This window comes from Lysinibacillus sp. A1 (assembly GCF_000801965.1).
Classification (GTDB): domain Bacteria; phylum Bacillota; class Bacilli; order Bacillales_A; family Planococcaceae; genus Lysinibacillus; species Lysinibacillus fusiformis.
Genome location: NZ_JSZM01000014.1, coordinates 1 through 57,671, shown reverse-complemented (window position 1 = coordinate 57,671; position 57,671 = coordinate 1). Strand labels below are relative to the sequence as shown.

The window sequence follows — 57,671 nt, the reverse complement described above, 5'->3', positions numbered from 1 at the left end:
TATTCCTCTCGAACAGGAGCTCCTGCTAATTCAAGCTTACGTCAATATTCACCAGACGAGATATCCTGATCAACTTGAATGGGAAATTCAGATGGAGGAGCCATTACGTATACTGATTCCCCCTCTGCTACTTCAACCGTTAGTAGAAAACGCTCTTTTTCACGGTTTAAAAAACAAGCGAGCAAATGGAAAAGTAATAATGACTATTAAGAAAGATCAACAAATGATTGATATTCAAATTGAGGATAACGGTAACGGAATGACACAAGATTTAGTTGAAAAAATTTTATCGGAGGAGCCCTCCGTTCACCAGAGCGTCGGAATCCGCAATATTACCAAACGTCTAAGAAAATATGAAAATACCACTTTCCATATCGAAAGTATTGTCAATAAAGGAACGACTGTAAAATTAAGATTCCCACTATTTTTGGATGAAAAGAGGTGAAAGAATGTTAAAAGCAATCATTGTAGACGATGAAATATTAGCAATCAATTTATTAGAAGCTATGTTAAAGGACAATGGAGCGATTGATGTGATTGGAAAATTTCTCAATCCTTTAGAAGCTATCGCAAACATTCCTACGCTCAAACCCGATATTCTTTTTCTAGATATTGAAATGGCTGAGATGAGTGGTATTGATTTGGCTAGTAAGATAGAAGAATTAACGCATGTTTTGGACATCGTGTTTGTGACTGCCTACGAGCATTATGCGATTGAGGCGTTTTCTGTTCAAGCTATTGACTATATTTTAAAGCCTATTGAAAAAGACCGTTTAATGAAAACAATAGAAAGGATCTCTATACGAAGGGGGAAAATTCAGCAACTATCAGATGGAAGTATACGAAATGAAGATGTTCAAGTCATCGAAAATTTTCACTTCCACCTACACTCAGGAAAGATGTACATCGATGGAATGGCTTTAACCTTATCCACTAAAGAGTTTCATATTCTATACTTTCTAGCACAGCGACCAGGGCAAATTTTCCATCCATCTGACCTGTATAAGCTCATTTGGGCAGAAGATAGTTTAGGACAAACACAGGCATTAAAAGTTCACATAAGCAATTTACGAAAAAAGCTAGAGTCCATCCCTGGCCATCAAGCTAACATTGTAACGGTAAGAGGTTCTGGTTATCAATTCCTCTTTACATAAAGACAAAAAGGCACGACGATTAGTTAATAAAATCGTCGTGCCACGTTTTATCTTTTTGCCGCTTCTTGAATCTCATTAAATGCCCAATGATTACTTGGGACATCTTTAAATATTGGAATTTGATTTTCCGTTGTTACTTGACGTTCAAATAAGTGATTAAGTATCTTCACTGCTTGTGCCCGTGTTAAATAACCCTCGGGGTCAAATGTGTCTGCCGTTGTACCAGTCATAATACCCCTCTCATTAACAGTATGAATGGCTTCAACAGCCCAATGGTTATTACTAACATCTGTGAAAACGTTACTTTGTGAGGTTGGTTTACAAAAATCTGCGTTTGGATTGTTTACACAATGCTTTTCTATCCAACGAGCCGCTACTACAGCCATTTGGGCACGTGAAATAAAACCATTTGGTTGAAAGCTTGCCTCCGTAACACCGTTAAATAAACCTGTATGTTTCACAAATTCAATTGCATCTTTGGCATCATGCTGAACAATATCTGTAAATGTTGCCTTCGACGTAGGAATTTCATTAACTGTTAATTGTCTAGCAAACATACTTGCCATTTGGGCGCGTGTTACAAAAGCATTCGGTCTGAATGTCCCATCTGCATTGCCACGAATATAGGCTATATGTGTTGTTGGTTCCATCACATTTTCAGGCAAATAGAGCATAGAGAAGGTAGAGAATTTCTGAACTTCAAATTGCAAACCTTGTATATCTTTTTGATAATCTACCACTTCCCCACGCACTAACTCTTTTGTGCCATCGCTATGCTCGATAAAAATAGCTAAATGATCAAGTTGTTCTTGAGTGATATTTTTTGGTAATGGCAGTGTTAAAGTAACAGGACGATTTTGCATATTCGTTTCAATGGTCATCGGACGACCAATTAAATGCACTTTGTCACCTTGTATGGAATTCTTAATTATATCTGCTTCTACTATTCTTTCTTCCACTCGGTGTTGCAGTTCCGATGACTTAATAGGAACTAAGCGGAAGTATAAATCATCGTAAAAGTTCAATAAATTTGGGATAGAAATCACCACATTGACAGTAGCCATTTCTAACTTTATGTTTCCAGAACTTAATTGCGCTATTGAAGATTTGGGAATCTCAATGACAATTTCACTAACTTTATCATTTGTATCAGGAATAATAATCCGAGCAATATCATTACGCAATTGTTTCGCTTTTTCTATTGTTTCTTTAGCAATATCCTCTGACATGGAAACATGATCCTTTATAACTCCATCTGGCATCGTTGTACGAGTAATCGGTGTTTTAGATAAATTTATCCCATCTTCTCCTTCAACCTCTACAACAATACGTTCTGTGTTTGTTGTAGGTGTAGAGCTACCACTAGTACTACTACTATTATTGCTGGTAGGTGGTGATACATTACTGATCCACTTGGCGTAAATAGTCATGTTTCTTGTAATAAAACTACTTTCGAAGTCAAATAGTTTTTCCAGTGTATTGCTTGAGTACCAACCTCCAAATGTGTAGTCTGCTTTCGTTGGCACTGACGTTGGTTTATTTGCTTTTCCTCCATGGGCTACGGATTGATGGGATACCGTACTTCCTCCATCCGTGTTAAAACTCACGGTATACGTCTGTGCTTTCCACTTAGCGTAAATTGTCGTGTTTTCTGTAATAACATTAGTAAAATCATAGGCTTGTGTATGACCAGCATCTTTATACCAGCCTCCAAATGTGTAGCCTGCTTTTGTCGGTGCTGGGGTTGGCGCACTCGCTTTTTCACCATAGGCTACGGATTGGTCGGATACTGCACTTCCTCCATCCGTGTTAAAACTCACGGTATACGTCTGTGCTTTCCACTTGGCGTATATTGTCGTGTTTTCTGAGATGACATTAGTAAAATCATAGACTTGTGTATGACTAGCATCTTTATACCAGCCTTCAAATGTGTAACCCGCTTTCGTTGGCTCTACCTGCGGCATCGTTGCCTTTCCACCGTGGGCTACGGATTGATGGGATATGGCATTTCCTCCATCCACTTCAAAGCTAACCGTATAATTCAGTGGTTTCCACTTCGCATAAATTGTCGTATTGGCTGCAATTTCTTTGTTGAAATCATAGATATCTGTATGAGTTACGTCTGTATACCAACCTTCAAATGTGTAGCCTGCTTTTGTTGGTGCTGGGGTTGGGGCACTCGCTTTTTCACCATAGGCTACGGATTGGTCGGATACTGCACTTCCTCCATCCGTGTTAAAACTCACGGTATACGTCTGTGCTTTCCACTTGGCGTATATTGTCGTGTTTTCTGTGATGACATTAGTAAAATCATAGACTTGTGTATGACCAGCATCTTTATACCAGCCTCCAAATGTGTAACCTGCTTTTGTCGGTGCTGGGGTTGGCGCACTCGCTTTTCCACCATAGGCTACGGATTGGTCGGATACTGCACTTCCCCCATCCGTATTAAAACTCACGGTATACGTCTGTGCATTCCACTTGGCGTAAATTGTCGTAGCCTCAGTGATAACACTAGTAAAATCATAGGCTTGTGTGCGACCAACATCTGTATACCAGCCTCCAAATGTGTAGCCTGCTTTTGTTGGTACTGGAGTTGGTTCACTTGCCTTTTCTCCATGGGCTACGGATTGATTGGATACTGTACTTCCTCCATCCACTTCAAAACTAACCGTATATTTCAGTGGTTCCCACTTCGCATAAATTGTCGTATTGGCTGTAATTTCTTTGTTGAAATCATAGATATCTGTATGAGTTACGTCTGTATACCAACCTTCAAATGTGTAGCCTACTTTTGCTGGGGTTGGGGCACTCGCTTTTTCACCATGTGCTACGGTTTGATTGGCTATTGCACTTCCTCCGTCCACTTCAAAACTCACGGTATGCATCTGCGCATTCCATTTAGCGTAAATTGTTATGTTACCACTGATGTTACTATTAAAATCATAGACTTGTGTATGACCAGCATCTGTATACCAGCCTCCAAATGTATAGCCTGCTTTTGTTGGCTCTACCTGCGGCATCGTTGCTTTTCCACCGTGCGCAACGGATTGATTGGCTATTGCACTTCCTCCGTCCACTTCAAAACTAACGGTATACATCTGTGCATTCCACTTGGCGTAAATTGTCGTAGCCTTAGTGATAACACTATTAAAATCATAGGCTTGTGTGCGACCAGCGTCTTTATACCAGCCTCCAAATGTATAGCCTGCTTTCGTCGGGTCTATCTCTGGCATCATTGCCTTTCCACCGTGCGCTACGGATTGATTGGATACTGCACTTCCTCCGTCCACTTCAAAACTCACGGTATGCATCTGCACATTCCACTTGGCGTAAATTGTCGTAGCCTCAGTGATAACACTATTAAAATCATAGGTCTGTGTATAACCAGCATCTGTATACCAGCCTTCAAACGTATAGCCTGCTTTCGTTGGCTCTACCTGCGGCATCGTTGCCATACCGCCATTAATAACCGATTGACTTGGTACCGCACTTCCTCCATCTGTTTCAAAACTGACTGTATGTTTCACTTGAGGTGAGGTATTAAAATCAACTAATGAAATGCTTCCAAAAACAGCATAGTCATCTTTCATATTAGGTGAGGAAAGAATTAGTGTAATAATATTATTACTACCAATATCATTAATATTTTGTTCGGTGAGTAAATCACCGATAGGTAATAAAATAGGGAAATCGAAATTATTAAAACTATAAGCTGGTTTTGAAAAAGCCTTCTCAATCCCTACATTACTTGGTAAGGTAGATAGAGGATATGTACTTCCGTCAGTAACTATCCAATCGTCCGAGCTACCAATATTAATTGTTAAAGATGTTATATCTCCATCACCATCGGAAAATTGCAATGGCGTTAGGCTTAACTTTGCATTGGAGTAATCATAGTTAGCTGGTAAGTTAAATTTTAGATATGCAGTGTATATCATATCACCTGAATCCCAGCCACCAACCCCAGCCACTTCACCTAGCATAATATCAACTATATTTGGTGTAACTTGAGAAACAGTTCCCGTTACAATCTCATTAGGTTCAATAGTTGTAGTTGCTGCCCTCGCTACTTGTAATTCTAAAAACGGTTGTACAATTATGAGCAACATTGCAATCAACATAAGTACAACATATACTTGTTGACGTTTTTTCATTTACATCACTCCCCATTCACTGGGTATTCACCATACAAACAAATAATAAAGTTTAATGCTACATAAGGCTGCATGTTATTATGCGGCAAATTCCCACCGGTTGTACCAATCGCTTACTGATGAATATTTACTTTTGTATTTGCTGTAAATTCTTTATATATTTTTTTGGGATTAAATCCTCCTATAGCACTCCAAACAGCACCTTCTGGACTACTATCTCCACCAGTTGTTTTCGAGCTTCCTTGTAATACATGTTTATGGACAGGAAGCTGCTCATTACTTAATGTCACATTTTCTACCCCTACATCTTTGGCAAATTCTCTTGTTGTAAGTCCTGTGCCAGTTCCGTAGTGCATGGGCGCTTTACCTCTTAAATCTGGTAACTTAAAATCTGTTTTCCCATCCCCACCAAATCTATTACCAATAACCGAATATAACACGGCATGCTGCTGAATAAGTAATGTACTACCATCACAAAAAGCCCAATCTCTTGGTGCATAATTTCCAGCAAATATTCGAATCTCTCCTGTATAGGCATCTGCCATTTTTTGTCCCTCCTTAGCTTCTAGGTGGAAAAATCCCATTTATTGCAATACAAAACGATACTACTAGATATGGTTGCATATTATTATGTGCCTGATTTTGTCCTGTAACTGTCATCGCCGTTGAACTCATTTGAGTATTTACATTACTAGAAAACATAGGATTTCCATCAAATTTTCCCCATACGTTATTCATTGGGGATGGTTTATTTGTTACGCCTTCATCAGCATAAACTTCATGCGTGTGAGTAGGCATTTCATTTATTGTCAATGTATGGGTTGCCTCACCGCCTATGGAACCATAGGTAATTTGATCACTTTTATGAAGTGGTACTCTTCCTTGCAAATCAGGTAACGCAAAAGTCGTTTTACCATCTCCCCCATAGCGGTTTCCTATTAAAGAATAAAGTGCTGTATGCTGTCTTATTTGTAATAGTCGGCCATCACACGGTAACCAATTTTGAGGTATTTTTTCGAAACTAAATAGCCGTACTTCTCCTAAGAACGGTTCTGCCAATATACTCTCCCCCTTTTAAGTAAAATCAGGGTAAAGACCCTGCGTTGCAATAATAAAATTAATGGCCAATGAAGGCATCATATTCTCATGAGGTTGATTGCCACCCACAGACGTCACTAAATCTGCATTCATCTGCACAATATCACTAGCTACATTTGTTTGATAATTCTTTAAATCAGCTTTTCCCCACACATTATTAGCTGGAGAGCTTGCTGTAGTATCCATTTTTTCTTTATTTGCTGAAACTATATGAGTATGGGCTGGTAAATTCGTTTCTGTTAGTGTTACTTTTTCCGTTCCGCCATTACTCGCGATAGGATATTGCGAGCTTAAATGAATAGGGATTCTTCCACGTAAGTCTGGTAAAGCAAAATTTGTTATTCCATCCCCACCATATTTATTTCCTATTAATGAATAAAGAGCCTGATACTGATTAATCAATAACAGTTGTCCATTACAAAGAGCCCAACCTATTGGAGCAAACTTACCACTAAACATACGAATCTCACCTAGATACGCCTCTGACATGCCAACACTCTCCTTTTCTTTTATTTCCATAGCATTTTCATATAAATCTCATCTTCTTGAATAACTTGAAATCCTAGTTTTTCATAAAGGTCTCTTGCAGAATTAATTTTAAGAACCTGTAATACAACTGCTTTGCGTTGTTCCTTCGCCTTTTTCTGAAGCTGAACAATCAGAAGTGTTCCTATGCCTCTCCCTTGGTAATTTGGCAATAAAGCTATATCTATAAGATGATGGTATTCAGGTTGCTCTTCCGTGAGAAACCTGCCAACGCCCTCAGCATCTACGACAATTTTCCAATGACTCGCTCTTGGGAATTGCTGATTGTAGGAAGCTTGCTGTGCACGCCATTGCATATCTAAAAAAAGTATCTTTTGTTCAGACGACCATCCCCATGAATCTATTTCTTCATTTCTTGTAGAGGCATAGATTTCATAGAGAAGTGCTTCATCTTCCTTTGCTATAGATTTAAGCTCTATTTTCATGATGTTTGTTCCACTTTCTTCTAAACATTCTTATTAGTCACAATGATAGATCTTACAAAGTTATGTCCTTTTTCAGGCAAGTCTTCCCAACTATCTACGTGCAATTGATGGTCAGCTAAACATTCAGATCGATTCTTACTTTTTTGAGGTACGTCCAGAAAAAGCGAGATGGTGCCATAGGATTTTTCACCCGGCTGTACCTTATCACGCCACGAACAAGAGCATTCATAGCCATTTGGACCAGTGGATGCTTTTATGCCCAATGCTTGTAATGTTGTATTTGGTGGGATACTAATCGGCTCCTTGTCCTCCTCATCTTGGGTGTTCCAGATTCCCCATTCCAACTGTGATTGAAACACTTCAAGCTCACGGTCTGTTGCATTTGTAATCATTAATGAAAATGTCCAAGTCGCCATTTTAATACGCTCCTCCTGTCGGTACTTTTTTCTTCGCGTTATCCATCACATCGTAAACATGCGTACGGTGTAAAACTGCATAGTCCCATTCAGATGCGCCAATGAGTGTTGTGATATTATTATTGTCTGTTCGGTAAAGAAGAACCATTTTACTAAAAATCCATGGCACAACGTCCATATCCTTATCAGAGGGAGCTTCAAAAACCCTTGTCTTTGAATTTTTCTCTGTTTGATGTTGCTCTTTTGTCACAGCGTTTAATATATTGAATTTCGCCTTTAATTCTGCCTGTAGTTCCTGTGCTACACTCGCTTTCACTACTTTTTCATCTGATACAGATACCTTCTCAGTAAATTTAAGGGCAGTTTCAATCGTACAAACCTTTTCCTCCACTGCCTTACTAGCAGTAGACAATCCATACTCATCTATGACAGTAATTTTTCCCTTTTTAGTAACAGTTTCAATTTTAGAAGCATCTCCTCTTAAGCAAGTTACCTCTACAGAAAAATACTGTTGTGCCTCTCGCTGCTTTAAATAAAGGCTATCAATTTCTACATCATTGACCCCGTCCCATAATTGTTTAGAAATGTTGAAGAGGGGCGTTCGAAATAATGGCATTTTTTCAAAATGAACACCACTTGGAATGGATTGGTTTAAATCAATTTCTCGAACATCTTCAATTTCGTTTAATGTTTTGATTTTGGACCAGTCCGTAAATAAATTATTTCTTATTTCTTTTTGTTTCAATTTATCCATTTTATTAGAGATCCGTATATTTCGAACAAAGTTATGACCATCGTGTGGAATGTCTTTCCACTCTGTTACTTCAAAATATCCATTTGCTAGACATCTAGCTTCATTTGGGTCATTATAGGGAACATTTACATAAAGACTTACTACCCCATATGGTGATTGTGTTGTATTATTTTGATCTTTCCAGGAGCAAGAAAATTCATAGCCATTTGGTCCAAATGCTGATTTGGCTCCAACAGCTTGAATCGTTTCACCTGCCTTAATCGTTTGAGGTTTTTTATCCTCTTCACCATCTGTATTCCAATAACCCCAGTGTAACTGCGATTCTACTAACTCTAAATCTCGGTCTGTGTCATTTGTAACATTTAAATAAAAAGTCCACGTCATCATTGCTTCCTCCTTTTAACTGAATTTTCGGAATACTTAAAACAGATGTATTCTATTTTCTATTTCTTACTACCTAAAACTGGTGTCGAGTATTGTATTTTTATTAGGACTCTCTTACTGGTTTTTATTATATTACAACTCACCTATTTTCTTCTACGAAATAATTCCATTTTTTAGGTTAATTTTTCTTAACCTTTCGACCTATAATTTTGTCAGAAAGCAAAAAAATCTGCTCATGCTCCCTTTTATGAACATAAACAGATTTACGTAAGGCTTATTTATTCAATTAAAACGAGTAAAGAGCTTCCATACTAATTCATTCCGATCGGCAACATCTACCTTTTGAAAAATTAGCTTTAAATGATCTTGAACAGTATAACTAGAAATCCCAAGGTTTTGTGCAATAATTTTTGTCGGTATCCCCTTCATTACTTCAACTACTACTTCCTTTTCTCTAGGTGTAAGATGATAGGCTTTCAGTAAATAGGCTAACATTGCTTTAGGAGATGCTTCATTTAGTAGTATAGCTATTTGCTGCTGTGAATCTGTTGTCATGAGAACTGATGCTTGGACTGTTACATAACCCGTGTTATTAATTGGAACTAATAACGAAGATTGGCTGTTCAATTTGTTAGCCTGTAGCTTTGCACAAAATGCCTGAATTGGTTTGGGTATTTGCCAATCAAGCAAGCCTTCATTGTTTCTTAAAAGTGTTAACAATTGAGCCGCCTTTGTATTGGTGGAAATAATACGATGCTCTTTATTCAAAATAATGATGCCACTCTGTTCCTCTTCGATAAAGAGTCGCTCTTCTATAATCGTATGGTAGAACCCCATTAATGCCTCAGCCATAACAGGCATGAGGATTTTCACTTGATTTACATCAGCATCTTGGAAATGAGGCTGTCCATTTTCTATCCTTTTAAACAGTGTTAAAAACCCATAGCATTGCCCCTGAAACATCATTGCAGCTCGAATTTCATCACTAAATCCATGGGGCTCTAACACCTCTCGATAACGTTTACTCTGACTACTCACATCGCTAAGTTTACCGATGAATTTGCCACTTTCTACAAGATATACATAGCTATTTATATCTTGTGAGTCGTATTCCAAAGACATTATATGCTGATGGATATCCTCTATTGATTGCTCTGTAACAGCTCCTATAGAAAAAAGGGTTTGAGTATCTGTCATGGTACAACAATATGCGTCAAAACTAATAAAATCACGCAATTCTTCTATCATCTTTTGTCGGTATTTAGCTGAATTCTGATTATCTTTTAAGTGGACTTCTGACCGTCTCTTCCAATAATGAATATCTTGCACAAAATTCCTCCCCCAGAATTATGGGATAGCACATTTTCCATAAGTATTTATAATTGAGAATAATTCTTAATTAAATTGTACAACAAGGAGGTAAAAATGAAAAATCCACAACATGACTGGCACAAACCTTATGTCTCTAACTACCAAAATACTATTCGACAAAAAATTAGTGGTTATGACCTTATCTATGACATGATGACCGATATTCTTCAAAGTTACCCGACTGATAACATGCTAATAGTTGGAGCCGGTGGCGGTCAGGAACTCTTTTCACTAGGGCAAGCTTTCCCATTCTCTCACTTTACAGCCATTGATACTTCTAAAATTATGCTACAGGCTGCCCGTAAACATATAGAGAAATTGGAACCCCCTCTTCATATTGACTGGTATGAAGAGGATTTACTTGCGTTAGTGTTTGACCATTCGTTTGAAGTGGCTTCCTGTCACTTAGTTTTACATTTTATTGAGGAACATGAGCAAAAAAAAGCTCTACTACAAAAATTGGCGGATAGCTTACAGGAGAGCGGAATTTTATTTATATCATCCATTAATGCAGACATGTCAGCCGTATCATTCCAACTCCAACTCAAGTATTGGCGAAGCTCTATGCTGCAAAATGATTTATCTGAGGAACACTGGCTACGCTTTGAGCAATCCTTTGGCTCCTCTACCTATCCAATTACACTTGAATTGCTAACGGACCTATTGCATGAAGTCGGTTTTTCAACGGTAATTCCATATTTTAAATCACATATGGTTGATGCCTTATTAGCCATTAAAGAAGAGGTAAACAAATGACAAGAGACAATATATTAATCGTGGGCGGATATGGTGAAGTTGGTCGTAAAATTGCAAAAATACTGCTTTCTAGCTACCCAAATAAGGTACGTATCGCCGGAAGGAATTTAGAAAAAGCCAGACAGTTTTGTGCACAGCATAATGGTCTCGTGGCACCTTTACAAATGGATGTATCTAAAACTGTACATCTACAGCAATTAGCCAATGTAGCCTTGGTCATTATGTGTTTGGAGCAACAAGATACTGCATTTGCAGAGCTCTGCTTGAAAGAAGGGATTAAGTATATTGATATTACTGCTAGCCATACCTTCCTCAAACAACTAAAAAATCTTCATTCGACAGCTTTAGAGTATCGTTCAACTGCCATATTCAGTGTCGGTATGGCTCCTGGACTAACTAATATAATGGCCATGCATACGACCAAGCCATTAACCACTATGGAGAAGCTCCATATTTCTATTTTACTTGGAGCAGGAGATACGCATGGCACTGCCGCTATTCTTTGGATTTTGCAACAATTAAATATTCCGTATTCCCATTACGAAAATCAGATTATTACTAATTTCACTAGTAAGAGATCTGTGCAATTTAGGGATATTGGAAAACGTAGTGTGTACCAATTCAACTTTTCAGATCAGCACACATTAGCTCATCATTTTCCTAGTGTTCCCATTGTGACGAGATTAGGCTTTGACGTAGAATCACTTAATTGGTTTGTCGCCTTTTTACAAAAAAGTCGTATTTCCTATTTATTAAAATTTAAAGGAATACAATCCATGCTTGCCTCCCTCGTTCAAAAAATAAAAATGGGTACAGATGTATGCTCCATACAAATTGAAGCTATTGGTAAGATACAACATAAAGAAGCGACTGTGACACTAGACTTTAAAGGTCGTGATGAATCACTTGTGACAGCAAAGGTTGCAGCTGCCATTGCTAGAGAACTTCTAGATAACAAATATCCAGCAGGGACTTATCATATTGAAGAATTATTTACATTGGAAGAATTACAAAACCAATTTGATGCATCTTCTTTCTCTCAACTAATTACATCACAATAGGGGCATAACCTTATATTTTACGTTCTGAATAAAAAACGCAGTAAGTTCCCCTCTCAAAGAGAACTTACTGCGTTTAATTATTTATAAAACTTTTTCTAAGAAATCCTTTGCTCGCTGTGTAGAAGGCGCTGTAAAAAACTGCTCGGGAGGAGCATCCTCAATGAGCTTTCCACCATCTAAGAAGAGTATACGATCAGCAACTTCACGTGCAAAGCCCATCTCATGTGTCACAATTAACATTGTCATACCACTGTCCGCTAGGTTTTTCATAACAGCCAATACTTCTTTAACCATTTCTGGATCAAGTGCTGACGTTGGTTCATCAAATAATATAACCTTTGGATCCATCGCAAGCGCTCGGGCAATGGCAACACGTTGTTTTTGTCCACCAGAGAGACGGTTTGGATACTCTTGGCGCTTTTCAAAGAGCCCTACTTTCTTAAGTAACTCTTCTGCATTTTTTATCGCAACCGCTTTATCCATTCCCTTTACATTAATTGGAGCGTACGTTAAATTTTCTAACACTGTTTTATGTGGGAAAAGATGAAAATGCTGAAATACCATCCCAACTTCTTCCCGTATTTTCATAATATTTGTCCCTTTATCTGTAAGAACATCCCCAGCAATCGTTACCTTTCCACTCGTAGGGATTTCTAATAAGTTTAGGCAACGAAGGAATGTTGATTTGCCAGATCCTGAAGGTCCGATAATAGCAATTACTTCTTTTTCTTTAACTTCGGTTGAAATACCTTTTAGTACTTCATTCTGACCATATGATTTGTGTAGATCTTCAATTTTAATCACTTTTTCTCATTCCCTTCTCGATTCGTTTACCAAGGAACGTTAAAACAAGTGTCATGAGGTAATAGATAATACCGGCAAATAGTAAAGGCTCAAGATATCGATATGTCGAACCACCGACGATATAAGCACGACGCATTATATCAAGGGCACTAATTACTGTGACAACTGCTGTTTCTTTATTTAGTGTAATAAATTCATTAACTAGAGAGGGCAAAATATTTTTTACTGCCTGCGGGATAATTATATCCTTCATCATCTTTGCATATGGAATGCCAAGAGCTTGTGCGGCCTCCATTTGCCCTTTATCCACTGCATTAATACCTGCACGAATAATTTCCGAAATATAAGCACCTGAATTTAAACCAAATGCAATAATGGCCGTTGGAATAGGCTCGATTTGAATATCTAATAATTGTGGTACTGCATAATAAATAATTAATAATTGTAATACTAGTGGTGTTCCACGGAAAATTGACGTATAAAAGTCAGCAAACCAGCGTAAAACTTTTACCTTTCCAATTTTACATAAGGCTAGTAATATACCGACGATAAACCCAATGATGGATGCACCAATTGCAATTTGAAGTGTAACACCTATCCCTTTTAAAATATAAGGAATAGAGGGAACGATAGCTGTAAAATCTAAATTCACAGCGCTCCCTCCTTTCTTTTTCATCTTGATTCAGCAATTCTTTTTTTCACTGAAAGCGAAACAACCAATACAGAAGCTTCTGGCGGATGTCACAGATATGGGAGTGGACCTTTTCTAGCACACTCGAAAAATTTAGACGTAATCATTCCGAAGCACATTAGATTGAACTGAAAAGTATAAGCGATAGCCCAACTAAGAGCTATCGCATGCATGTATTATTCAACTTTTTCTAACCATTTTTCTTCTAGCTCTTGGATTTTTCCTTCTTCAGCTAGTTCTTTTAATGCCTTGTTAATTTTGTCTTTTAAATCACTGCCTTTTGGCACAGCAATTGCTTTGAAATCCTCGGGCTGTTCTTCTACAGGGAAGGAAGCTAATTGATCATTTGTTTTTAAATACCCCTTCGCAACGCCACCCTCTAAAATGCCTGCGTCTAAGCGCTTAGACATCATATCTTGAATAATTTCAGGAATTCGTGTACGTCCTTCAACTGAAACATCCACTTTTTTAGCAATTTCATTACCTAAATTTTCTTGAATAGAGGCTGTTTGCACACCAACTTTTTTACCAGCTAAATCAGCTTCCTTTTTAATACCGCTATCCTTTTTAACAATGATTACTTGCTCTGTTTCATTGTATTGATCAGAAAAATCTACTACCTTTTCACGTTCAGGGTTTGGTGTCATACCAGAAATGACTACATCAATTTTTCCTGCTTGTAACGCTGGTACAAGACTGTTGAAGTCCATATCTTGCACTTGCATGTCCACACCTATTTTTTCCCCAACCAATTTAATTAAATCAATATCAAATCCAATAATTTCTTCACCTTTTGCAGCGTCAACATATTCAAATGGCGCATAGTCTGCTGAAGTACCAACTTTTAATACTTGTTTGTCTGTACTACCATCAGCATTATTATTTGCATTATCCTCTTTAGCGCCACAAGCTGTTAGTACGCCAATAGCTAGGACAAGAATTATCATAAAAAACTTATTCTTCATCTTTAAGCATCTCCTTTTATTTATAATGTATTGTGTATGAGAATACATTTCTCAAAAATAGTCGACTGGATATTTATTCATGTTTGAGAATAAAAAAACTATCTGCTAATTAAGATATACTCTTTTGAAATAATAATCAAGATAAACTAGATAATTTTTAGCGAATTATTATATGCGAAATTTTCAGATAAGTCAATTTATTTTTTTCAAGTTGTCTTTCCTTACTATTTTCCGAAAGCTTAATAATTATCCCTTCATTTTTAGCAAAATTTCCGCGGAAATAAAAAAGACCCCCATTTGGAGGTCTCTTGCTTATTTGTCTTCTGTAAATAATTTATCTTTTAATTCGTCCTCGCCAGAGCCTTCCGCTAATGGAACATGAGAACGATAAGCCGCACGACAGATTAAATGTCCGGCAACTGGAGCTGTAACAAAGACGAATAGAATACCTAAAATTAATCGGACACTGACATAACCATCGTGCACCCAAAAGTATATAAATGCACCTAATAAGCAAGTTAACACGGATAATGTGGAGCTTTTCGTAGCAGCATGTGATCGCGTATAGACATCTGGTAAACGGATCATGCCAAATGCACTAATAACACTTACAATCGAACCGATTAGAATGAGGATGACTGCCGCCCATTCAATCATTTGATTTACGTTCAACAATCACACCTCTTTCAATATATTTTGTAAAGGCAATGGTCCCAATAAACGCTAAAATACCTAATATAAGAATGGCTTCTAAATAAGCCTTTGTTTTTAATATAATCGAAACAATCGCAATAGCGGATAAAAGATTTACACCAATTGTATCGAGAGCAATGGCTCGGTCAGGCATAGATGGGCCTCGGATAACCCGATACAACGACAGCGCGATGGAAATACTAAAGAAGGCGAGAGCCAGAAGTAAAATATTCTCTATCATTAACGCGTCACCTCCATTATTGCTTGTTCAAACTTTCCTATAGAGCGAATAACAGCATCCTTAGACTGCTCAATGTCCATTGCATGAATATAAAAGACATCGCCCTCTTCAGAAACTTCCATGACGACAGAGCCAGGTGTTAATGTTAGCAATAATGCTAGCGCCGTAATTTCCCAATCACCCTTGAGTGCAGTTTTATAAGTAAAAATACCTGGCGTAATGTTTAGCTTTGGTGTAGTAATTTGCTTTAATACACTATAGCTTGATAAAAATAGCTCCCAATTAAATAGCCATAATAACTTGATAATCGAAAAGACTCGTCGCAAGTAAAATTGGGTCCCATAAAAGCGGTGCATCGCATATAATATGCCCATTCCTACGATAAACCCCATTAAAAACGTTGAAAATTGTGGTGTCACTTCATCTTGCAAGAGTAACCAAAGTGCTGCGATAAATAAATTTAAAATAAACTGCATCGCCATTATTTATTCACCTCACCTTGCCATTGTTCACCATCTAGAACAGCGTCTATATAGATAGATGGTGTATATAACGTTTCTGCTGCATCGGTGACAAAGGGAGCCAATTTCTCCGCTCCTATTCCTAAACTAATTGTACAAGCAGCCAATAAAGTTAACGGCAGTATTACACGTTTGGGTAAAGGCTTTTCATCCTCTAAACTAATAATGGTCTCGCCAAAAAAGGAGGAAAGAAATATCCGCAGTAATGAATACAAAACAATTAAACTAGAGAAAAACCCTAGACCTAATAGAACAAAATTGCCGCCCTCTATCGCACCTTGTCCAATTAATACCTTCCCTAAAAAGCCACTCAATGGCGGGATACCCGCTAATGAACACATGGCTACAAAGAATAGCCATCCAAAGAACGGATAGTTGCGAATAAGCCCACTCATTTTATCTATGACTGTTTCCCCAGTTACATAAATCATCATGCCGACAGCTAAAAATAACATAGCCTTTGCCACCATATCATGCATTAAATAATAGACAACGCCCTGTAAGGCAGACTCTGTACCAATCGCTAGACCAGCCACTATAAACCCAACACCAATCAATACATTATAAGAAGCGATTGTTCTAACATCACGCCCTGAAAGAGCACCAATACAGCCAGCTATAATTGTAATACCTGCCATGATGCCAAGTGCCGTATGCGTGACTTCAGTATTATTTGGGAAAAGCAATGTAAAGGTTCTTACGAGTGCATAAATCCCAACCTTTGTTAATAGTGCAGCGAATAAAGCGGCAATGGCAGTGGGAGGTACACTATAAGAGCCAGGCAGCCAGAAGAATAGTAGCAGCCCCGCCTTTAAGCTAAAGACCATTAAGAAAATGAGTGCCACTGTTGTAATAAGTGGATTAGCACCGGCTTCCATCACACGCATAGAAATATGGGCCATATTTAATGTACCGACTGTTCCATAAAGAAAGGCCAATGCGACTAAGAAAATCCAAGATGCGACAATATTAATCAGCACGTATTTCAATGCTTCACGCAGCTGAATCTTTTCCCCACCTATGCTAATAAGTGCATATGAAGCCAGCAACATCACCTCAAAACATACAAATAAGTTAAAGATATCACCTGTCAAAAATGAACCATTAACACCAGCTACCATTAGTAAGGTAAACGGATAAAAATACATTTTTTCATACCTTAACTCCATTGTGAATATTGCATAGAGCATACAAATAACTGCTACAAGATTTGCTATTAACACGAGCAGCGTTGCGAAGGAATCTGCCACAAATGAGATACCAAATGGAGGTGCCCAACCACTAAAGTCAATGCGCAATATCCCTTGTTCTTGAATTTCTACTAATAAAATCACGCTAATAATAACGATAAAGCTTAATGTCAGTAAACTAATAATCCTTTGTAAAACGACATGCTCTTTTAAAAACACCAGTAAAATAGCTGTAATTACCGGTACTATTAATGGTAAAACAATCATATTACTCATCCGGCGTACCCCTCAATTCATCAAAATTCCCTGAACCATTTGTTTTGTACGCTCGATAGCCTAAAACGAGAACAAACGCAGTCACAGCAAAACTAATAACAATAGCTGTTAGAATTAGGGCCTGTGGCAATGCATCTGTATAAGGACCCTCTGATTCGCCTAATAATGGTACATCCCCCTTTTTAAGACCTCCCATTGTTAGAATCAGCAAGTGGGCAGCATGTGATAAAACAGCAGTGCCTAAAATAACACGTAATAACTGTTTAGAGAGGATTAAGTACGTCGCAACAGCTACTAATATACCTACTAAAATAAGTATTAAAGATTCCATCGGCTACTCATCCTCACTTATGCTTAAAATAATTGTCACGACAACACCCACCACCGTCAAAGCTACTCCTGCTTCAAAAATGGTTACGGTTGAAAAACCCATTTTCCCGAAAATCGGGACATTTATATACGTATAAGCCTGCGTTAGAAATGGTACATCGAAAAACAAAGAACCAATTGCCGTACCTGTTGCAAGCAATACACCAAGAGCTGCAACCTTTTTAAAGTCAAACGGCATTCCCTTATGCACAGTCTCTATATCGTAAGCAAGATACAATAATACAATGCCAGAAGCTAACACGAGGCCACCAATAAAGCCACCACCTGGAGCGTGGTGTCCTGCAAAGAACAAATACACGCCAAGTGTTAAAATAATGAAGACGACTGCCTTAGTGACTGTCCGTAATATCACATCATTAATTTTCATGATCTGCTTCCTCCTTCCGAGGCTTAAGCTTTGTTAGTGTATAAACCCCTAAGCCAGCAATCAGAAGCACTACAACCTCAAGCATTGTATCAAAGGCACGAAAATCCCCTAGAATTGTATTAACTATGTTGGAGCCACCCGCTAGCTCATAGGCATCATTAAAATAAGTGGATACTGGCTCAAACTGCTCGTAGTGCACTACAGCTAGACCAACCATTGTGACTGTTGCACCGACAAAAATAGAGATCATCGCTTTCGACCATTGCACCCTTTTGCGAGGTGCCTCAGGCATTAAGTCTGGTAAATACTTAAAGCATAAAAGGAATAATGCAGTTGTTACTGACTCTACAACCAATTGTGTTAACGCTAAATCTGGTGCGCGGAAAATGACAAAGAAGAAGGCAATTGAATAGCCTAGTACGCCATTTAATAGCATGGCTGTAACGCGACCCTTTGCAAAGATCATCCAAACTGCAGCGAATACCATAACAAATACAAGAATTAATTCGTATGACTCAATCGTGGAGTCCATATCAAAATTAAAGGTCATTGCGTCTGAATAAATAAAATAACCAGCGATAAGGGCCACGAAAAATACATATATATAAACAAAATAATGGGTTAAATTACCTGTCATATATTTGCGAGTAACCTTCTCTGAACCACTTTCACTTATTTCTATCATTCGATTATAGTAAGTATTAAATGTATATTTTTGTGAAAAAATGCGATACATCGGCTTCCAGCTTTTCAATGTTTTGAATAAGATGATCCCGAGTATTATGACTCCTAACGTCATTAATAATTCCGCATTAATTCCATGCCAAGCAGAAATATGTGGTGTTAATTCATTGGCTGTTGGGAATGTAGGATAAATACTTGCCATGGCTGGCTCCAAAATATAATGACCTAACACGTTCGGGAAGAAAAAGATACCGACTACTAACAGACATAAAATAATGGGTGATATTAGCATGCCCAATGGAGCTTCATGTGGTTTTCTATCTATTTTCTCAGGCTGTAGTTTACCCAAAAATGTTCGACTAATTAAAATTAAACTGTAGACAAAGGTAAAGATACTCGCTACCCATGCTACTAATGGGAAAAATAACCCTACATCAGCAATAGAAAAGGCCTCTACATCCCGAATAGCCAAGACCGCTGCAAAAAACATTTCTTTACTCAAGAAACCATTAAATGGTGGTAATCCTGCCATAGAAAAGCTACCAATGACTGCGATTGTAAATGTAATAGGCATTAAGGACATTAAGCCACCTAAACGGCGAATATCCCGAGTTCCCACTTCATGGTCGACAATCCCAACCATCATGAATAAGGCTCCTTTAAATGTGGAGTGGTTGATGAGATGAAACAGAGCAGCAAAACTTGCTTGTGTATATATAATAGAGTCTTTAGTGTAGCCATAGTAATGACCTACAGACCCTAGACCGAATAGGCTCATAATTAAGCCTAGCTGACTTATCGTTGAAAAGGCTAAGAGCGCCTTTAAATCCGTTTGGCGAACCGCATTAAATGATCCCCAGAAAAGTGTAACAAGACCAATAACACTTACGAGCCAGAACCAAATTGCTTCTCCCCCAAAAACTGGTGAAAAGCGGGCAACTAAATAAATCCCTGCCTTTACCATTGTGGCTGAGTGTAAGTATGCACTAACGGGTGTTGGTGCTTCCATGGCGTCCGGTAGCCAAATATGAAATGGAAATTGTGCAGATTTTGTAAAAGCCCCTAGCAAAATTAAGATTAATGCTGGAGTAAATAGAGCATGATCACGAATAACCTCTACATGAGCTACAATTTCACGAATACTAAATGTATCAGCAGCTACATAGAGCATCAGGAAACCAGCTAACATAGAGAGACCGCCAAAGACAGTAATCATCATTGCTTTTTTAGCACCTGCACGTGATGCCTTTCTATGATGCCAAAATGCAATTAATAGGAATGATGACACACTCGTTAATTCCCAAAATGTGTATAATACCATTAGGTTATCTGAAAAGACAACGCCAAGCATAGCGCCCATGAATAGTAATAAATAGCAGTAAAAATGGTGAAGAGATTCTTTCGTTGACAAATAAAAAATAGAATATAAAATGACTAAACTACCTACACCTGTAATCAGTAAGCCAAAAATCATACTGAGCCCATCTAGGTAAGTTGTAATATTTATATTAAAAGAGGGAATCCACTCATATGTATGGATAAATGTTTTACCTCCGGCAATTTGAGGAATATAGCGCGCAAGTAAAAGAAACAAGATGAATGGAACAGAAAAAACAAACCAGCCAAGATGTGTTACACGCCTTAGTCGCCTATACAGCAATGGGATAAGTGCAGCACAGACAAATGGCAAAAGTATCGCGATAAGAACTGTAACCAAATGAAAACCTCCTACTATCAAAATCATCAAGCAAATTTTTGTGGTGATTGGAATGGTAAGTGCTAAAACTATAGCAATTTGTTTAAGCTAAGTAACATATCAGATATATTCTTGAAATTTTGCAAATGGAAAGTGATGGGGTGTTAAAGTGTCTTGTCATTCATTGAAAATGGTATGTTTAGTTATTTAGTCACCTCTAACCCGATGCAAGCCTAAATAACTTGTGGAAAATCAGATAATTTATACAGTTACAACTCAATTATATCAGCATTATAAAGACACTTGACTATCTATTTAACACACTGCATAATAGTGTGGCATATGAAATCAATTTAGCTTAGATGCACGCAATGCATAAATTAAATAACTTTAAATCATTGATATAAGCTTATTGCTTCAAGGGTTTTCCAATATATTTCGTTAACTTTTATACATTTTTAAGTATACAATATAAATGAGCATAATGCACTGTAACAGCATCGATTTTAGCTGTTTTAGGATAATTTTTCGAAATCAACAGTGAAATTAACAAAATACCAACAGATAAGAGGTGTACATTTTTATGAGGCATGTAAAAGGGCGTTTAGACGAAAGTATATTAGTTTGTGTTTACTATGGCTTAAATGGTGAACGTTTGATACGTAGAGGGCACAAAATGGCAACAATGCTAGATTGCCCACTCTATATTCTTTCAGTTGATTCGCAACCCCTTGATGCATTTGACGCTGAAAAATCTAGTTATATTGAGCAATGGAAAAAGTTATCAGACGAACTTGAGGTCGAGAAATTCATTTTGCAAGATAATGAAAAACGCCCCATTCAGAAAGTCATTGCAGAAGTGGCGAAAAACTATGGCATTTCACAAATTATTGTAGGACAAAGCGCACAAAGTCGCTGGGAGGAGATTACTAAAGGTTCGTTCCTTAACGTACTGTTAAAAGAAGTTCCTTTTGTAGATTTTCATATTGTAGCTGTTCAACGTCCTACTGATGATGATGCTAACGAGACATACGAAAAAGGTGTTCGTGCTTACTTAATTAAAGAACAGGAGAACTTTAAAGTAGCATTTACATGTCCGAAATATGTATCCATCGAAGGTATCTTCTTCAAGGAAATCGGCACGGATTTTGACAACGGTGTCTTTAAATTTACTTACAACGATAAGATGCATGAGGTTCATATTTCAGAGGGCTATGTGATCGATCAAGCAAAGCTTCCTGCAGAATTTTTATCCCCATTAAGACAATAAAAAACGCGCTCTCTTTTTTAAAGGAGCGTTCAGGCTGTAGATAAAAGTCATCGGGAAGTACCTCTCGATGGCTTTTGTCACTTCATTTTAACTCTCTGGACTGATAGCAACTGCACTCCGACCGTAATTGAAAACTTTATTTCATTGTAAAAAAAATGTAGGCAAACCCATTCCGAGTTTGCCTACAGTCCTGATGCGTTTTTTCTAAGCCGCCGAAGTTGCCGGTTTATCCTTCGGTAGGAAAAAGGCAATTAGCAATAATAACGGCAATAAAGAAACGACCATCATTGTAAAATCAATACCTTTATGGTCAATTAAAACACCAATAACCATTGCTCCAATGGCCCCCATACCAAAAGCAAAGCCAGTTGTTAAGCCGGCCATTGTACCAATTTTAGATGGAACTAGCTCTTGCGCGTATACCACGGTTACAGAGAAGCTAATCATAATCAAAGTACCAATGATCACTAAAAATATCATAGCCGCCCATAGCGGTACATAAGGCAATGCAAGGCAAAATGGCATTGGTACTACAACGGAAAGAATAATAACATTTTTTCTTCCAATTCGGTCTGACAGAGAGCCTCCGAAAAATGTTCCCACTACCCCAAACGCCATGAATAGGAAAATAAGGATTTGTCCTAGACGGAGATTTACATCATAATGATCCATTAAATAAAATACATAAAAGCTAGTTATATTGGTTGTATAAAATGATCGTGCAAAAATGATGGTAAATAGTAAGGTTAAAGCTACGCCTACCTGCTTCTTTGTTAATGGTGGCAATGTCGAAACTAACACACGTTTTTTCTTCGCTGCACGCTCCTGCTCTAATTGCTTTTTATACCATTTTGCGATCTTAGTTAATAGAATAATACCAAATGTTGCCGCTACTAATACAATTGCAGCACCACGCTGGCCGAAAATATCAAAAATATAGGCACTAATTAATGGGGCAAGCGCTTGTCCCGAGTTCCCCCCCACTTGATAAATGGATTGAGCAAGCCCTCTTTTAGAGCCTGCTGCCATAAAGGATACTCTAGAACCCTCAGGGTGAAATATTGCTGAACCGAAGCCTAAAAATAATACTGCAATAAGAATAATCCAATATTGAGTAGTAAAAGCAATAATTGTTATAGCAATAAAAGAACTTATCATCCCTAATGGTAATGCATAGGGCATTGGCTTTTTATCACTGACAAAACCAACAATAGGCTGTAATGCAGACGCAACTATATTTAAGACAAATGATATGAGGCCAATTTGTGTGAAGGTTAATCCTAGCTCACTTTTGAAGATTGGAAACATAGCTGGAATAACAGCTTGCATCGTATCATTGATTAGGTGAGCAACACCTATTAAAATCATGATGGGATAAATTGGATTTGCGACGTTTATTTGATTATTCATGCTGCCACCTCGCTCTTTTAGTTTTTGTTATTGACGATTGTCGCATACTATCAACCATTTTGCACAAGCTATGTTTCGACAGCTGTAAAAGGAGTTGATGTATGCATGGAAAGCTTTATTCATGCTCATTTTTGGGAAATGATTCTTCGAACAACACTTTCATTCTTCATCTTACTTATTTTGGCGCGCATTCTTGGAAAGAAACAATTGGGCCAACTAACATTTTTCCATTATATTACTGGTATTACATTTGGATCGATTGCTTCAGAAATCGCCTCGCAGGAGGAAACACCCTTTTTAGACGGCGTAATATCCCTTATCTGGTGGAGTGCCTTAACCTACTTAATGACCATTCTTACGATTAAATCAAAAAAAGCTCGCGTACTTATTGATGATAAACCTACGATTGTCGTACAAAATGGTCTTATTTTAGAATCTGCCTTAAGAAAAAATCGTTTGCATATGGACGAGCTGACAATGATGCTACGCGAGCAAGCCATCTTTTCTGTACAAGATATTCAATATGCGTTACTTGAAACAAACGGAAAACTAAGTGTCCTTCAAAAAACCTCAGAGCAAGTTGCCACGAAGCAGGATGTTAAAGCTGATGTTTCCCCACCTACTTATTTGCCTACAGAGGTTGTGTCAGATGGGCAACTCATCAAAGAAAATATTGTTGAGCTCGAATTAACAGAGGACTGGGTAATGAAGAAGCTGAAAAAACAAAATGTGCATTCCGTTGAAGATGTCTTTTTTGCACAGGTTCAAACAAATGGGTCCTTATACATTAGCCTAAAAGATAAAGCGAGACATTCAAGCCCGTAAATGCTTGTCTCGTTTTTTTTAATCAATTTTTACAATATCTAACGGTGTAATAATTCCTATTAATTTTTGGTGTGGTTTGCCATGCTCTGTTATTAGTAATGCCTCAAAACGCCTACCTCTTTCCACTCCCTGTTTAAAAATCTCTTCGGCTTCATATATCGTTATGTATCTGCTAACAAACTTGTAATTCACCCTATTTTTCTCATGCATCAAAATATCATGCAACGTAGGAATTCCTTTAGGTAAATGGTCGCCACCCATTTTAGAGGCCAGCCAATTGGTAATTCCTACAGTTGTAATTAGCCCTCTAAATTGTTTATTAAAATAGACGGGGAACTGCGTATATTTTCGCTGGTGAATAACCTTTAACACATGCTTGAGGGAATCATTCTCTTGAAAAACAAGTACTCTCTTTCGGAACATTTTACCGACAAGCATAGGCTTAGCAAGCGTAGCATCTATGTATTCAATTCTTTCGACTACATCGGTATGTGGTTCTGCAATTACATAGTTAATAGAAGTACGATGATGGACAATTGCATTTCGCAAATCGGCGTATGACCGTAAATCATCTTCGTATTTTTTCACCAATACCTCTTTTTTCTTCGCTTGATCAATGAGCCGATAAAAGGGCGTAAAATCCTTATTGCCTACAATATCTCGTAATCTATGGTCTATTCGATTAAATGCTGTCAGGAAACGATCGGAATTTTCAGTCTCCACCTTTACGTACCTTCTTTCTCTATTAACTTTATGTATTTTCCGTGTTATTTGACAAATTTCGAGTTACACCACCATTATATTCCTAAGTAATGGATATTCCAAGAATGTAATGTTGGCTGTCATTTATTTTTACATTCTCCCTTGAAAGTTACGTTATTATGAGGAATTGGACTATTTTTCCCTGCAAGTAAGACAAATGATGGACATAGGATTTACAGTGAGAATGAATTAAATTTAAACATTAGAATTCAAATTAAAGGAAATAAGGAAATTCAAGCGCTTCTTAATAATACATGGGAGTGGGAGGCAAGCTTAGATCAACATGTTACTTTTCTTGTAGTGGAGCAAAGGAAAAGAATTAAGTGCACTCATAGAAACTGTCTTTGACTTTGATGATGTATTCAAGTATGTAAATTTGAATGACGAAGAAAATCGAGAAAAAGCGATTACTATTATCAAAAGGTTTGAAGAATATAGAAAATTTACCATAGTTCCAATCTGTATTACGAAAGAACGGGCTGACTCTTTAATTCAGCAAGCTAAATTTCATTTGAGCTAGAGCGTTTATTCGAGCTTAATCAAAAAACAACAGTTCCTTTTTATAATTGGTTAGAGGATAGGGCCAAAATATTAAGTTACAATGTTACATTGTTCAAAAAATAGTTATTTGAGGAGGGAATTTACATTCTTGAATTTCAAGAAAAAGTTAAAAAATTAGTAGAAAATGTGGATAGCATTCAAAGTAAAGCATCCTTTCGGTTGCTTTTTTTTATATAAAAAATGTATATCCTCTTTCCTCAGTGCTTTCCCTCTCCTCATAAAATAATAGTTTTTTTGCAAAAAAAATATATTAGATAATAATTTCAAATCAGTTATTAGTTACAAAGTTTCATTTATAGTTAATTTATGGTTTATTCTACTTTTTATTGTTATTATTTATATTAGTTATCCATTTATGTGGTAACAAACCCAATTATTAGGAGGTATTTGTTTTGAATATGATTAAGTATTTTAAGAAACCTATGTTGATAGCTTGTTGTTCTACATTTTTATTAGGAACGTCTGTTTTAGCTGTAAATCCAAGTACTGCAAATGCACAAGATACTAGTTATAGTAATTTAACAAATGAAACCACACTATTTTCAAATGAAATGAGTATACATAATGAAGTAAGTATACATAATGAAGTTTATAATTTCTTTTTGGCTCTTGAAAAGCTCCCTTACGATATAGAAATACAAGGAGCTAAAAAATCTGCTGAATGGTTATCTGCAGAATCTGGTGTTGAAATTTTAGTTGATGAATATGATAATTTCATATTTCCTTCTATTCAAAAAGAAATGTCTTTATTAATAGACAATACTAGTTCGTCAGAAACATCACTTGTGCTTGCCAGAGCTTCGGTGGGTGAAGTTGCAACTTGCATTGGAACGGCTGGATTGGCAGCCTTGCCTTTCTCGAAAGTTACAAAACTAAAGACTATTTTTAATGCATTAGGTGGAATAACTAGAACTGTAGACATGACTTATACAAATTATAAATATCACCGAGCTTTACTAAACTCTGTTAAAAATTCGTTATCTAAAGCTATTAAGGATGTTGTAGACAAAGAGAAACTTGCTTCAGAAGCAAATGATTTATTAAAAGAAATTTTTGGTGTTACTGCTACAGTTGGTGCATGTAAACCTGTAATAGATGATCTTTTCGATTAAAGTCTATTATAAAGCATCACTGCAAAAACGTTTAAAGACTAAGAGACTGCCTTAAAGACAGTCTCTTAGTCTTTAGCTCTTCTAATCATATATTTCGTGTGTCAATCAGTTACATAAAAATTAACAGTACAGAGAGATTTTTTGTTAGATACCTGTTTTTTTAAATAAATTTTTAAATATTTTAGTATTAAAGAACATGAAATTGATATGGTAAGGTAAAAGGAGGTTGAGATTAAAATGAAAATTTTTAAACTACCTTATTATTATTTAGTAATGTGTTTAGTCATATTAATAGCAATAATAATTAATTATAAGTCAACTACATCATTAATATTGTTACTAATTAGCTTTGTAGGTTTCTTCTTTTTATTTTATTTGGAGAAAAAGAAATCCGAAAAAAATAATTAAAAGGCAAAAAATAAGTATAGCAAACTAGAGGTATGGTTTTTACCATTCCTCAATTGAATTAAAGTTCGCGTAACTTCGCTACGATTTGCTCACACTCTTGTGCAAAATAGGCTTTCTTTTCTTCGGTTACTACTTCTTCTTACTGACGAGTCGCAATTATAAAACCAACAGAAAAGAAGAAAAAATAGGTTCAAAGATCTAAAGACAGTAGGGACAATCTGTTGTCCCTACTGTCTTTGTGCTTGGTTCTTTTCATGCACTCAATTTTCCAATAAAGGGAATTTTTTATAATGCCTATAGCTGCTTAGAGAGCGTCTTTTTGCTCACATAACAGTTGTTAGCATCGTAAATCATTCCATCAATTTTACGCTTAGATCTTCAGCTCATAATCGGAGTAATGTAATAATCAAAAATTTATTAAGTTAGAGTGGAGGCTGGTAAGGGGTGTGAGGCTTCCCCCATATAGCGTATCTGAATTATGAGTAAGAGAGATTATTCGATCGGATGAATTGGCAGTTTTGTACTTTTAAGGAGGCGTTGTCGATGAGAAATTATTTATACTTGATTGGGCATAAAAACAAGGGGATAGCGTTTCAATAGCCCATAAACTACGTGTTTCCCCTTCAAAGGGAGAGTACCAAATTGAAGGAAATTTGTTTAAAGCCTATTGACAAAAGTAATTGGGAAGAAGCAATTAGATTATCTGTTAAAGAGGAACAACAAGCATTTATTGCATCCAACCTTTATTCTATCGCAGAAGTTCAGTTTCTAGATAATTTCTTTGCAAAAGGTATTTATCTTAATAATAAAATGATAGGATTTACTATGTTTGGAATAGACCCTGATGACAATAATTATTGGATTTATAGACTAATGATTGACGAAGAATTTCAAGGTAAAGGTATAGGCAAACAAGCTATATATCTGGTTATAGAAGAGATAAGGAATAGTAATCATGCAAACATTCCTTTTATCATGATTGGATATGATCCTAAAAATCTTACAGCAAAATTTGCCTATAAAAGAGCAGGATTTATTGAGACTGAATTATCATCTTGGGGAGAACAATTAGCTAAGTATTCCTTGTAAGCACTTGAATTTACCACAATGACTAATAGTCTTTTTAAAGTAAATTTGATCAATCATTTTTCAAAATACGCTCTTTTCTATGATCTTTATCAACGTTATTAGTATCATTTGATTAAACTTTATTTAAAAACAACCAGCCCTTTCGTGGATCATGCTCTTTGTTGGGCTCATCCTGCTTATCAATGGCGGAATGCTTTAAAACAAAAGGACGGAAGAATCTATACGTATTAGATTTTCCGTCCTATACTTTTTAAATTTTGGTCATAGCCGCGTTTCTTTTCATCATTATGATTCCAATACAAATACAAAGAATTATCAGCACTATTGTCATGATTAAACTCCACCAATAATCAGACATCTCCATTGTTCCACGAACTAGTAAAGGTCCATAGCTTGCTAGCTTCCAAGGGGAAATAGTCCAGAATAGACCTACTACCATATCGACGATTTGCCCGACAAAAATAACCGTAAAGGCACATGTAGTAGCTATAATCGTTTTAAAACTAGCACTCATCATTAATGTGACAGCAATTACAAATATTAGCCAAACATAATACGTACAAAAGCTCGCAAGCAGTGGTCCAATTTCTAAAGTTCCATATAGAATACTAGTGTAATACACACTTGCTGCAAAGCCTGCTAAAATACTCACAAAACAAACTGCACTCATCACAATAAATTTACTCATAAAATAGGCTCCAAAAGATATAGGTCTTACATATAATAAAGTAGCCATACCATTTGCACGTTCTTTACTTATAATCCCCACAAAAGAAGCCATTATCACCAATAACCCTATCGTTTGAAATTGCCCTATAGAGGCCTGTAATAGGTCAACTGGCATTAATTCGGGCATCAACATTTCAAAGCCTTCTGGCACATTTCCAACAGCATTTAAGATATCCATAATATAATAATTTATCAGGGGATCATTCATTCCCAGCAAGGCAAACACAAGAGGTATCCACAAAAATTTCCAGCTTCGCCATGCCTCTCTAAATTCTTTTTGTAGAAGTACGTTGAATCCTCTCATGCTTTTTTCGCCACCTTCATGAAAATTTCTTCCAACGATGCTGTTTGTCGTTCTACTTTTCTTATTGTATAAGGACAATTACTTAAACGATGAAGCAGCTCCTTCATCGTTGGCTCCTCATTTAATATCTCGATATATACATAACAACCTATTACATGATCAATCGAGCTTGCAAAAAGCTTTGCCTCTTCTTCACTAGAAAACTCGACTATATAATTTTGCTCATCAAAACGTTGTCGTACCTCTCGTAATGTTCCTTGCTCTACTAGTTTTCCATTTTGTAAGAATAATAACTGATCCGTCATTTCTTCCGCATCGTTTAAAATATGGGTTGAATATAAAATAGTTGTCTCTTGTTGTAAACCCTTTAATAAATCAAGAACCTCCCTACGACCAACAGGGTCTAATGCTGAAACAGGTTCGTCTAATAACAGTAGTTTTGGCTTATGCACAATTGCCTGGGAAATACCAAGTCGTTGCCTCATCCCACCAGAAAAAGTATCAATTTTTTTATGTTGGGCATTTCCTAACCCCACAAACTCTAATGTTTTTTGCGCCTCTAATTTAGCAGTTTTTGCTGATACACCATTTAGCCGCGCAGCCATCTCAGTAAATTCTAACGCGCTTAGCCAAGGATGAAACTGTGGATATTGGGGTAAAAACCCTATATTTTCTCGTAAATTCCCATTTAGCATTTTTACACTTCCGGCTGTCGGTGTTAAGAGCCCTGTTAACATGGATAATGTTGTTGTCTTACCCGCGCCATTTGGCCCTATTAATGCCGTTGAAGTCTTTTCCTCCAAAATAAATTGAACATTATCTACAACATTGTGCTCTGCAAATCGTTTGGTCAAACCAGTTACTTGAAGTAATGTTGTCATGACTGCTTTCTCCCAACTATAAAGTACGCAATTGACCCTATTATATTTGTAAATAAAATAATAAATACCCATAAAATTTTAGGCCCATTCGTTGTATGTGTTTTACGTAAATCAATAAGTGCTACGATCATTAATATCAATTGAACGACGATGAGCGGTGCTATCACTGCCCATGGAACTTTTGCTAATTCCTCCATCATACAGATCACCCCATTAGTTGTTATACATTAACTATAACAATTTTGTTCTAACATGTATAGAACAAAATTGTTGTTTTTTTCAAATCGCAAAATAGCTCTCCTAAATAATCTGCGCCATTTCCATAGGAGGTAGTCCCCTCTTTCATCTTCTATACGTCCTACTTCTTTTATAAAAACAAAAAAGATGTACCTTAATCGGTACATCTCAGACTGTCGACAAAAGGAATCGAGAAGTTCACACTCGATTCCTTTTGTCCTTTTTCTTCTATGAATATGTTTAAAAATGGTGATTTTCTACCCGTTTAAACATACTCATCAAGCATAAAAACTCTTTTAAGTCGCCTGCCACACCCAAGTAGCCAGTTTCTTTAAATTCATGGCAGCAAAAGTAAGCATCGCCTGCATGGACAATTTTTTTAAGACCTCTTAAGGTTGTCCATCGCATTCCATGCTTTTCCTTCGCATCCGCAAAGACACGCTCAATGGTTTCTTTACGCTTTGCATAGATTTGTTTGATGTCATAGGCATGTCGTAAATGTTCGGTTTCCTCCACATAAGATTCCCAAATATGGCGTTGAATGAGCTTTTGGTGATTCTTACTTTCTGTACATTGTGATAGGCTTGGACACTTAGCACAAATTAAAGGATTCGATTTATATTGACGATATCCTTCCCTCGTCGTTGTCGTATACCTCAATATTTGCCCTTCTGGGCAAAGGTAACAATTATAGTGCTCGTCATACATATACTCATGCTTTCGGAAAAATCCATCTTTGGTTTTAGGACGAGTATATGGTAAAACAGGCAACATTTGATTCTCTAACAAATAGTTCGTAATCGCTGGTGTTTTATAAGCTGTATCTGCTGCAACGGCTAATGGTTTTTGAACGTTTTGAATGACCTTTTCAACAAATGACTGTAATACATGGCTATCATGCACATTTCCCGGAGTCACAATGGCGCCCTTTTCATCTGTCGCAGCATGGAAGGAATACGATAGATGGCCTGCATGAGGGAGTCCTTGATGCATAATTTCTTTTAATATACGATAGAAAATCTGTTCAAACACATCCGTGTCTTGATAGCGGCGAACATAATTTTTACCGAAGGTAGAGAAATGCGGGACTTCTGTATGGAAACCAAATCCTAAAAACTATCGACACGCCATATTCGTTTCGATTTCTTTGATGGTTTGACGCATGGAGCGAATGCCAAAGACATATTGAATAAACGTCATTTTAAAGAGAACAACAGGATCAAAACTTGGACGTCCATAAGCTGAATAGAAGTTTTCTACTAATGGATATATATAAGAAAAATCAATAGCAGCCTCTAGTTTTCGTACTAAATGATCTTCAGGTACCAATTGATTAATCGTTAACATTTCTAATTGTTCACGTTCATTGATTTGATTCTTCGTCATCATGGTTAAACACCTCGAAAGTTTACTTTTCATCAACATATGAATATGGAGTTCTTTATGTAGGAGTTGATTGGAACGAAGGGCGGCGACTCCTGCGGGAAAAGCGGGAAAGTCGAGATCCTGGACTGAGCGGAGCGAGGGAAGCAGCTCGACCCCGCCCGCGGAAAGCGTCCGCCCGTAGTGGAAATCAACGGCTTTACTTTATTTCATTGTAAAAGAAAAAAGACTATAGGCAAACTCTCAAATTTTTTGAGTTTGTCTACAGTCTGAAAGATGTACCTTAATCGGTACATCTTTTCCTTTATTTATAAAGTTGTTGTAGAGCGTTTTCCATTTTAGGACGAATCGTTACTTGTGGACGAGCCTTTTTAACCGCTGCCTCCGCTTCCTCTAGGGAATTAGCAAGCCCTAACTCTATTAACACCGCAGTAGCTGCTACACCAGCACGACCACCGCCACTCCCACAGTGAACATATACCTTCTGTCCTGCCTCATAGGACGAAGCAATTTCCTTAGCTACATGCTGAATAGATGATGCTACCGCAATATCTTCATCTGCAATTGGCATATGCTTATACGAATAAGAAACGACCTCTTGCTCTTCCGAAGTAAGTCCCTGGACACGAACATCTATTACAACATCTACAGCTTCTTGCTCAAAAGCTGCCTCCGCATCTTTTGCGCCGCCAAAGAATATTTGATCCTTTACTAAAACATCATAGTTTTTATCCATATTGGTCACACTCCATAAGATTATTTCAGTAAATGCTTAATATCCTCGTAATATGGTAAAGCCGTTAAAGCACCTGCTTTTGTTGCTGCAAATGCTCCTAATTTATTGCCAAAGCTTGTACAGCGAACAAGCTCTTCTTTTGTTGTAGGTAAGCCATTGTAATGAACATCGCGTAATACCCCTGCCATAAATGCATCCCCTGCACCAGTAGTATCTACAGGTATTACCTTTTCAGTTGGTACGTGGATGACCTCTCCATTCAACACGGCATAAGTGCCATTTTCTCCTACTGTTACTAAAATAATAGGCACTAAATAGCTACTTAGTTGTTCAATTCCTTCTTCTAAACTAGTCGTTTCCGTCAGGAAGAATAACTCATCATCTGTTACCTTTAAAATATCTACATCCTCAAAAAAGGACGTAATCGTTTCTCGACAAATTTCTTCACTACTCCAGCGTAATGGACGAATATTTGCATCCATCGCAATGATCGCACCTTTGTCCTTGGCCATTTCTACGGCAGCTCGAGTTGTAGCTAGAGCCGTCGGATGGAACATGGTCCCTGAACATACCGTTAAAGCAGAGGCATGTTTAAATGCTGCTTCATTTAACTGTAGTGGCTCCACTTGTAAATCAGGTGTTTCATCCACATAATCTTTAAAAATTCGTTCACAGGCTTCTGTCAGATGCACGTAAACACCACTTACTCGTTTAGCTGGGTCGAATATGGCATAGTCAAGCTTGACACCTTCCTCTACAAGCCCATCACGCACAAACTGAGAACCCTCATCATCCCCTGTAATTGTAATCAGGGCAGATGGTGCCCCAATTCGGCTAATACCTGCTGCAACATTTACTGTTGCACCACCCATATATTTTGTAAATGATGTGTTTGTTACATCATCAGCAATATAGTCAATAAATGCGTCTCCATAGACTAAAATAAAATCCTTATCTTGCTTCGTCATGATTGTCCTCCTGAAAGTCTAGTCATTATAGATTAACACGAAAATTGTCATTCTATAAAGGTTTAACTTGTGAGAGTATGCCTGAAAATTTGTGTCATCCACTAACTTTGTTATACTTGCCTATAGAAAGGTAGGGATTTTCAAGATGAGTATTACAATTCGACAAGCGCAACCACAAGATGCCCATGCCGTTGTGCCTTTAATTATTGATGCGATTGGTGAGATTGCTAATCGTTTAACTGGCGAGCAATCTACCGAAGCTGTTCGTCAAGAACTGACAACCCTTTTTCAGCGTGACGACAATCGACATTCTTATTTAAATACCTTTGTCGCTACGGAGGATGGGCAAATAGTAGGAATTCTCGTTTATTATTATGGCGCACATGCCACTGCTATGGATGCTAACCTTGTGAAATGGTTAGAGGCTAAAAATGCTCCATCAATCATCATCGATCAAGAGGCCCACGAAGATGAGGCTTATATCGATACAGTTTGTGTAACACCAGAAGCGCGCGGTAAAGGAATTGGTACATTGCTTTTACAATATGCCGAAGACCTGACAAAGCAGCATGGCTATACGAAGTTATCCTTAAATGTAGAAACTCAAAAAGAAGATGCTCGTCGTCTTTATGAACGTTTAGGCTTTGTTATTACTGAGCCTTGGTCCATAATCGATGAACCATTTCATCATATGGTGAAGCAATTTTAGGAAGTGAAGATGGTATTCATGAAAACAAATTTAATTTACCCTCTTTTGATCGTCATTGCCTCTAGTAGCTACGGAATTTTGTCGACTATTGTCAAAGTAGCGATGCAGCATGGCTTTACATCTGCAGAGGCTGTATCGAGCCAATATATTATTGGCTTTATACTCGTTTTAGTTATTTTTATGTTGACAGATAGAAAATTACCTAAGCCATCCAATAAAGGCATCCTTATATTATTATGTGCCGGTATTTTTACCGGAACGACTGGAATAGTGTACGGAGAATCTCTCAAGTATTTACCCGCTTCCCTTGCGGTAGTGATGCTGTTCCAATTTACATGGATTGGCTTGTTAATTGATTGCGCTTTACATAAAAGATTACCAAGTCGACCTGAAGTAATTTCTATTATCATCTTATTTGTAGGAACAATTTTAGCTGCAGGTGTTTTAAATGTGGATTTAAGTGGAATCCCTCTCCAAGGATGGTTATTTGGCTTTGCTGCTGCCGTTACCTTTGCCTGCTTCATTCAATTTAACTCTCGACCAGTGGAGGGTGTTACAACCACTTCAAGGGTATTTATCGTTTCCTTTGTAGCCCTTATAATGATCAGTATTTTCTTAAGTCCTGAAGTGATTTGGAACGGCAAATTGTTTACGGAAGGCTTATGGCAGTATGGATTAGCCCTCGGTCTATTCGGTATCATTTTACCTATATACTTATTCTCCATTGCTATTCCGAAAATTGGTGGTGCACTCGCTTCCATCTTAAGCGCTATTGAATTACCTGTTGCAGTTACCGTTTCCGTTATTGTCCTACATGAACCCTTAACTGCATTGCAAATTATGGGCATTTTTCTAGTGATAGTCGGTATGTTATTGCCGACAATTATTGCACAACGCCGACAAACTGATAGCCTATTGGATGTATAAACTTAAATTGATAGAAAACTCCTTAAAAATGGAAATATTCCTTTTTAAGGAGTTTTTTTGAACTTCATTGAAATGCCGTTGCTAATGGATTGGCACTTCGCTATGATGAAGGAAAATGTAATTTTTTAATAATTCTAACATGAATGTTACCCCTTCGTATTATACTGCAATATGTAAGTACCTTACTTTAAGAAAGGGGAAGTTGATGAAAAAAACACGTATTCTTAGTTTTTTCCTTGTGTTCATACTGTTTGTTTTAACTGCATGTAGTGGAAACGATGACCAAAAAACTACAAATGATGCTGCCAAGAACGATAAAACGACAGATGGCGACAAAACGGAAGTAGCGGCAACAACGCCATCCGGTAAGCTTGTTATTTACACAGGGCGTGACGAAGAAATGGTGCAAAGTGTAATCGACCAGTTTAATAAAAAGTATCCAGACATTGAAGTAGAGTTTTTAACAATGGGAGCTCAGCAAATTTTAGAACGTTTACGTGGAGAAAAGGCTAATCCTCAGGCAGACTTTTGGTGGGGCGGCACACAATCAGCGCTCATTGTTGGGGCGAATGAAGACTTATTACATGCCTGGCAACCTAGCTTTATTGACTCTATTAATGGTACACATAAAGATGTAGATGGTCGCTGGTTTGGAGAGATGCTGCTACCAGAAGTCATTATGATCAATAGTGATTTATTAACAAAAGAAAATGGGCCACAGGATTGGGATGAACTTCTTGACCCTAAATGGAAGGATCAAATTTTAATTCGGGGTGTGCTGGCTTCAGGAACAATGCGCACCATATATTCCTCTATGATTGTACGACAAGATGCGAACTCTCCTGATAAAGGCTATGAATGGCTATTACAATTAGACGCTAATACGAAGGAATATACGCAAGATCCTAATGCTTTGTACTTAAAGCTAACACGACAAGAAGGCAGTGTCTCCTTATGGAATCTACAAGATATTTTATTAAAGAAATATACAACTGACTATCCCTTTGATTATATTTATCCAAAAAGCGGAGCACCTATTTTGGTAGATGGTGTTGCAGTTGTCAACAATGCGAAAAATCTAGAGAATGCCAAACTATTTGTCGAATTTTTATTCGAAAAAGAGATGGTGACACAGTTGGCAAATGATTATTATCAAATTCCTACACGATCTGATATCGATAAGGCCTCCATGCCAGAGTGGTATCAAGAATTAGATTTAAAAACTTTCGATATAGACTGGCAGCAAATGTCTGACAAAGAGGCAGAATGGATGGAATACTGGGATAACAATATTAAAGGCCGCGGTAAGTAGTATCCGGGTGAAAATCCAGCTTTTTTAGTGGATTTTTACCTTACTACTTCATCCCCTATATAGCTATGAATCCTTTGTTGGAGAGGAGTTTTTTGTTGAAAAGAGTCACAATCGAAAATGTCTCGAAGCAATTTGGTCAGTTGTATGGCGTGAAAAATGTAGATCTCGAAATAAAGGCTGGTGAATTCTTCACTTTTCTTGGACCTAGTGGCTGTGGCAAGACAACTACTTTGAGAATGATTGCCGGTTTTTATTACCCTACTAAAGGTAAGATTCTATTTGATGAACAAGATGTCACTCGGCTTCAGCCAAATAAACGCAATATCGGTATGGTATTTCAAAACTATGCCCTTTTCCCCCATATGACAGTAGATGAAAACATCGCATTTGGTTTACAGGTTCGTAAATTTTCTAAAACTGAGATTCAGCGCAAGGTTGATCGAATTAGAGGACAAGTACATCTATCAAATTACGGAAACAGAAAAATAAATGAGCTTTCTGGTGGGCAACAGCAACGCGTGGCTTTGGCTCGAGCACTAGTAATTGAGCCAGATATTTTATTACTTGATGAACCATTATCCAATCTAGATGCAAAGTTACGTGAAGAAACACGTATTGAAATCAAACGGATTCAATCTGAGCTTGGTGTCACGACGATTTATGTTACCCATGATCAAATGGAGGCTATGGCGATGTCTGACCGAATCATGGTCATGGAAAACGGCTATATCAAGCAAATTGGGACTCCTCAGGAAATATATCACCGACCTGTAGATCGCTTTGTAGCTAACTTTATTGGCGAAACCAATTTAATTGAGGGCATATTAGAAGCAATTGAAGGCGAAGAAATACAAGTGAAAACAGCAAATGGACATATTTTTACTGGGCGAAAGCAACAGAGCTCTCCAGCATTAACGCATATGATTGGAGACAAAGTATTTATTTCAATACGTCCAGAATCTATTCATTTGGGGACTGGGGATAATACATTAACAGGAAAAATAACCTTTGTTGAATTCACAGGCATTAGCGTCAATTATATTATAGATTGTAACGCCTTTTCACTTAAAGTAATGCTTATTAATTCTTATGACCAAATAAAAAAGATTGGCGAGGATATTACCGTTCATATAACGCATGACTCGCTGTATTTTTTAGGGGAATAGGAGGAAGCCAATATGGAAAAGCAAACTGTCAATGCTTCTCAAGAAAGTATATGGACACGAATCTTTCATTCCAATTGGTTCATCTATATATTAATATCGCCATTATTTTTAGTGTTGTTCGCCTATGTCGTTTATCCCTTCTATCAAACATTTACTCAAAGCTTTGCTGGTGATGAACCATTCCTTCACTATAAAAAATTTTTCAATCTAGCAAGCCCAGCAAATTTAGAAGCTTTGTGGACCAGTATTTATATTTCCATTATTAGCGTCCTTTGCTGCGCTATCGTTGGAGTAACTATGGCTTTTTTACTCGAACGCTATAACTTCCCTGGGAGACGAATACTTTCTATTTTAGTATTGGTCCCTATGGCACTTCCCCCTCTAGTCGGTGTGCTATCCTTTTCTTTTTTGTACGGAGATAGTGGTATTTTCCCTCGAATCTTTCAGCATTTATTTGGTTTAGATCATGTACCCTTCTCATTGAAAGGGATTTGGGGAGTCATCGTTGTTCATACTTTCACCATGTATACTTATTTTTATTTAACTGCATCAGCAGCCATCAAGGGGCTAGATCCAGCTCTAGAAGAAGCGGCAACTAGTTTAGGTGCAGGGCGTATTCGCGTGTGGACAAAGGTTATTTTACCCATGCTGACCCCTTCCATTGTTGCTTCCTCCTTATTAGTATTTATGATCTCTATGGCCTCTTACACGGCACCCTTAATGTTTGGTGTAGAACGAACTATGACCATGCAAATCTACTTATCGCGGACTAATGGCAATCTTGAGATGGCCGCAACTCAGTCGATGATACTGTCCTTTGTCTCTATTACATTTTTAGTGATGATGCGTTGGTATCAAAATCGCAGAAATTATCAAAATCTCAGTAAAGGGATAAGTGTCCATCGCTCGGAGGTATCCTCCAAGAAAATAAAAATAGCGGCAACTATTGCCTCTTTTATCGGCACGTTGATTTTGATTTTACCGATATTAGTGCTGATATTAATATCCTTTTCTGTTGATGGGGCATGGAAGACTCAAATACTCCCTACAGACTATACACTGGATCATTATATGGCTCTCTTTACTGATGAGCGTACATGGCGACCTATTTGGAATTCTATACAGATGGGGATCGTCGCAACATTTGGCAATATTATCTTTGGTGTTGCCGCAGCATATGCGATGGTCCGTTTAAATTTTAAAGGAAAAACATTACTCGACATTTTAATAATGGTACCTTGGGCTCTACCTGGTACAGTGGTAGCAGTCAATTTAATCGCCGCCTTTAGCACGGAAAACATCTTTGCCTTTAATCAAGTATTAATCGGGACATTTTGGATTTTACCATTAGCCTATTTCATCCGACATTTGCCACTTGTTTTCCGATCAACCTCTGCCTCTCTCGTACAACTAGATCCGTCAATTGAAGAGGCATCACGTGGATTAGGCGCCAATTGGTGGTATACATTTAGACGCATCGTCGTACCTTTAACATTCACCGGAATATTAGCGGGAACACTATTAGCCCTAGTACAAAGCTTTGGTGAATTTGTTGCATCCATTCTTATATACAGTACATCTACCATTCCATTGTCTGTCGCCATATTCCAAAAATTATATGCATTTAAATTTGGGACTGCGTGTGCCTACGGTGTCTTACAAATTTGCTTAATTTTAGTTGTCCTTATTATTTCTGAAAAACTATCAAAAGGCAGTGCTGGTACAGCTATTTAACTGCTAATCTATTAGGAGGCCATGATAATGTTTGAAGATTTTCGCAACAAAACGCAGCAGGAAGATGGGATGATTTTCCCTTCTAACATCTATCGGAAAATTGTGTTACAGCCAGCTTATGAAGAGGCAAAGAAAAATTTTCTAACTATTATGCTACAAATTAATATAGCTCATTTAAAAATGTTAGAAGAACAAGGACTTGTAAAAAAAGAGGAAGCGAAACAAATTGGGGCAGCGCTAAAGAAAATAGATTTAAATTATTATCGTTTAGAAGATTATAGCCCCCAATACGAAGATTTATTTTTCCGCATTGAAAATAAATTAATAGAGCTTGCTGGCGACGTTGCTGGAAATCTTCATATTGGACGCAGTCGTAATGATATGGGTATCGCCATTTATCGTATGACACTAAGGCAAAAATTACTGTTATTAATGCGAGAGCTACTAACATTGCGAGATGATTTAATTGCAGCTGCTGAGGAGCATGTAGATACTATTATGATTGGTTACACGCATACGCAACAGGCACAGCCTACAACCTTTGCCCATTATTTAAAGGCTGTCATTGACCAGCTTGAACGAGATTTTGAGCGCATGCAGCATGTCTATAAAACTGTTAATCGTAGCAGTATGGGAGCTGCAGCCTTAACTACAACAGGATTTAATATAAATCGAGAACGAATGCGTCATTTGTTGGCATTCGACGATATTATCGAAAATGCGTGGGATGCAGTGGCTGGAGCTGACTATATTGGTGAAGCAGCAAGTATTGTACAGCTGGCTGCACTCAATCTTGGTCGTACCTCTCAAGATTTTTTATTATGGGCTACCCAGGAGTTCAATGCCTTCACACTCGCAAGCCCATATGTTCAAATAAGCTCTATTATGCCCCAAAAGCGTAACCCTGTTTCAATTGAACATACGCGTTCATTACTATCGGCTGTTGTTGGAGATGCAAGCACCGTGTTACAGATGGTACATAATACACCATTCGGAGATATCGTCGATACTGAGGATGATATGCAACCCTATTTATGGCGTGCCATCGACCGCTTAGTTGGGATTTATAAATTATTTGGCTCACTTGTTGTCACAATGGATGTGAACAAGAAAAAACTAAGAAACCGTGCAGAGAATAGCTTTGCCAATGTTACTGAGCTGGCCGATACATTAGTACGATCAGAGGATATTTCCTTCCGCCAAGCACATAGCATTGTTAGTAAATGCATTAAAGTACTACTTGCTCATAGTGAGGAATCACTAGCAAGCCTTACATGGGGACTCGTGAATACTCAATCTAAATTGATTACGGGAAAAGAATTAAATATTTCAGAAGAGGATTTTTATAAAACCTTACAGCCAGAGTCTTTTGTTGGTGTTCGAACACTACCAGGTGGCCCAGCTCCCGCCACAATGAAAGTAGCGCTTGAACATGCCAAAATGAATACGAAAAGTCTTTATGAATGGATTCAATTAAAGGAAAGCTCCATTATTGAAGCGGAGAAAGAATTAACGATTTTTCTTGAGGAATGGAGCCAATGATGAAATGGCTTCTAGTTATTGATGGCGGTGCGACAAAAACGGCATGCGCAGTCGTTCATGCGGAAACTGGTGTTATGAAATATTCAGCTTCAACAAAGGGCTCCAACTATCAAGCCATTGGTATGGAAGCAGCTACAGTGATATTACATGAGCTTTTAGCAAAGGTAGAAATTTTTTTGCAAAAGTATCCCTGCTCTCAAATTGCTGTAGCTACCTTTGCCTTAGCAGGGATTGATTCTCCAAAAGACAAAGAAACGGTTACAGCCATTGTTCAAAATGCCCTATCAGCCACACAGCTTTCTATTGCTACTCTTATTATTGAAAATGACGCTGAAGCCACACTACTTGGTGTGACTGCTGGACAGGCAGGTGCATTACTCATTGCTGGAACAGGAGCCATCGCTTACGCCTATGATGGACAGCAAATCGTTCGAGCTGGAGGCTGGGGACACCGAGCTGGAGATGAAGGTAGTGGTTATTGGCTAGGGCAAGAGGTGGTAAGAGCTATCTTTAAAATGGAAGATGGTCGAGGTGAGGCCACTATTTTGAAAGAGGCTGTCTATCATTCCTTAGGTATACAAAATGTAACCGAGCTCGCTGAATGGTTATTTCAGCCATCCTATACAAATGCACAGTTAGCCAAAATGGGGTCATTTGTTGCTCAAGCAGTTGAACAACAAGATGCTTGTGCCATTCAAATATCACAACAGGCCGCTCAAGAATTGGCTCTTTTAGCAAGAGCCGTGTTAACAAAGATAGGCTATCAGAATGGACTGTTTCCTCTTTATTGTAACGGTGGTGCCATCAAGTATAATCCACTTATTTTAAAAACATTTACAAATATATTAGCAGTAACGCATCCGCAGATTTCCATTTCTCTTTGTGAGCAGCAACCAATTGATTATTTAATTGAACGAACAAAAAGGGCCTATGACTGTTTATAAGTCATGCCCTTTTTGTTGTCCCCATTTATAGGGCCATTTTCTTCAACTCATTCGTTGTGAAATAAAGATAGCCATCTTTCACAAATAAATCCTTCGTATCTTCTCGGTTTAGCGACTGTTCCCCGCTACCATCTGGACGAATTTTTGTTAAATAAGCACCTCGGGAATAATTACTATAATAGAGCCATCCATCTGCATAAACGACGTATTGTACACGGGAATTTGTTACTCGTTTCGTTTTACCCGTCTTCATATCAAGCACATACAGCTTATTGTCATCAGAGATGTTGCTAAAATATAATTGATTGTCAACCTGCGCTGGGAAGTCTATATCATGATAGTAGCTATAGAGTGTACTCGTTGCTTTAGGATAATCTTCAGCAATCCATGAGTGGTCTTTTGCCATTGTGCGGTCATCAACTAAAAAGTATTGGTAGCGAATGGCCCCCTTACGATCTGGGACTGGATCATTCCACGTTGTATCAAGGTGATACCATTGTCCACCTAACTTCACTAAATTCCACGCATGTCCTTCTTGACCTACATATCCCACAATATATTTCGTTTCAATCCCTAGCTTTTGTAACATGGAGTGAGCAAGTAAAGCATAGCCCTGACATACCCCTCCCCGCTCTGCAAGAACGGTATAGGCGCTATGGGGACTAGAATTTGTTTGATCGGTATAGGCCGTATTCGCCACAATATAATCATTAACGGCTCGTACCTTTTCTACGTCTGACATAGATGTATTACTGATTTTGGCAATGATTTCTTGGACATTCATCTCCACGTAGGCAGCCTGTTCTGGGGTCATTAAATAGCTTTGCTCCCCAAATATTGTTGCCTGGTTTCTTCCATATTCAAAACGAATTGAATGTTTACTAATATGGCCATACACATAATCGTCTCTTTCGATGGCATTGTTATAGGCCTCTTCTACAATTTGTTCAATTCGTTGTGTATTCCCTTTATACTGAATTTCAAATTTCGGTGAGAAACTACTATAATACGCATACATTGCATCAGTCATTTCCTTAACGTTTGTCACAACTAACTTTGTCTCTGGCTTCTGAATTGCTTGAGCAGTAGGTGCTACCTCCATATCATGCATGTCTTCTATAGGTATGGCCGTTTCTATTGAGGCATTGTCTGAAAGTCTAGCGGTTACATCAACGATTTTTTCCTTTGTTGAAAGAAGCATTGTTTCTATCTCATCATTATTTGTCCATTCCGCTACCTGCCGGACAACTGCTTTACCTGCCGTATAAATGGGGTCAATGAAAATAATAATGATCATAATAATGGCTAATTTCTTCCACAAACTCCTCACCTCCAACCGTCTTCTTCTATTCATTATATACAAAAACAAGCACAAAGAACCCGTTCAGAGTCCTTTTATGCCTGTTAATAATTGTTTATTGACTTAATGTAAGTTTATGCTCTTTGGCATTCATGTTATAGATTAGATAATTGTCACTAATCTTTAGATTCGTTACTGGCTGTTTGACCAACACTTCAGCCTTTAAAGTTTTCAGATTTAACTTTGTTAAATAACCGCTGTTGCTATAATCACTATAATATAGATTTTGGCCCACTCCAGTAATATACAACGCTCGTTTATCCAACACTTTTGTTTTTTTACCAGTTGCCATTTCTAGCTTATATAATTTATCGTGATCAGCCGTATTACTAAAATAGACGACATTATTTAATGGATACGCAAAATGAACATTGCGCATAAAGCTATATTTAGTGCTTGTGGCAGCAGGGTAATCTGCCTGAATCCAAGAATGATCCTTCTTAAGTACTTCATCCGTCACTAAAAAGTAATCATATGATGAAGCACCAATGCGATTTGGTAGTGGATCATTCCATGTTGTATCCAAATGATACCATTTACCATCTACCTTTACCAAGTTCCAAGCATGGGCTTCATTTCCATTTACAAATCCCACCACATATTTTGTTTCAATTCCACTCTGTGATAACATTGCCTGTGCAGCTAAGGCATAACCTTGGCAAACAGCTTGTCCTTCAAATAGCAAAGCATAGGCACTATGGGGACTTGCCTTTGTTTTAGTACCATAACTAGTATTCGATACAATATAATCATTAATAGCTTTTACTTTATCGAATTCAGTCATAGTAGGTTTTATAATATTTTTCAATACTTGACCCATCTTTTTTTGTACAGCTGCTTCTTGTGTTTGATTTGTCAGGTACTTTATTTTATAGGATACGTTCCCTAAAGAATCTGCGGAAATTGTTGTGCTTTCCATATGTCCGCTTGCGTATACAGCCTGCTTTTTAGCTTGATCAAAAGCAGCCATAATCTCTTTTTTGAAATCATCCATCGGCCCAGTATATGTAATGTTAATATCCGTTTCAAAACTATTAATTTTCTTTATTAGTTCTTTTGTAAACTGCTCCCAAGTTGTGACTGTTGAATTTGCTACAACAGGATTTATTACAGACTTAGTTTCCTCATGTTGTGCATAAGCCGCAGTCGGACTTAACATAAGTAAAGTAGCGCCACATAATAACCATTTCTTCATAACACGATCACCTTCCCTTTTACGCTATCATTATTAGTTAGCATAACAAAGAAAGTGACTACTAGGCTATGAGACAAGCGCCCCAACTAAGACTTTCAACTAAAAAAATAAAATAATCCTTATACTATAAATTACCTAAAATTTGAATATAGGCGTCGATTATAACTATTAAATTGTAAAAAAATAAAACTCACTACATTCCAGTGAGTTTTACGACAATTAACGACTTTTTACTACTAAGTTAACCGCTTCCTGAATGGCCTCATTCATCTTTTCGCCATCCCCCTCCGCATTTTGCACACATTCCAATAAATTTGTACTAACAATCACACCAACTGTTCGGTCTACTGCCGAGCGGACGGCTGATAGCTGCGTAATCACTGCCTTACAGTCTTTTTCCTCCTCCATCATCTTCAAAATACCACGTAGCTGACCTTCCATCCGTTTCACACGATTTTTTACTTGATCTGAATATTCCATAAACATGCTCCTTCTTTCTATACTCGCTACGTTCTATTGAGTAATTGTTATCCTTTATCCTAGCTCTTTATTTCAATTTTAAACCTTAATTATCATTGTTTTCTTGGTCGTAAATAATTCATAAGCATTCTCGTTATAATGGAGCCTGCATTTGTTATTTCATCATACTGAATAATGGAGTTCTTTTTTATTCGTAATTGCCCAATCTCTATCTCGAAAATAGGGCACTTTCGTTTAAGTGCAGCGATTAGCATATTTGTATCATAATCATAATGTTCACCTTTTACCTTCATTAGCCATGGTAATTCATTCATCGAAATATAGCGTAAACCCGTTTGAGTATCCATCAATTTCCGGTGATAGAGCAGTTCAAATAAGAGACTTGTTGCACGATTTCCCCAATACGAAAGAAAGGTACTATCGACCGAATGGAAGTTTCGCACGCCTAGCACAATACCTTCTGAAAAGACCTTCGTCATCGTTAAAACAAGCTTTACATCTTGTAATGTATGCTGACCATGTGCCCCTACTGTGAGTACCCCATGAAATATTCTTTTTTGCTCTCGTATATATGTAAAGGCTGTTTTTAGGGCACCACCTTTTCCAATATTGTCTCGATGCTGAAGGACTTGGCAACCTTCAATTTTTTTTAGGTCGTCAAAAATTCCTTTATATTTCTGATCACTTCCATCATTGACAATAATAATTTGTGTAATGGTCGTTGCTAGTAATTGATGTACATAGGTAATGAGTGATTGTTGCGGATTATATGCTGGAATAATAGCTGCAATATTTTTCATGTCTATCCTCCACCTATAGGCTGTCAGGCTCTTCATATTGATGAATTCCCCTTATATCAAATAGTATCATGTAACAGCAACAATTCAACTGATGAATCCCATGAAAACATATCAATAATATCGATATTTCTCCGATATATGAAAAAAGAGAATACCACGAAAGAGGGTGAGTACTATCGTCGTACATTATGAAATTCTTGAAGAACAATGTCATAAGTTAAGGCAATTTTCCTTCGCAACATTAGCTAAAAATTTACAGGAAGCTAGTTTTTTCGCCATTTCAAACCCTCTAGTTTCTTTACAAAAATCACTGCTCGTATTAGAGGAGATTTTATTTGAGGTTTATCAATTGGAAATGCATACTACGCCCAAATTAAAAAATGTTCGCATGCTGTTAAATAATCGTAGTTTTACAGCCCAGATTCATCCTCGTCGAATTTTCCTATTAATGAATCTCGTCTATAAAATGACAAGCCATACTAGTAATGAACTTGTGGAGGCAAAGGCGGCCAAAATTGTTCTTGATTATATAACTGATATTGTTGAATGGTTTATGAAGCGCTATGATCGTAGCTTTAAATCGAATGTCGCTGATGAGAAAATTTTCTTGTCGGAAAACAACCTATATCAGCAGGACCATTCAACAGATGCTTATAAACATGCAGCTGATTGGTTCGAAATTGCGGCACAAAATGGTGATGCAAGTGCTCAATATAATTTAGGGGCACTTTACAACCATGGGCAAGGCGTTAAAAAGGATTATACGCTTGCGAAAATGTGGTATGAACGAGCCGCAGCTCAAAACGATCCCAATGCACACTATAGTCTCGGTGTCCTCTTTCATCTAGGACAAGGTACGGAACAAAATTATGGGGAGGCCGCTCATCACTACCAAATAGCGGCTGATTTAGGAAATGCAGATGCTCAGTATAATCTGGGTGTGCTTTATAATCAAGGGTTGGGTATATCACAAGATTTCAATGAGGCAGCCAAATGGTACACCTTAGCCGCGGATCAAGGGAATACCAGTGCACAAAACAATTTAGGATTCCTTTATCATAATGGGACAGGTGTAGAGCAAAGTTATGTGATGGCCAGCACTTATTTTGAAATGGCCGCCTTAGCCGGAGATGCAAGTGCGCAATATAATCTAGGCTATATGCATTTGAAAGGTCGTGGCATTCCACAAAATTTTGCAGAGGCAGCTAAATGGTTGCACATGGCCGCTTTACAAGACCATATGAATGCAGAATTTCAAATTGCCATGCTCTACAATACTGGCCAAGGAATAGACAAGGACCCTATTGAGGCTTTGAAGTGGTTTAAGCTAGCGGCACATAAAGGACATTTACATGCACAATATTACCTTGGTCTTCTCTATGAAAAAGAACAGGATATCGTATTAGCTGAGAAATGGCTACTCCTAGCTGCTAAAGAAGGACATATTAGTGCTGGCTTCGAGCTTGGGCGTCTATATGTTTATCAACTTCAACAACCAGATAAAGCTCTGCCCTATCTAAAGGCTGCAGCTGAAAAGGGTTATGTGGATGCTCAATATGAGCTCGGACTTTTATTAACTTCAGGAGCTGGTGTTCCTGTTAATTATCCAGAAGCCGTGCAATGGTGGAGAGCTGCAACTGATCAGTCTCATATTCAGGCTGAGTATCAATTAGGCCTATTATATGAGCAAGGATTAGGGGTTTCTGTGGATCTTGAAGAGGCACGTCGCTGCTATCGATTAGCTGCGATTCAAGGGCATGCGGGTGCTCAATACCAGCTCGGAAATTTATTTGATAAAGGCAAGGGTGTTATTCAGGATTATACTGAAGCTGCCAAATGGATTGAGCAAGCTGCGGCTCAAGGACATATAAAAGCACAATACCAATTAGCACAAATGCACAGTCATGGGCAAGGCGTTCCAAAGGATTTTGCTAAAGCAGCCCAGCTCTATCGATTGGCTGCGAATCAGGGGCATCAGAAGGCACAATTCCAACTCGGTCTGATCTATAAAAAAGGGCAGGGTGTTGCCCAAGATTATCAAGAAGCCACAAAATGGCTGAAAAAATCACTTCAAGATATCCAATAACATGAAAACCTACCGCGTCACGAGCTTATGTAACACGGTAGGTTTTTCTAATTTTTCATATCTTCCTGTTGTTTAATCATAAATGTTACTACAATGAACAAAGCAAAGCTAATTAATAACGTAGTTCCACCTACAATAAAGAACACTAAAGTAAAGGTGCTACCAAAATTAAATGGATTGATATTGTAAAACCACATCCCTAATGTTAAGCCAAAAACACCAAGAATAGCTGTCCAACCATGTATATTCACTAATTTTTGTGATTTGACTTTAAAAGCTCTATAAAAAATACCCCACGCAAACATACTCAGCCAACCAACAAGTAAAATATGTGCATGTATCGGTCTATATTCGTAACTACCTGAACCGGACATATGTGAACCTAGATAGGTTCCAATTAAAGCAAAAATGGCAGCCAATCGAATAAGGCGTATGCTCCACTTCTGTTCCATACGAAAACTCCCCCTTAGTTTGTTTCAACTAAGTAGCAGTTTACCGGGAGAACATGAACTTTACATGAACTCCTCATGACAAAATGGGGAGATCTATATATACCTTTGTCCCCGCATTGACTGCGCTTTCTATAAGGACAGTGCCTCCATGTAGCTCTACGATTTGCTTGACAATTGCTAGTCCCAATCCTGTCCCTTGCTTCGTTCTAGAAGTGTCTGCTCGATAAAAACGGTCATAAACTTTTGCTAATTGATCTGCAGTCATACCTATTCCATTATCCTCAACAAGTATTGCAAGCGAAGCAGGTTTTTGCTGTAAATCTAGATGTATTTGACCTCCCTCCACATTGTACTTAATCGCATTTGTCAGCAAGTTGTCCCACACATTTTGTAGAAGCCCTGCATCCCCATTAAAAATAACTTGCTCCATTTTGTAAGTGATTTGGAGCTGAGCCTCTTCCATTTGCCAGCGATATTTTCGTACGCTTTCCTTTAGCTGTTCATCTAATCGGTAACGCTCACGTTTGACTATTCGTGTCGATTGATCAAGCGATGTTAATAACAATAACTGCTTCGTTAAAGTTGATAAGCGTTTTGTTTCCAATTCGATAATGGCTGCGTACTCCCGTCTTTCCTTTTCCTTCAGCAAAGGATTTTTTAGTAAGTCAACATATCCTTGAATATTTAATAAGGGGGATTGAAAATCATGCGATACATTACTTATGAATTCCTTTCGTACGCGATCATTCTCCTGTAATTTTTCTGTCATTATATTAAAACTAGTAGCTAATTGGCCTAATTCATCATTACGGTCAATATCCAAAACAGTATCAAACTTTTCATGTGCAAGCTGTTGAGTTGCAGCTGTTAGCTTTGTAATGGGACGAATTAGTGCCTTAGCAAATAGTAGCATGGCAAGTAAACTGAGCACTATCATGACGAGCATTAATCCACCAAGCAATGTATGTACCTCCGAAAACAATAAGCGAATATCCGGTCTTACGAACAATGCATAGGATTTATTTTCATACGTAAATGGCACACCAATTGTATTAATTAACTCATTTGCAAAAAAGCCTGTTACAAACGTTTCTTTTGGGAAATCTCGCATCCCATGATAGACCTCACCATTTAAAACATGCTTTACAACGGATTCTGATAAATTCTTATCCCGATAATCGCCACCAAAAAAGTGCCCTTCCTCGCCAGCGGTTACATATATTTGATAGCCAATTTCGCCAAGTGTCATGAAATAATTATTTAAATCCTCTGGCTTTGCAGTCTCAATATATTGCGCAATCCCCTGTGCGATGACAACGTTTTTTGTATCATTTTTTTCTTTTACGACTTGATGATAATATGTATTCGTCGCTAAAAAACCAATACACAAGCTCCCAATCATCACTAGCAATGTGGTCATTACAAATTTACTATATAAAGTCTTCATGACGTTGCCTCTAGCTTATAGCCAACGCCTCGTACCGTGATGATTTCAACAGCCGTATCAAAACGATTTAATCTTTCTCGAACCCGCTTCACATGCGTATTCAATGTTTGCTCGTCTCCATCATAGTCATAGCCCCATACTTGCTCCATTATATAGCTCCTTGTAAATACCTGGTTAGGACGTGATGCCAATAACGCCAGCAATTCAAATTCCTTTAAAGGTAAGATAAGTGTCTCTTCTCCAATAATAACCTCGAAGCTACGACGATCGATTACTAGATGGCCCACTTGGATGGTTATTTGATTTTTCTTATCCAATCTCCGCAAGATAGCGGCTATACGAAATAATAATTCCTTTGGCTCAAAGGGCTTCACAACATAATCATCTGAGCCTGCTAAAAAGCCTCGCTCTTTATCTTCAAGCTCGCCCTTTGCTGTTAATAATAAAACAGGGATATCATAATCTTGTGTTAAAGTCTCGGTCAGTGTGAATCCATCCATCCCTGGCATCATCACATCTACGACTGCTAAATCGGGTAGATTCTCGTTAAGTAATGCTAGTGCCTGCTGAGCATTTTCCGCACGTAACACTTGATAGCCCTCTTTTGTTAAATAAATATTTACTAGCTGTAAAATATGCACATCGTCATCGACAACAAGAATTTTCATCTGCTTACCTCCAGTCAATATGAAAAAAATTCGCTCACTTGGAACGAATTTTTCATCATAGATCCTTATTATTTTATAACGAAAATATAGAAATCAACAGCAATAAGAGAAAAGGTAACCCAATGACAATATATCCTCTTGGATTGGCAAGGTTCATCGTCCACCCTACCCCAAAACGTTTCTCTACAAAAATGGAAGGATCCTGGCGATTTATATAAATTAAGCCGCCCTTCCAATAACGATCTTCATCCACATCCATGACCTGTGAATCAATATTTTTTTCATAGCGAACTCTATATTTGCGCTTTTTCACAACATAAATTAAAAGAGAACCGACTACAACAACTAAAAATAAAACAAATAGCGGTAATAGCTTATAGCCTACAGTCATGGCAGGATAAATATTACTAAGTTGTAGTACCGTTAATAACACTGTTATAGCATAGCTTACTAATAAAATTTGCCAGCTCATAAATTTTCGAGTTTTTAGCTGATCCTCTAGCGATTCCTCCTTGCGATTTACTGCTATTTTAATGGCAGAACGCTTTATCGAATCAGTAATGCCCCACATCATAAATTGCATCATTAGCATAATAAGAGGCAATGAAATGGCTGTTAAATACGTCTTACTTTTCCAAGCATCTGCCTCTCCACTCGGTCCCCAATGTACAGCTATATTAGCTGGCATTTGATCGTAATGAAGGATTGTATAAATAATTAAAAATCCTGATATCACTAAGGGCACAGCAAAGAATGACCAAGGCAGCATCTCATCACGGCTTCTTGCTGTAAGATCGACTGCACGTACCTGTTTTAGATTTACGCCCCACTGCTCCTGCCTTTTTAAGGCTGATATCTTTTGGTGATATACCCAGTATAGCCCCATACTCACTGTAAGCAGGCTCCATAAACAACCGAGTAAAAACATGCCTTGAATGGATTCAGAAGTAAGCAAGTTGTAACTAATAATCATAACAATTAAAAACACCACGCCAGTGCCTCCGACTATTTGGGCGTAACGTTTTTTAACATCAGCTAGGGCAGGATGCTTAATATGTTGATCTGGCACAGTGACCCCAAAAACAATAGTCTCACGTACGATAAAAGGAACGATCATTTGTAAAACTAATGTCATGATGTAAATAGATATAAAAACACCAAGTAGCATTTTGCTACACTCCCTCTGCTGGAATATGCAAGTCTGCGAACACCTTTTTCATCATGTGCTCAATTTGTTCTACTGTTGCGCCGAGCACCATACCTTCTGCCACAACAGGCTTTAAATTCTTTTCAATTTGTCGTAGTTGTTCTGGCGTCAAAGCCCTCTCCTCTGTTGAACATATAACGGCTCCTGATTTCGCGCGTATAGCTATTATGCCTTTAGCCTCTAATTCATGATAGCTTTTATTTACAGTATGCATATTAACGCCTAAATCAGCAGCTAAACTCCGAACAGATGGCAAGGTCTCTCCTTGCTTCATATCGCCTCTTGCTATCCCTTCAATGATTTGACGTGTCACCTGCTCATAGATGGGAACGTCAGATTGCGGCTCTATTTGAATAAACATGTTTATCAGCTCCATATTTGTTATATGTTTAGTATAACAAATATTTTTTAAATGTACATGAAGGACAAACTATTTATAGTGAGCGCTTAATCGTCTCGATAAAATTTTGCACCAGCAAATTTTGCTTTTCATTTTTTCTCGTACAAATGGAAATTTTATGTTTAACGGGATGTATATCTTTTATATAGACCCTTGCCAATTGCCCACTCTCGACATATTCTCTAACTGCCAGGGATGAAATAAAATTGGCACCATATCCAGCTATAACAGAACGTATTGATTCATTGATCCCATTAAATTGTAACGCAATTTTTGGTGGCTCTACTTGGTACGTTTGACATAAGGAAAAAAGATGCTCTCTCATCGAGCTCCCTTTCTCTCTCATAATAAATGGCTCCTGAAACATTTCAATTAATGTAATAGTTTGATGAGCATACCTATGATGGGGTGACACCACAAACCATAATTCATCCTCATATAATTCCTCCCACCATATTTCTTTAGGTCTCTCAGAAATTCCTCCGCCATAAATGGCAAGGTCGGCTTTATAGTGTATTAGTTGCTCAAAGGCATCCTTGGTATTCGTAGTTGTAATCATTAAATTTACATGTTCATTGGCTGCCTTAAAAATAGCTGCCCATTTAGGAATTAAAAAATTGGCTGGTAGGTAAGTAGCTACTATATGTAAATCCCCTGCTTTGGCAAGGCGATACTCTTCTACAAATGTTTCTATATGCTGTTCAAGGGCCATCAAATGTTGAGCTTTCTCCGCTAGAGCTATGCCAAACTCCGTAAGTACGACCCCTCGCCCCTGCTGCTGAAAAAGTTGCACACCTAGTTCATGCTCAAATCGTTTAATTTGGCTCGAAACAGCAGGCTGGCTTATACATAGTAATTCTGCCGCTTTTGTGAAACTACCAGTCGTAGCAACATGATAAAACAATTTTAAGCCATGAATATTCATCATTTTCTCCTATCCATAACATTTAGTTATATATGAATAATTATAATATATTTTTTTTATGATTCATTTTATCATACACTCTATATGCAAGCTTGCACTTTTTAAACGACATAGAAATGAGGGCTGTACGATGACAGAGTTACATGTTTGGCATAATGTAGATAATTATTTTACAGATAAGCTTCTACCAGATAACAGCTGTCTTACCGCTGCACTACTGGCAAATAAAGCTGCAGGTATACCTGAAATTGATGTATCTCCAACCCAAGGGAGATTTTTGTATTTACTAACTAAATTAAAAGGAGCCGTTAATGTATTAGAGATTGGCACACTTGGTGGGTATAGCAGTATATGCTTAGCTCAAGCTCTTTCAAAAGAAGGCAAAGTAGTGACTTTAGAAATTAATGAAGACTATGCCTCTGTCGCTCGCAAAAATATACGACATGCAGGCTTAGAGGAAAAGATTGAAATTATCATCGGTCCAGCGTTGGATACATTGCCAGACTTGAAAAAAAGGGGGCAATTTTTTGATGTCATTTTTATTGATGCAGATAAGCCAAATAATCCTGAATATTTAAAGTGGGCAGTAAGGCTAGCGAATTCAGGTGCCGTTATTATTGCGGATAATGTAGTGCGGAATGGTGCTGTCACAGATATAAATAGTATGGACGAACGTGTTAGCGGCGTACAGCAATTTATAGATCTGCTAAAAGAGGAACCCCGTATTGAAGCAACAGCTATACAGACGGTTGGCGTCAAAGGCTATGATGGCTTTGTCCTAGCCATAGTCAATTAAGATAGAAAAATCCGCGTAGCCTGGAAGAACAGTTACGCGGATTAATAAAAAAAGATGTCTTATAAGCTCCCCATCTAAGCTCGTAGGACATCTTTTCCCTCTAAATTACTTTTATAAGTAGACCCCTTTAATACAATTGTGCTCATCTCATTAGTAACGGGGGAACAGACCCCGTTATATTTTATTTTGTAGGAAAGCTGAATATGTTTTTAGTAGATTTTCATTTACGCTAATTTTTCATAGCCTGGAAGTGTCAAGAATTCCGCGAATTCATCTTGCTCAATTAAGGATTTAAACAGTTCAGCGGCTTCTTCAAAGCGACCACTGTTATAGGCTTGTTCCCCAACAGCCTCCTTAATTTTGACAAGCTCTTCTTCCAGAATTTCAAGGACAAACGCTAATGTAATGCCGCGCCCATCATCTAAAATACCTTTTGGATGTCGAACCCACTGCCACACTTGTGTACGAGAGATCTCTGCTGTCGCAGCATCCTCCATTAAATTGTTAATTGGTGCAGCACCATTACCACGAAGCCATGAAGCAATATATTGTACACCAACACTACAGTTAACACGAAGTCCCTCAAGGGTAATTGTGCCCTCAGGTACAGCTACTAAATCATCTGCAGTAACTTGTACATCCTCACGCTTTTTATGAATTTGGTTGGGGGTCGTCATAATGGCATCAAATTGCTCCATTGCTGTTGCCACCATACCTGGGTGCGCTACCCAAGTACCATCATGCCCCTCTGTTGCTTCACGTCGCTTATCTTCAGCAACCTTTGCAAATGCCACCGCATTCGCTTCATCGTCATTTTTAATAGGAATTTGTGCAGCCATCCCACCCATTGCTGGTGCGTTCCGCTTATGACAAGTTTGAATACATAAAGATGTATAAGCCTTCATGAATGGGACGGTCATTGTAACTTGACCTCGGTCTGGTAAAATAACATCCGCTTGATTACGAAGGCGTTTAATATAACTAAAAATATAGTCCCAACGTCCACAATTCAGACCAGCTGAATGTTCACGTAGCTCATACAAAATTTCATCCATTTCAAATGCCGCCAAAATGGTTTCGATCAATACAGTAGCTTTTATAGTGCCCTGTGGAATGCCAATATAATCTTGGGCAAATACAAAGACATCATTCCATAGACGAGCCTCTAAATGGCTTTCAAGCTTCGGCAGATAAAAGTACGGCCCCGTTCCTTTTGCCAGTGCATTTTTTGCATTATGGAATAGATACAAACCAAAGTCGAAGAAACTTCCAGAAATCGGTTCATCATGAACAAGTACATGCTTTTCAAGCAGGTGTAAGCCTCTAGGACGAACTAGTAACACGGCTGTTTCAGCATTTAGTTTATACGTTTTTCCATTGGATGCTTGTGTAAACTCAATCGTCTTATTAATAGCATCACGCATATTAATTTGACCACCAATCATATTTTCCCATGTTGGAGAAGAAGCATCCTCAAAGCAAGCCATAAACATCTTTGCTCCAGAGTTTAACGCATTAATAACCATTTTACGGTCAACCGGCCCTGTAATTTCAACACGCCGATCCTGCAAATCTTGTGGAAGAGGTGCAATTGACCAATCACCTTCACGAATATGCTTTGTTTCAGGTAAGAAATCTAGTTTCTCTCCAGCATCTAGACGCTTTTGGCGTTTCTGACGAGCATTCAATAACTCTTTACGGCGAGCATCAAATTTCTCGTGCAGGGCAAGAACAAACTCAAGAGCTTCAGGCGTTAAAATTTCATTTGTATGCTCATTTTGTTCTCCAACAATTTTAAGCTTACCTGTCGTTGCTTGTTTCATTAGTTGTTTACCCACCTTTGCGATTTTAGTTTTGTCTTCCTCCGCTTTAGGAGAAGCGGAGGAGACTACTCTATGATTATGAATTTAGGAAAACACGAATTTTTTATACGAACTGTTCAGTTTCTGTCGATCCGGCCATTGCCGTTGTTGAAGAAGTACCACCGGAAATAACTTGAGAAATTTCATCAAAGTATCCAGTACCTACCTCACGTTGATGTCGTGTCGCTGTATAGCCTTTAGATTCCGAAGCAAACTCAGCTTGCTGTAGCTTAGAATATGCAGCCATACCATTATCTTTATAATCATGTGCCAACTCAAACATAGAGTGGTTTAATGCATGGAATCCTGCTAAAGTAACAAACTGGAATTTATAACCTAGCTTACCAAGCTCACGCTGATACTCTGCAATTTCCTCTTCTGAAAGATTTGCTTTCCAGTTAAATGAAGGTGAACAGTTGTATGCAAGCATTTTACCTGGGAATTCTGCATGAATAGCTTCTGCAAATTCACGAGCTTCCTCAAGAGATGGTTTAGAAGTTTCACACCAAATTAAATCAGCGTATGGTGCGTAAGCTAAGCCCCGAGCAATTGCTTGTTTGATGCCAGCCTTTGTACGGAAGAAACCTTCAGGAGTACGTTCACCAGTAATAAACTCTGCATCACGTGGGTCGATATCTGAAGTAACCATATCTGCAGCATCAGCATCTGTACGAGCGATTAGAATTGTATCAACACCCATAACGTCAGCGGCTAATCTCGCAGCTACTAAATTACGAACAGCGTTTTGTGTTGGAAGTAAAACTTTACCACCTAGATGACCACATTTCTTCTCTGAAGCTAACTGATCTTCAAGGTGAACACCAGCTGCCCCTGCTTCCACCATGCCTTTAACAAGCTCAAATACATTAAGAGGTCCTCCGAAACCTGCCTCTGCATCTGCTACAATTGGAGCAAACCAGTCAAATTGATCGACACGTCCTTCAGCATAATCAATTTGATCTGCACGTTGAAGTGCTTGATTAATTCGTTTAACTACTGCTGGTACAGAATTAGCTGGGTATAGTGATTGATCTGGATACATTTGACCTGAAAGGTTTGCATCCGCAGCTACTTGCCAGCCTGATAGATAGATAGCTTTGAGTCCAGCTTTAACTTGCTGTACCGCCTGATTCCCCGTTAATGCCCCCAATGCATTAATAAACGGCTCCTCATGTAATGAATTCCATAGTCGAGTAGCGCCTTTTTTTGCCAAGGTTTGTTCAATTACTACAGTACCTTGTAGTTTAATAACCTCTTCAGCCGAATATGTGCGTTCAATACCAGCCCAGCGAGGGTTTTCAGCCCATTGTTTCTCTAAAGCTCCGATTCTTTCTTGACGAGTTGACATATTGAAATTCCACCTTCCCCTTTGTATACAATATACTCTGTTAAAAAACTTTTAAATCACTGTTCCATAACAGGTTTATTTGTTGTAAATTAATATATAACAGAGTATTTGAATTTTCATTATTTTTTGATAAAAGACCAAATTTTCATGACAAAGCTACTCTTTTTTGCGATGAAATTTGGATGGTTATTTACAAACAAGGGGGATATTCACAATGAACAATGAGTTAAAATCTTGTGCAAAAGATATTTCAGAACAATATATTTCAATGTTGAGCGATTGGATTCCTACTGATTCATCCATTGCAATTGCTGTTGATAATTCTTATATCTTTATTCAACCAGGGCATCCAAGTATCCATTTAGAAAGGAATCAACAAGTGTTACCTGGAAGTATTGCCGATCAAGTCTTGCGCACACAGAAAAAAACAGAAACAATTTTAGATAATTTGTCATGCGATACACCCTTTTACGGTATCGGCTATCCGATACTCATTCAGGATGAACCAGCTGCTCTAGTAGTTATACTGCCATCTACTTTCACTACTAAAAAGACAGAACCATTTGAGTTTATAACAGGAAAACAAGATGAAGAATGGAATCCTGTAGCCATTAATAAAGTATCACATATTGAAAGTCTTCAAAAAAAGACATGGTTTTATGTAGAGCGCGAACAATTTAAAACGAACATTACCCTTAAAGAACTTCAAATAAGATTACCATCATACTTTATTCGTATTCATAGATCCTATATCGTAAATATTTATTTCATAAAAAAAATGGCGCGTGATTTGACATCAAACTTTATTATTACATTAATGGATGGTAGTGAGTTACCAGTGAGTCAATCATATATCAATAACTTGAGAAGTGCGCTTGAGTTTTAAATATATTAGCTGTCTTGCTCTAGAGACAGCTTTAATTTTTTCTGTTGAAAACGAAAAAAGACCAGAGAAAAGATTCTCTGGTCTTTCTAGTGCCTAGCGACGTCCTACTC

The 57,671-nt window shown here is 37.8% G+C and carries 55 protein-coding genes and 1 pseudogene (1 of these 56 running past the window's edge); 18 read left to right on the top strand and 38 right to left on the bottom strand.

Annotated features, from left to right (window positions below; all coding sequences use genetic code 11):
- Positions 1 to 445, top strand: partial view of an ATP-binding protein gene (locus PI85_RS13245; RefSeq protein WP_036122194.1) — the 3' portion only. 2,579 nt of this gene lie to the left of the window's left edge; the window shows 445 of its 3,024 coding nt (coding positions 2,580–3,024); its start codon lies beyond the left edge, outside the window; it ends in the stop codon at positions 443 to 445.
- Between the two features lie 4 nt (positions 446 to 449).
- Positions 450 to 1,154 (top strand): DNA-binding response regulator, encoded by a 705-nt coding sequence (locus PI85_RS13240; RefSeq protein ID WP_036122186.1) that lies wholly within the window; start codon positions 450 to 452, stop codon positions 1,152 to 1,154.
- 47 nt (positions 1,155 to 1,201) lie between these two features.
- Here the strand turns inward: PI85_RS13240 and PI85_RS23605 are convergent, their stop codons facing one another.
- The 8 genes from PI85_RS23605 to PI85_RS13200 form a co-directional block, all read right to left on the bottom strand.
- Positions 1,202 to 5,311: an InlB B-repeat-containing protein gene (locus PI85_RS23605; protein WP_052323521.1), complete on the bottom strand. Its 4,110-nt coding sequence runs from the start codon at positions 5,309 to 5,311 to the stop codon at positions 1,202 to 1,204.
- 113 nt (positions 5,312 to 5,424) lie between these two features.
- Positions 5,425 to 5,856: a phage tail protein gene (locus PI85_RS13230; RefSeq protein ID WP_052323520.1), complete on the bottom strand. Its 432-nt coding sequence runs from the start codon at positions 5,854 to 5,856 to the stop codon at positions 5,425 to 5,427.
- 13 nt (positions 5,857 to 5,869) lie between these two features.
- On the bottom strand, positions 5,870 to 6,370 hold the full coding sequence (locus PI85_RS13225; RefSeq protein ID WP_036122184.1) for a phage tail protein: 501 nt from the start codon (positions 6,368 to 6,370) through the stop codon (positions 5,870 to 5,872).
- A gap of 15 nt (positions 6,371 to 6,385) precedes the next feature.
- Positions 6,386 to 6,898, bottom strand: coding sequence for a phage tail protein (locus PI85_RS13220; RefSeq protein WP_036122181.1), 513 nt, complete (start codon positions 6,896 to 6,898; stop codon positions 6,386 to 6,388).
- A gap of 20 nt (positions 6,899 to 6,918) precedes the next feature.
- On the bottom strand, positions 6,919 to 7,380 hold the full coding sequence (locus tag PI85_RS13215; RefSeq protein WP_036122178.1) for a GNAT family N-acetyltransferase: 462 nt from the start codon (positions 7,378 to 7,380) through the stop codon (positions 6,919 to 6,921).
- A 20-nt stretch (positions 7,381 to 7,400) separates the two neighbouring features.
- The gene (locus tag PI85_RS13210; RefSeq protein WP_036122176.1) at positions 7,401 to 7,796 is read right to left on the bottom strand and encodes a hypothetical protein; all 396 of its coding nucleotides are present in this window, start codon (positions 7,794 to 7,796) and stop codon (positions 7,401 to 7,403) included.
- 1 nt (position 7,797) lies between these two features.
- Entirely contained in the window at positions 7,798 to 8,937 is a 1,140-nt protein-coding gene (locus PI85_RS13205; protein WP_144422602.1) for a hypothetical protein, read from the bottom strand.
- 279 nt (positions 8,938 to 9,216) lie between these two features.
- The gene (locus tag PI85_RS13200) at positions 9,217 to 10,263 is read right to left on the bottom strand and encodes a helix-turn-helix transcriptional regulator (RefSeq protein WP_036122171.1); all 1,047 of its coding nucleotides are present in this window, start codon (positions 10,261 to 10,263) and stop codon (positions 9,217 to 9,219) included.
- Positions 10,264 to 10,359: 96 nt separating this feature from the next.
- Here PI85_RS13200 and PI85_RS13195 point away from each other — a divergent pair, with 96 nt between their 5' ends.
- Together PI85_RS13195 and PI85_RS13190 are read left to right on the top strand one after the other, a co-directional pair.
- Entirely contained in the window at positions 10,360 to 11,061 is a 702-nt protein-coding gene (locus PI85_RS13195) for a class I SAM-dependent methyltransferase (protein ID WP_036122169.1), read from the top strand.
- Positions 11,058 to 12,122: a saccharopine dehydrogenase NADP-binding domain-containing protein gene (locus PI85_RS13190; RefSeq protein ID WP_036122167.1), complete on the top strand. Its 1,065-nt coding sequence runs from the start codon at positions 11,058 to 11,060 to the stop codon at positions 12,120 to 12,122. The genes PI85_RS13195 and PI85_RS13190 overlap by 4 nt, the downstream gene beginning before the upstream one ends.
- 81 nt (positions 12,123 to 12,203) lie before the next feature.
- Here the strand turns inward: PI85_RS13190 and PI85_RS13185 are convergent, their stop codons facing one another.
- From PI85_RS13185 to PI85_RS13140, 10 genes are all read right to left on the bottom strand, one after another.
- A complete protein-coding gene (locus PI85_RS13185) occupies positions 12,204 to 12,926 on the bottom strand; it encodes an amino acid ABC transporter ATP-binding protein (RefSeq protein ID WP_036122163.1) in 723 nt (240 codons plus the stop codon).
- The gene (locus PI85_RS13180) at positions 12,919 to 13,578 is read right to left on the bottom strand and encodes an amino acid ABC transporter permease (RefSeq protein WP_031418079.1); all 660 of its coding nucleotides are present in this window, start codon (positions 13,576 to 13,578) and stop codon (positions 12,919 to 12,921) included. Before PI85_RS13180 ends, PI85_RS13185 begins: the two co-directional genes overlap by 8 nt.
- 215 nt (positions 13,579 to 13,793) lie before the next feature.
- Positions 13,794 to 14,582, bottom strand: coding sequence for a transporter substrate-binding domain-containing protein (locus PI85_RS13175; RefSeq protein WP_036122162.1), 789 nt, complete (start codon positions 14,580 to 14,582; stop codon positions 13,794 to 13,796).
- A 312-nt stretch (positions 14,583 to 14,894) separates the two neighbouring features.
- A complete protein-coding gene (locus PI85_RS13170; RefSeq protein ID WP_036122161.1) occupies positions 14,895 to 15,254 on the bottom strand; it encodes a Na+/H+ antiporter subunit G in 360 nt (119 codons plus the stop codon).
- Positions 15,232 to 15,516 (bottom strand): Na(+)/H(+) antiporter subunit F1, encoded by a 285-nt coding sequence (locus PI85_RS13165; RefSeq protein WP_025116881.1) that lies wholly within the window; start codon positions 15,514 to 15,516, stop codon positions 15,232 to 15,234. The genes PI85_RS13170 and PI85_RS13165 overlap by 23 nt, the downstream gene beginning before the upstream one ends.
- Positions 15,516 to 15,998 (bottom strand): Na+/H+ antiporter subunit E, encoded by a 483-nt coding sequence (locus tag PI85_RS13160; RefSeq protein ID WP_012292439.1) that lies wholly within the window; start codon positions 15,996 to 15,998, stop codon positions 15,516 to 15,518. The genes PI85_RS13165 and PI85_RS13160 overlap by 1 nt, the downstream gene beginning before the upstream one ends.
- Positions 15,998 to 17,503 carry a Na+/H+ antiporter subunit D gene (locus tag PI85_RS13155; protein ID WP_036122160.1) on the bottom strand — a complete coding sequence of 502 codons (1,506 nt, stop codon included), beginning with the start codon at positions 17,501 to 17,503 and terminating at the stop codon, positions 15,998 to 16,000. Before PI85_RS13155 ends, PI85_RS13160 begins: the two co-directional genes overlap by 1 nt.
- Entirely contained in the window at positions 17,496 to 17,834 is a 339-nt protein-coding gene (locus tag PI85_RS13150; protein ID WP_036122159.1) for a Na(+)/H(+) antiporter subunit C, read from the bottom strand. The genes PI85_RS13155 and PI85_RS13150 overlap by 8 nt, the downstream gene beginning before the upstream one ends.
- Before the next feature lie 3 nt (positions 17,835 to 17,837).
- Positions 17,838 to 18,260, bottom strand: coding sequence for a Na(+)/H(+) antiporter subunit B (locus tag PI85_RS13145; RefSeq protein WP_036122157.1), 423 nt, complete (start codon positions 18,258 to 18,260; stop codon positions 17,838 to 17,840).
- Positions 18,250 to 20,661 (bottom strand): Na+/H+ antiporter subunit A, encoded by a 2,412-nt coding sequence (locus PI85_RS13140; RefSeq protein WP_191967809.1) that lies wholly within the window; start codon positions 20,659 to 20,661, stop codon positions 18,250 to 18,252. Before PI85_RS13140 ends, PI85_RS13145 begins: the two co-directional genes overlap by 11 nt.
- Before the next feature lie 562 nt (positions 20,662 to 21,223).
- Here PI85_RS13140 and PI85_RS13135 point away from each other — a divergent pair.
- Entirely contained in the window at positions 21,224 to 21,910 is a 687-nt protein-coding gene (locus PI85_RS13135) for a histidine kinase (RefSeq protein WP_036122151.1), read from the top strand.
- Positions 21,911 to 22,114: 204 nt separating this feature from the next.
- Here PI85_RS13135 and PI85_RS13130 read toward each other — a convergent pair whose 3' ends face one another.
- Entirely contained in the window at positions 22,115 to 23,320 is a 1,206-nt protein-coding gene (locus PI85_RS13130) for an MFS transporter (RefSeq protein ID WP_036122149.1), read from the bottom strand.
- Between the two features lie 105 nt (positions 23,321 to 23,425).
- Between PI85_RS13130 and PI85_RS13125 the strand changes: the two genes are divergently transcribed.
- The gene (locus PI85_RS13125) at positions 23,426 to 24,145 is read left to right on the top strand and encodes a DUF421 domain-containing protein (protein WP_025116875.1); all 720 of its coding nucleotides are present in this window, start codon (positions 23,426 to 23,428) and stop codon (positions 24,143 to 24,145) included.
- A gap of 18 nt (positions 24,146 to 24,163) precedes the next feature.
- Here PI85_RS13125 and PI85_RS13120 read toward each other — a convergent pair whose 3' ends face one another.
- Complete coding sequence (locus PI85_RS13120; RefSeq protein WP_036122147.1) at positions 24,164 to 24,868, bottom strand: CBS domain-containing protein; 705 nt, start codon at positions 24,866 to 24,868, stop codon at positions 24,164 to 24,166.
- 992 nt (positions 24,869 to 25,860) lie between these two features.
- Here PI85_RS13120 and PI85_RS13115 point away from each other — a divergent pair.
- Positions 25,861 to 26,580 carry a hypothetical protein gene (locus PI85_RS13115; RefSeq protein WP_036122144.1) on the top strand — a complete coding sequence of 240 codons (720 nt, stop codon included), beginning with the start codon at positions 25,861 to 25,863 and terminating at the stop codon, positions 26,578 to 26,580.
- Between the two features lie 1,050 nt (positions 26,581 to 27,630).
- Positions 27,631 to 28,077, top strand: coding sequence for a GNAT family N-acetyltransferase (locus tag PI85_RS13110; protein WP_036122142.1), 447 nt, complete (start codon positions 27,631 to 27,633; stop codon positions 28,075 to 28,077).
- Between the two features lie 250 nt (positions 28,078 to 28,327).
- Here PI85_RS13110 and PI85_RS13105 read toward each other — a convergent pair whose 3' ends face one another.
- From PI85_RS13105 to PI85_RS13080, 6 genes and pseudogenes are all read right to left on the bottom strand, one after another.
- Positions 28,328 to 29,110: an ABC transporter permease gene (locus PI85_RS13105; RefSeq protein WP_036122140.1), complete on the bottom strand. Its 783-nt coding sequence runs from the start codon at positions 29,108 to 29,110 to the stop codon at positions 28,328 to 28,330.
- A complete protein-coding gene (locus PI85_RS13100; RefSeq protein ID WP_036122139.1) occupies positions 29,107 to 29,991 on the bottom strand; it encodes an ABC transporter ATP-binding protein in 885 nt (294 codons plus the stop codon). The genes PI85_RS13105 and PI85_RS13100 overlap by 4 nt, the downstream gene beginning before the upstream one ends.
- The gene (locus tag PI85_RS13095) at positions 29,988 to 30,191 is read right to left on the bottom strand and encodes a PLDc N-terminal domain-containing protein (RefSeq protein ID WP_082011573.1); all 204 of its coding nucleotides are present in this window, start codon (positions 30,189 to 30,191) and stop codon (positions 29,988 to 29,990) included. The genes PI85_RS13100 and PI85_RS13095 overlap by 4 nt, the downstream gene beginning before the upstream one ends.
- A 333-nt stretch (positions 30,192 to 30,524) precedes the next feature.
- Positions 30,525 to 31,617, bottom strand: a pseudogene (locus PI85_RS13090) (transposase).
- A 298-nt stretch (positions 31,618 to 31,915) separates the two neighbouring features.
- Positions 31,916 to 32,347 carry a dual specificity protein phosphatase family protein gene (locus tag PI85_RS13085; protein ID WP_036122137.1) on the bottom strand — a complete coding sequence of 144 codons (432 nt, stop codon included), beginning with the start codon at positions 32,345 to 32,347 and terminating at the stop codon, positions 31,916 to 31,918.
- 20 nt (positions 32,348 to 32,367) lie between these two features.
- The gene (locus PI85_RS13080; RefSeq protein WP_012292424.1) at positions 32,368 to 33,315 is read right to left on the bottom strand and encodes a carbohydrate kinase; all 948 of its coding nucleotides are present in this window, start codon (positions 33,313 to 33,315) and stop codon (positions 32,368 to 32,370) included.
- A 145-nt stretch (positions 33,316 to 33,460) separates the two neighbouring features.
- Here PI85_RS13080 and PI85_RS13075 point away from each other — a divergent pair, with 145 nt between their 5' ends.
- The 7 genes from PI85_RS13075 to PI85_RS13045 all read left to right on the top strand — a co-directional run bounded on the left by PI85_RS13075 (position 33,461) and on the right by PI85_RS13045 (position 41,649).
- Positions 33,461 to 34,024 (top strand): GNAT family N-acetyltransferase, encoded by a 564-nt coding sequence (locus PI85_RS13075; protein ID WP_036122134.1) that lies wholly within the window; start codon positions 33,461 to 33,463, stop codon positions 34,022 to 34,024.
- Between the two features lie 18 nt (positions 34,025 to 34,042).
- Complete coding sequence (locus tag PI85_RS13070) at positions 34,043 to 34,951, top strand: DMT family transporter (RefSeq protein ID WP_036127499.1); 909 nt, start codon at positions 34,043 to 34,045, stop codon at positions 34,949 to 34,951.
- A 205-nt stretch (positions 34,952 to 35,156) separates the two neighbouring features.
- Positions 35,157 to 36,263 carry an extracellular solute-binding protein gene (locus tag PI85_RS13065; RefSeq protein ID WP_036122131.1) on the top strand — a complete coding sequence of 369 codons (1,107 nt, stop codon included), beginning with the start codon at positions 35,157 to 35,159 and terminating at the stop codon, positions 36,261 to 36,263.
- Between the two features lie 95 nt (positions 36,264 to 36,358).
- Positions 36,359 to 37,429: an ABC transporter ATP-binding protein gene (locus PI85_RS13060; protein ID WP_036122129.1), complete on the top strand. Its 1,071-nt coding sequence runs from the start codon at positions 36,359 to 36,361 to the stop codon at positions 37,427 to 37,429.
- Between the two features lie 12 nt (positions 37,430 to 37,441).
- Positions 37,442 to 39,163, top strand: coding sequence for an iron ABC transporter permease (locus PI85_RS13055; protein ID WP_036122127.1), 1,722 nt, complete (start codon positions 37,442 to 37,444; stop codon positions 39,161 to 39,163).
- Between the two features lie 27 nt (positions 39,164 to 39,190).
- Positions 39,191 to 40,705, top strand: coding sequence for an argininosuccinate lyase (gene argH, locus PI85_RS13050; protein WP_036122123.1), 1,515 nt, complete (start codon positions 39,191 to 39,193; stop codon positions 40,703 to 40,705).
- Complete coding sequence (locus tag PI85_RS13045) at positions 40,702 to 41,649, top strand: N-acetylglucosamine kinase (protein ID WP_036122121.1); 948 nt, start codon at positions 40,702 to 40,704, stop codon at positions 41,647 to 41,649. Before argH ends, PI85_RS13045 begins: the two co-directional genes overlap by 4 nt.
- A gap of 25 nt (positions 41,650 to 41,674) precedes the next feature.
- Here the strand turns inward: PI85_RS13045 and PI85_RS13040 are convergent, their stop codons facing one another.
- From PI85_RS13040 to PI85_RS13025, 4 genes are all read right to left on the bottom strand, one after another.
- A complete protein-coding gene (locus tag PI85_RS13040) occupies positions 41,675 to 42,979 on the bottom strand; it encodes a transglutaminase domain-containing protein (RefSeq protein ID WP_233301936.1) in 1,305 nt (434 codons plus the stop codon).
- Positions 42,980 to 43,064: 85 nt separating this feature from the next.
- A complete protein-coding gene (locus tag PI85_RS13035) occupies positions 43,065 to 44,204 on the bottom strand; it encodes a transglutaminase domain-containing protein (protein WP_036122115.1) in 1,140 nt (379 codons plus the stop codon).
- A 219-nt stretch (positions 44,205 to 44,423) separates the two neighbouring features.
- Positions 44,424 to 44,684, bottom strand: coding sequence for a metal-sensitive transcriptional regulator (locus PI85_RS13030; RefSeq protein WP_004233098.1), 261 nt, complete (start codon positions 44,682 to 44,684; stop codon positions 44,424 to 44,426).
- 92 nt (positions 44,685 to 44,776) lie between these two features.
- The gene (locus PI85_RS13025) at positions 44,777 to 45,484 is read right to left on the bottom strand and encodes a glycosyltransferase (protein ID WP_036122112.1); all 708 of its coding nucleotides are present in this window, start codon (positions 45,482 to 45,484) and stop codon (positions 44,777 to 44,779) included.
- A gap of 166 nt (positions 45,485 to 45,650) precedes the next feature.
- On the opposite strand from PI85_RS13025, the gene PI85_RS13020 reads away from it, so the two are divergent.
- A complete protein-coding gene (locus PI85_RS13020) occupies positions 45,651 to 47,570 on the top strand; it encodes an SEL1-like repeat protein (protein ID WP_233301935.1) in 1,920 nt (639 codons plus the stop codon).
- Between the two features lie 47 nt (positions 47,571 to 47,617).
- Here PI85_RS13020 and PI85_RS13015 read toward each other — a convergent pair whose 3' ends face one another.
- From PI85_RS13015 to PI85_RS12990, 6 genes are all read right to left on the bottom strand, one after another.
- Entirely contained in the window at positions 47,618 to 48,022 is a 405-nt protein-coding gene (locus PI85_RS13015; protein WP_025116855.1) for a hypothetical protein, read from the bottom strand.
- A 73-nt stretch (positions 48,023 to 48,095) separates the two neighbouring features.
- Positions 48,096 to 49,469, bottom strand: a complete 1,374-nt coding sequence (locus PI85_RS13010) for a HAMP domain-containing sensor histidine kinase (protein WP_036122108.1) — start codon at positions 49,467 to 49,469, stop codon at positions 48,096 to 48,098.
- Positions 49,466 to 50,137: a response regulator transcription factor gene (locus PI85_RS13005; protein ID WP_036122106.1), complete on the bottom strand. Its 672-nt coding sequence runs from the start codon at positions 50,135 to 50,137 to the stop codon at positions 49,466 to 49,468. The genes PI85_RS13010 and PI85_RS13005 overlap by 4 nt, the downstream gene beginning before the upstream one ends.
- A 73-nt stretch (positions 50,138 to 50,210) precedes the next feature.
- On the bottom strand, positions 50,211 to 51,305 hold the full coding sequence (locus tag PI85_RS13000) for a DUF1648 domain-containing protein (RefSeq protein WP_036122105.1): 1,095 nt from the start codon (positions 51,303 to 51,305) through the stop codon (positions 50,211 to 50,213).
- 4 nt (positions 51,306 to 51,309) lie between these two features.
- Positions 51,310 to 51,705, bottom strand: a complete 396-nt coding sequence (locus tag PI85_RS12995) for a GntR family transcriptional regulator (protein ID WP_036122104.1) — start codon at positions 51,703 to 51,705, stop codon at positions 51,310 to 51,312.
- Between the two features lie 73 nt (positions 51,706 to 51,778).
- Entirely contained in the window at positions 51,779 to 52,669 is an 891-nt protein-coding gene (locus PI85_RS12990) for a LysR family transcriptional regulator (RefSeq protein WP_036122103.1), read from the bottom strand.
- Positions 52,670 to 52,799: 130 nt separating this feature from the next.
- On the opposite strand from PI85_RS12990, the gene PI85_RS12985 reads away from it, so the two are divergent.
- The gene (locus PI85_RS12985; protein WP_036122102.1) at positions 52,800 to 53,465 is read left to right on the top strand and encodes an O-methyltransferase; all 666 of its coding nucleotides are present in this window, start codon (positions 52,800 to 52,802) and stop codon (positions 53,463 to 53,465) included.
- Positions 53,466 to 53,689: 224 nt separating this feature from the next.
- On the opposite strand, the gene aceB is transcribed toward PI85_RS12985, so the two are convergent.
- A complete protein-coding gene (gene aceB / locus PI85_RS12980) occupies positions 53,690 to 55,288 on the bottom strand; it encodes a malate synthase A (protein ID WP_036122101.1) in 1,599 nt (532 codons plus the stop codon).
- 103 nt (positions 55,289 to 55,391) lie between these two features.
- Positions 55,392 to 56,675: an isocitrate lyase gene (aceA, locus tag PI85_RS12975; protein ID WP_036122096.1), complete on the bottom strand. Its 1,284-nt coding sequence runs from the start codon at positions 56,673 to 56,675 to the stop codon at positions 55,392 to 55,394.
- A 214-nt stretch (positions 56,676 to 56,889) separates the two neighbouring features.
- Here aceA and PI85_RS12970 point away from each other — a divergent pair, with 214 nt between their 5' ends.
- Positions 56,890 to 57,561: a LytTR family DNA-binding domain-containing protein gene (locus tag PI85_RS12970; RefSeq protein ID WP_036122093.1), complete on the top strand. Its 672-nt coding sequence runs from the start codon at positions 56,890 to 56,892 to the stop codon at positions 57,559 to 57,561.
- Positions 57,562 to 57,671: the final 110 nt, after the last annotated feature.

Excerpts from the sequence above, each read along its gene's own strand:
- PI85_RS13215 (WP_036122178.1), bottom strand. The coding sequence starts at position 7,380 with ATGAAAATAGAGCTTAAATCTATAGCAAAGGAAGATGAAGCACTTCTC.
- PI85_RS13240 (WP_036122186.1), top strand. The coding sequence starts at position 450 with ATGTTAAAAGCAATCATTGTAGACGATGAAATATTAGCAATCAATTTA.
- PI85_RS13165 (WP_025116881.1), bottom strand. The coding sequence starts at position 15,516 with ATGATAGAGAATATTTTACTTCTGGCTCTCGCCTTCTTTAGTATTTCC.
- PI85_RS13005 (WP_036122106.1), bottom strand. The coding sequence starts at position 50,137 with ATGAAAATTCTTGTTGTCGATGACGATGTGCATATTTTACAGCTAGTA.
- PI85_RS13155 (WP_036122160.1), bottom strand. The coding sequence starts at position 17,503 with ATGAGTAATATGATTGTTTTACCATTAATAGTACCGGTAATTACAGCT.
- PI85_RS13045 (WP_036122121.1), top strand. The coding sequence starts at position 40,702 with ATGATGAAATGGCTTCTAGTTATTGATGGCGGTGCGACAAAAACGGCA.
- PI85_RS13080 (WP_012292424.1), bottom strand. The coding sequence starts at position 33,315 with ATGACGAAGCAAGATAAGGATTTTATTTTAGTCTATGGAGACGCATTT.
- PI85_RS13210 (WP_036122176.1), bottom strand. The coding sequence starts at position 7,796 with ATGGCGACTTGGACATTTTCATTAATGATTACAAATGCAACAGACCGT.
- PI85_RS13105 (WP_036122140.1), bottom strand. The coding sequence starts at position 29,110 with ATGAGAGGATTCAACGTACTTCTACAAAAAGAATTTAGAGAGGCATGG.
- PI85_RS23605 (WP_052323521.1), bottom strand. The coding sequence starts at position 5,311 with ATGAAAAAACGTCAACAAGTATATGTTGTACTTATGTTGATTGCAATG.
- PI85_RS12990 (WP_036122103.1), bottom strand. The coding sequence starts at position 52,669 with ATGAATATTCATGGCTTAAAATTGTTTTATCATGTTGCTACGACTGGT.
- PI85_RS13000 (WP_036122105.1), bottom strand. The coding sequence starts at position 51,305 with ATGCTACTTGGTGTTTTTATATCTATTTACATCATGACATTAGTTTTA.
- PI85_RS13065 (WP_036122131.1), top strand. The coding sequence starts at position 35,157 with ATGAAAAAAACACGTATTCTTAGTTTTTTCCTTGTGTTCATACTGTTT.
- PI85_RS13230 (WP_052323520.1), bottom strand. The coding sequence starts at position 5,856 with ATGGCAGATGCCTATACAGGAGAGATTCGAATATTTGCTGGAAATTAT.
- PI85_RS13160 (WP_012292439.1), bottom strand. The coding sequence starts at position 15,998 with ATGGCGATGCAGTTTATTTTAAATTTATTTATCGCAGCACTTTGGTTA.
- PI85_RS13025 (WP_036122112.1), bottom strand. The coding sequence starts at position 45,484 with ATGAAAAATATTGCAGCTATTATTCCAGCATATAATCCGCAACAATCA.
- PI85_RS13085 (WP_036122137.1), bottom strand. The coding sequence starts at position 32,347 with ATGGATAAAAACTATGATGTTTTAGTAAAGGATCAAATATTCTTTGGC.
- PI85_RS13190 (WP_036122167.1), top strand. The coding sequence starts at position 11,058 with ATGACAAGAGACAATATATTAATCGTGGGCGGATATGGTGAAGTTGGT.
- aceB (WP_036122101.1), bottom strand. The coding sequence starts at position 55,288 with ATGAAACAAGCAACGACAGGTAAGCTTAAAATTGTTGGAGAACAAAAT.
- PI85_RS13015 (WP_025116855.1), bottom strand. The coding sequence starts at position 48,022 with ATGGAACAGAAGTGGAGCATACGCCTTATTCGATTGGCTGCCATTTTT.
- PI85_RS13135 (WP_036122151.1), top strand. The coding sequence starts at position 21,224 with ATGAGGCATGTAAAAGGGCGTTTAGACGAAAGTATATTAGTTTGTGTT.
- PI85_RS13150 (WP_036122159.1), bottom strand. The coding sequence starts at position 17,834 with ATGGAATCTTTAATACTTATTTTAGTAGGTATATTAGTAGCTGTTGCG.
- PI85_RS13125 (WP_025116875.1), top strand. The coding sequence starts at position 23,426 with ATGGAAAGCTTTATTCATGCTCATTTTTGGGAAATGATTCTTCGAACA.
- PI85_RS13220 (WP_036122181.1), bottom strand. The coding sequence starts at position 6,898 with ATGTCAGAGGCGTATCTAGGTGAGATTCGTATGTTTAGTGGTAAGTTT.
- PI85_RS13145 (WP_036122157.1), bottom strand. The coding sequence starts at position 18,260 with ATGAAAATTAATGATGTGATATTACGGACAGTCACTAAGGCAGTCGTC.
- PI85_RS12970 (WP_036122093.1), top strand. The coding sequence starts at position 56,890 with ATGAACAATGAGTTAAAATCTTGTGCAAAAGATATTTCAGAACAATAT.
- PI85_RS13130 (WP_036122149.1), bottom strand. The coding sequence starts at position 23,320 with ATGAATAATCAAATAAACGTCGCAAATCCAATTTATCCCATCATGATT.
- PI85_RS13010 (WP_036122108.1), bottom strand. The coding sequence starts at position 49,469 with ATGAAGACTTTATATAGTAAATTTGTAATGACCACATTGCTAGTGATG.
- PI85_RS13205 (WP_144422602.1), bottom strand. The coding sequence starts at position 8,937 with ATGATGACGTGGACTTTTTATTTAAATGTTACAAATGACACAGACCGA.
- PI85_RS13195 (WP_036122169.1), top strand. The coding sequence starts at position 10,360 with ATGAAAAATCCACAACATGACTGGCACAAACCTTATGTCTCTAACTAC.
- PI85_RS13100 (WP_036122139.1), bottom strand. The coding sequence starts at position 29,991 with ATGACAACATTACTTCAAGTAACTGGTTTGACCAAACGATTTGCAGAG.
- PI85_RS13175 (WP_036122162.1), bottom strand. The coding sequence starts at position 14,582 with ATGAAGAATAAGTTTTTTATGATAATTCTTGTCCTAGCTATTGGCGTA.
- PI85_RS13095 (WP_082011573.1), bottom strand. The coding sequence starts at position 30,191 with ATGATGGAGGAATTAGCAAAAGTTCCATGGGCAGTGATAGCACCGCTC.
- PI85_RS12985 (WP_036122102.1), top strand. The coding sequence starts at position 52,800 with ATGACAGAGTTACATGTTTGGCATAATGTAGATAATTATTTTACAGAT.
- PI85_RS13075 (WP_036122134.1), top strand. The coding sequence starts at position 33,461 with ATGAGTATTACAATTCGACAAGCGCAACCACAAGATGCCCATGCCGTT.
- PI85_RS13030 (WP_004233098.1), bottom strand. The coding sequence starts at position 44,684 with ATGGAATATTCAGATCAAGTAAAAAATCGTGTGAAACGGATGGAAGGT.
- argH (WP_036122123.1), top strand. The coding sequence starts at position 39,191 with ATGTTTGAAGATTTTCGCAACAAAACGCAGCAGGAAGATGGGATGATT.
- PI85_RS13055 (WP_036122127.1), top strand. The coding sequence starts at position 37,442 with ATGGAAAAGCAAACTGTCAATGCTTCTCAAGAAAGTATATGGACACGA.
- aceA (WP_036122096.1), bottom strand. The coding sequence starts at position 56,675 with ATGTCAACTCGTCAAGAAAGAATCGGAGCTTTAGAGAAACAATGGGCT.
- PI85_RS13035 (WP_036122115.1), bottom strand. The coding sequence starts at position 44,204 with ATGAAGAAATGGTTATTATGTGGCGCTACTTTACTTATGTTAAGTCCG.
- PI85_RS13070 (WP_036127499.1), top strand. The coding sequence starts at position 34,043 with ATGAAAACAAATTTAATTTACCCTCTTTTGATCGTCATTGCCTCTAGT.
- PI85_RS12995 (WP_036122104.1), bottom strand. The coding sequence starts at position 51,705 with ATGTTTATTCAAATAGAGCCGCAATCTGACGTTCCCATCTATGAGCAG.